Raw genomic sequence first — 55,051 nt, forward strand, 5'->3', positions numbered from 1 at the left:
GCGTCCAGCCAGGCCCAGGTCGGAAGGTTCACCTTGGTGGCGCCGGCGGGAGCGAGGGTCACCTTTGTGGAGGGGACGCGGATCTCGGCGTACGCAAGGTCGGCGAGCATCTTCGGTGTGATCGCCTCGGCGATGTCGGCGGGCGGGGCTGCGCCGGTGTCGACCCAGAAGTAGTCCTTGGTGCAGTCGAGCGCGCCGGGTTCCCCCGCGCGGCCTTCGCTGACGTAAGAACCCCAGAAGTAGCCCTTGCCTGTCTTGTCCTTGTTGAAGTCCTTGTAGGGCTTGCCATTGACGAACCGGTCCCGCTGCGAGACGTCCCACCCGTTGCCGGTCGAACCGGCATTCCAGACCGGTTCCCTGGCCTTCTGGAACTGTTCCGGGGTGTACATCGGCGCGTAGTAGCAGGCGGGCGGAGTCCAGTTCGACGCCGAGGTGACACGGCCGGTCGACTGGCCGTGGCCGTTGTTGTCGCGGTTGAAGATGACTTCACCGGCGGTGGCGGAGATCGTGCCCTTGCCGTCCGTGTTGCCGGAGGGACCCGTGGTGGAACCCTGCCCGTCACCGGGTCCGTACGCCACAGCTGTGCTCGACAATCCCGCGGCGCACACGACCGCAGTCGCACCCAACGCCACGACCGTGCTCCACCTGCTTATGCCGTGCATGTCTTGTCCCCCCGCTTCGAGACCAGATTGATCGCCTGCCACACGCCCTGCTCGCTCTTCTCCAGGCGTGTGTTGTACAGCACGTACGGGCTCTCACTCGAAGGCGTTCGGTCGACCTTGTTGGTCTTCCGGTTCTTGTTGAACCCCTTGCTCTCATCGGCGCAGTAGACGACGGACGCCTCTGTCTCGCCCGACAAGGTGACCTGCGGCGCGTAGTAACGAGTCGTCCCGGTGAAGGACATGTTGGCGTCGATATACGCCTGCACCCACGCGACCGCGTCGCTCAGTGCCTTGTCCCGGTAGTAGAAGGAAAGGTTCGGCGTACCTGTGTCGCCGCGCACGATGGCGTCGTTCGTCGCATCGATCCGCCCAGCGGTGTCCGCAAGGACTGAGTCCTTGGCCGCGTCTCCCGTCTTCCAGCTCTCGAACTTGTCCGTGACATCCGACGGCAGCTCGATCTTCGGCCGGTCGGCGGAGTCGGCCGAGGCGGACGCCGTCGGCGATGTCGAGGTCTCGCTACCGGTATCGGCCCCGGCGATCTTGTCGTTGTCCTTCGATCCGCTGTCGTCGCCGCCACAGGCAGTCAACAGCAGGGCCGCGGAGGCGACGAGCGCGGCAGCAACGGGCAAAGAGCGGCGCTTCAAGGTGGACTCCCCGTGAGACAGAAGTGCTGGCAAACTCAAGACGGTATCGGTGGGCCCGGTGGTTCCGCCAGGCAACCAAGGTTGCACTGTGGCAACGGCAAAGGACTGATCGCCGTACATGCCCCTTCGGCTCGATGGTCAGGCCCCGCATCTGACACCTCCACAAGTGGACGTGATCTTCACCTCCCTCTGCGCCGCACAGCATGACCCACACCGCTTCTGATCAGTTCCTTGCCCCTTCCGAACTTCCCGTCGAATACCCGTGCGCAGTAAGTTCGCGTGTGCGTACGACTGTTGTCGTTTAGGTTCGGGTGACGGGGGTTGCGGGATGGCGGGGTACCGGCCGGCTGACTGGCATGTGCTGGACCTGGACAAGGACCCGACGCCGGGTGATCCGGACCGTGTGCGTCAACTGGCTCGTACGTTGCATGAGTTCGCGGATGATGTCGCGGACGGGTTGCGGTTGATCAAGGGGATGGCGTCGGAGAACGAGACGCTGGAGTGGGCGGGGAAGACCGCTGAGGTGTTCCAGGACGAGTTCTCGGACGTACCCAAGAATCTGAAGAAGCTGAAGAGGTCGTACGACCTGTGCGGTGACGCGCTGGTGGATTACTGGCCGAAGTTGGAGCGGGCGCAGGCGCTGGCCGACAAGGCGCTCGCCAAGGGCCGGGAGGCACAGGCCGACCTGTCCTCGGCCAAGTCCCGTCTCTCCTCCGCCGATTCGTGGATGACGCGGGCGGCCAAGGAGTCCGACAAGTACAAGGACGATCCGACGGGCAGTAAGGCCGCGGAGAAGCCGGACGAGGCGAAGGTCCGGGCCGCCACCCGCGACGCGCAACATGCCAAGTCGGCCCAGAGCAGCGCGCAGTCGGATGTGGACGGCGCGCAGTCCGCCCTGGACGCGGCGAAGAAGATGGCCGAGGACGCGCGCAGGATGCGTGAGGACGCGGCGGGTGAGGCGAAGCGGAGGATCGACGAGGCGTCGGACGCCGGTATTCAGAACCGGAGTTGGTGGGAGGACGTCGGGGACTGGTTCACCGACAACTGGGACACCATCGTCGCGGTCTGCAAGATCGTCGTCGCTGTGGTCGGGGTTGTGGCGATGATCATCGGGGGGCCGATTCTCGGTGCGATCGTGCTGATCGCGGCCCTGATCGTGCTGGCGGACACGCTCTACAAGTATTCCAAGGGGCAGGCGTCTCTATGGGACGTGGGCCTCGCGGCGCTGGACTGCATACCGGGCATGAAGGGACTGACCACGCTCGGAGGTCTCGCCAAGGGAATGAAGGCGTTCGGCAAACTCGGCCTCAAAGGCATGGCTCTGGGCGTGCGAGGGCTGGGCAAGGGTGCGAAGGGCGCGCTCGCGGAGGGCGCCAAAGGTGCCTACAACCGGCTCAAATCCAAGATCTTCGCATGTGGCGACCCAGTCGATGTCGCAACTGGTGCGATGTATCTTCAGCAGACCGACATCGAGCTGCCCGGCGTACTGCCTCTCAACTTTGTCCGCCGAACCGCCTCGAACTATCGCAGCGGCTGGTGGTTCGGACCGTCCTGGTCCTCCACGCTCGACCAACGGCTTGAGACGGACGAGGAGAACGCCGTCTTCGTCACCGATGACGGCATGCTCCTCGCCTACCGGCGCCCATCAGCGCCGGGAACCCCCGTGTTCCCGGCGCAAGGACCTCGTTGGCCGTTGACGCTGCTCGACGGCGGCGGCTACCGGATCCACGACCCTGACTCAGGACACACGCGTGAATTCGCCGCCCCAGCCGATGGCCTGGCACTCCTGCGGAGCATCACGGACCGGAACGGCAACGTCATCGCCTTCGACCACGGGGCGGACGGAACGCCACTCGCAATACGGCATTCTGCGGGACACCGGCTCGCCTTCACCGTCGACGAGGGCAGAGTCACGGCACTGCGGCTGGTCGGCGCCGGCCAGGACGGAGCCGACGTCACCATCAGGCGCTTCGCGTACACGGACGGCCAACTCACGGACGTCGTCGGATCATCCGGTGTGCCCCTGCGCCTCAGGTACGACGAACGGTTGCGAGTCACGTCCTGGACGGACACCAACGGCAGCTCGTACAGCTATGAGTACGACGATCAGGACCGATGCACGGCTCAGGGCGGAGAAGCGGGCCTTCTCGCCTTCACGTTCGCCTACGACGGTGCCGACGCGCACTGGCCTGACCACCGTGTCACCACAGTGACGAGCCCGTCCGGAGCAGTGAGCCGATACGTCGTCAACCCCGACTGCCAAGTGGTGGCGGAGGCGGATCCCCTGGGCGGCCTCACCAGGATGGCGTACGACGCCGACCATCATCTCCTGTCGCGTACCGACCCGCTCGGGCGTACGACGAGCGTGGTGAACGACGACCAGGGCCGTCCCGTGGCCGTCGTGCGCCCCGACGGCGCGCGCACTGAGTACACGTACAACGAACTCGGTCTCCTCAGCGACATCACCCTGCCTGACCACAACACGGTGCGCTGCCAATACGACGAGCGAGGGAACCGCACCTCGATCGTCGACGCGGACGGCGCCGTGTTCCGGTACGCCTACTCGGCGACGGGGCACATGCGCGGGCTCACCGACCCGCTCGGACACCTCACCACGGTCCGCACCGACCCGGCCGGGCTCCCCGTTGAGATCGCGGATCCGCTCGGCGGAGTCGTCCGCCATGAACGGGACGCCTTCGGCCGCACCATTCGGCTGACGGATCAACTGGAAAACGTCACTCGCCTCGAATGGTCCACGGAAGGCAGGCTCACACGCCAGACCGACGCGGACGGGAGCGAGATATGGGAGTACGACGGAGAAGGCAACTGCAGACAGCACCGGGACGCCGCCGGTCACGTCAGCACCTATGAGTACGGCCAATTCGACCTGCTGACGGCGCGGACGGATCCCACGGGAGCCCGCTTCACCTATACCTACGACACTGATCTGCGTCTCACCAAGGTCACCGCGCCCACAGGCGAAACGTGGCGGTACGAGTACGACGCCGCCGGACGAATGGTGTCCGAAACAGACTTCGGTGGCATCACCACGGCTTACGCCTATGACCTCGCGGGGCAGCTCGTCGCTCGCACGAATGCTCTCGGGCAGGTCGTGCACAGTGACCACGACGTTCTGGGACGGATGATCCGTAAGCGAGCGGACGGGACGACCACGGAATTCCGCTACGACCTCTGCGGGCGCCTCATGGAGGCGACCGGCCCGGATGCGACGATCAGTGTGACCCGAGACCGCGCAGGCCGGCTCCTGGCGGAGACAACGAACGGCCGGAGTCTTGCCCACACCTACGACCCGGCCGGGCGCCGCCGTACACGGACGACCCCCAGTGGCGCGGAGAGCTGCTGGAGCTATGACACGGCTGGCAGCGCCGTCGAACTCGTCAGCTCCGGCCACACCATCCGGTTCGACCGCGACCACGCAGGCCAGGAAATCAGCCGCCGCATCGGTGAGAGCACGATCGTCTCGCATACGTACGACCCGCTCGGACGCGTCACCTCCCAGTCCCTCGTCCAGGACGGACACACGAGAAGCCTGCGCCGGTACAACTACCGACCCGATGGCCACCTGGCGGGAGTCGAGCGCCTCCACGGTGTGCCGAGCCGTTACGAGTTGGACCCGCTCGGACGGATTACGGCGGCCACTGGCCCGCAGGGTTCCGAGCGATACGACTACGACTCCCACGGCAATCAGACCGAGGCGTCGTGGCCCTCCGCATTCCCCGGGCAAGAAGCCCTGGGGGAGCGAACGCATCGAGGGCTGCGCCTGGAACGCGCCGGAGCGATGCGATACGAATACGACGCGCAGGGCCGCGTCACCCTCCGTCAGAAAACGCGACTGTCACGCAAGCCGGACACCTGGCGCTACGAGTGGGACGCGGAAGACAGGCTGACGGCGGCCACGACTCCGGACGGTACCCGGTGGACGTACCGTTACGACCCGCTCGGGCGCCGTATCGCCAAGGAACGGCACGCCGCTGAACACGCGAGTGTCGCCGAATGCACGGAGTTCGTCTGGGACGGCACCACCTTGTGCGAACAGACGACCACGTCCGTTCAGCAGCCCGACCCTGTCACGCTGACCTGGGACCACCAGGGCATGCATCCCATTACACAGACGGAGCGAATAACCGACGCGGGTGCACCGCAAGAAGAGCAGGACGAGATCGACCGTCGCTTCTTCAGCATCGTCACCGATCTCGTCGGAACCCCCACCGAGTTGGTGGACGAGGAGGGGGACACCGCCTGGTACGCGCAGTCCACCGTGTGGGGTACGACGGTCTGGAACCGTTCTGCCAGGGCGTACACCCCGTTGCGCTTCCCCGGCCAGTATTTCGACCAGGAAACGGGTCTGCACTACAACCTGTTCCGGCACTACGATCCCGAAACGGCCCGCTACCTGACACGTGATCCGCTGGGTCTGGCAGCCGGGCCCAACCCCGTCACCTACGTGCACAACCCGCTCACTTGGGCCGACCCGCTGGGGTTGACCCCCTGTGAGGATGCGGCCAAGCAGGCCGCCGCGCGCAACGAGACGGTGTTGGGCAAGGAGATACCCACACGTTCAGAAGGCTCGGTGGGCAGCGCCACGAGCCACGACTACAAGAAGACGTTCTTCGCTGCGCATCCGGAGCTCCAAGGGAAAGTTGTCGTACACCACGCAATTGAGCAGCAAACCCTCAAGCGTTACCCCGGCCTTTTCTCTGCGGATGAGATGCACTCTCTGGAGAATCTTCGCGGAATCCCCAAGGGAGATATCAACAGCAGGGTCCATCTCAGTCAGATTCGCATCGAATGGAATCAGTTCTACAACAGTCACCCGAATCCCACAAGGCAGGAGGTTCTTGATCAAGTCACGCGTGTCGATGATATGCTTGGCAACTGGTTCAACCCGCGCGCCCGATAGTGGCGTTCGCGTAAGCAGGGAGATGAGTCCAAGAAATGTGGCGTGAGATTGTCGAAGAGTTCACATCTGCGGAGCCGCGCGATCCCGCAGAACCAGGCGCTGTCGACCGCATCGAAGAGGCCCTCGGGCAGTCACTTCCCGAAGACCTCCGCAGCTTCCTGCTGGAGACAGACGGATTGGGCGGAGCGTACGGCACCGACGTCGTCTGGCCTGCCGAGCGCATCCTGAACGACAATCTCCACTTCCGGAACGACACACAGTTCCAGCAGCTATACATGCCTTTCGACTCGCTCATCTTCTTCGGCGACAACGGCGGGGGAGACCAGTTCGCCTTCGTGCGGAAACCGGAACGAGACGATGTGTTTGTCTGGGACCACGAAACGGACGGCCGCAACTTTGTTTCCGCCGGCCTGGGAAGCTACTTGCGCAGCGCGCTGGGGAGCGGCGGGGAAGACTGGTACCGATAATTTTTTCCCGGGACATTCGCACCGTAGTGATGGGCTTCCGTAGCGCGGAGCCGCTTCCCGGTCTGCCCGACAGTTGGCACTGGTCGCCGGCTCCCGGAATCGACTTCGTGGGGGCGCTGTCCGCCGACGGTAAGCGGCTGCTCCAACTGAGCGGCCGCAATTCCTACGACCGGAACCTCGCCGTAAGCACCCTCCGTTTCGCCCGGGACCACGAGGACGCGCTCTTCGCCCGTAATCCCTTTCTGGGCTCGCGCGACGGCTTCGAACCGCCGGCCGGCCATCGCTTTGACGCGGTCGTGGGTATCGCGCCCGAGGTCCACCGCTTCTACCGCGTGGAGAACCCGGACCTGACCCAGCACGTCCGGCTGACCTTTCCGGCGTACTCCTGCGAGTTCTCCGGCGACGAAACGCTGGACGAGGCCGTCACCAGGTACCGCATGCTGCGCCTGAACCATCTCGGCCGCGAACCTCTCCCCTTCCTGAAGATGCGGTACGCCAACACGCGGACCCGCGGCAAGAGCACAAATCCGGGACGGGGCTTCACAGAGCCGGTGCGGCTCGTGGAGGAGCTTCGGCTGATGGAGGACGGAACCGGCAGCTTCGTCGAGTTCGAGAACCGGCACGGCGATGTATGGCGTGCCGAATGGCACGGCGCCTGGTTCGTCGCCGAGTGGAACACCCGGAACGGCACACCGCGGGAGACTGGGCTCGACGAACTTGTCGAGTTCGCCACCGCGAAACTGTACGTGTGAGAGACCGGCGCCCCTGCCGGTGGAGGGATGAAGCGCTTCCCGAAGGGGATCAGCGTGCGGCTTCTGCGGATTCTGGCTGAGGAGTTCCTCATCGAACTTGATGGGGAGATGCTCGACTATTTCCGTGAGATCGCCGAGGAGATGGTCAGCCGGTTCGGAATCTCCAGAGCGGAAGCCGTGGCCCGGATCAACTCGACGTACGAGGGAGCTCAGACCGATCCGTACCCCGACCTTATGTGTCATGAGATGCCGGAGTACTGGGCTTACGGCCTTTACTTCGAGTCACGGGAGGGTCAGTTGCCGTACGGCGCGCCTGGCGAAGACCTCTCCGAGTGGGAAGTGAGGCCGGCTCCTCCCGCGCACTCACTATTTTGGACGATCAGAACGTGATCCGCAGCAGCTCCCGCTGCTGCGTAACAGCTACGGGCGAAGGTCGAATATGACGACCGTTGGGAGTTTTCTTGTGAATCCAGAAACACTCCATTCGCTCTATAGCCACGTCCCGGATCTCGTTGACGTCAGGATCAGATCGATCAATCTGAACTGGCGCGGGCCCACGGTAACGCTCCGCGTCGACCTGCCCTCCTTTCCCGGTTCGGCACCACAGGAGTGGACCGACGCGGGTATGGACACGGTGCAGTGCCAACTTCAGTTCCTGGCAGTGGAGAACATCTCCCTCATCGACTGGGATCCGCCATCCGTCGGCTGCGTCGAGATGTCGTCATGGGGCAGGCAGAGTCGTATGCGGGTGGTCGCCGACGGTCGAGGGGTAGCGCTCCGATTCGACTGCAGTGAGTCCGTGCGCGTTGGCCACGTGAGCGCATTCCGAATTCACGCCGATGGATCGGACAACGGACCGCATCTCTTCGTGAGTAAGATAGACGCCCGACGGCACAACTTCCTTCCCCCGACCGATGAGAAGACGTTCTATGAGCGCTGACTGGTCGCGGCTCCTTGCATCTTCCGAATACCTGGGGGAGCTGTACGACGGCGCCCCTCCCCCGACTGGCGCGTGCGACCTCTTTTACGTGCACATCGACGAACGGGAGGACTCGGTGACTCTGGGTTTCGATAGCAGGGTCTTCCCGGTGAATCTGCTCCCGGAGTGGAGGGGAAAGAACTTCAATGCCTTCGAGTTCCACCTGTTCTTCACGGGGGTGACCGGTCTACGGGTCACGGGCTGGGGGGCTTCTGAAGCCAAGGTGATCGATCTGACCGTCCGCGATCGAGGACACCTCGATGTGGCCCTCGGCTCCGAGGCTTCCGGTATTGCGTTCCGTGCCGCTGTGGTCCGGCTGGCCAGAGCACGTGCCTATCTCGCTACGGGCAACCTCTGAAATCGAGGGAAAGTACCCATGGTGGCGGCAACGGGCCGCGCAGGTCCGCTGTCGCCGCTCGGCTCGCCCGAAGGCGAGATGTCAGCCCCTGTCGGCCACAGGCGAAGCAGGTGAAGCCGGAGAAGTCGAAGAAACCGAAGAAGTAGACGGAGTCGCAGCAGCCCGGGTGGCTCTCCTGGCCGTCTGCCGTGATCTCAGCTCCCCTCTGAGGATGAACCCCCGAAGGACCGCGATGGCCAGAAACGCGACGCCGAAGCCGAATCTGGCCCATCCTCCGGCCCGGATGGTCCAGTAGAAGGCGGTGCCGCTGAAGAAGAGGCAGATGGCGATGATCAGGGGTTCGCGGATGTAGAAGGGCAGGACGCGGAGTATCAGGCTGATCAGCATCCGCGCAGTGGATCAGGCACGAACCGCTCAGACTGTGACGGAGGCCACAATTCCGGAGATGAGGTTTACGCGCGAAGTTGTCGAAGGTGTGAAGAATCTTGGCAGGTCCATCCTCGAAAGGTGCATCCGCTTCGGTAGGGGCGCCCCGCCAACTACCCTCCCGGGCACCCGACTTGTGGCATATTCGCCTTACTCTCCGTCGATCAAGCTCCACCTTCCGTTAGTTGATCTAGAAGATTCGCTGTTGAGCGGGCCATGCCGTGGATAAGGTGCTGATGCAAGAGGACGTCACAGGGGCGATCTGAGGCGGTGGCCGACCACCCCGCCGCAGTGAACGGGGTGGTGTGCAGCGTGCCGACCGCGATAGCCGTCACCAGTTCCGACCTGGTGCTCCCACCGCATGACCGGCAGACCCCGCCCGCCGCCGTCCCGTCCCTCGACACCCTCGACGGCGCCCTCATGGGCATGCACACCCTCGTCGAGCAGCACGGGTACGTCATCGCTCTCTACCCGGCGTCCACGGACCCGGCCGTCACCCGGCGGCTGCACACCGTGCGTTCCGTCCTGGAGAGCGACCGTATCGCGCTGCTCGCCGTCGATCTGCCGCCCCTCGGAGTCGCCCTGCTCGCCCAGCAGTTGAGGCAGCTCTCCATGTGCGACTTCAGCCCGGGGGTGCTGGCCTCCTCCGCCCGGCTGCTCGCCCACTACATCTACGCAGGCGCCCACCTCGGCTCCGTCGCCAAGCTCGACCGGGTGCCCGTCTCCCTCAAGTCGCACGCCAAGTCCTGGGTACCGGGCGCGCAGTTCGCCGTACTGGCCAATCCACGAGCCCAGCTCGTACGGGTCGGCCAGGAGGAGTTGACCGGCCCCGAGTTCGGCACGCGACTGCTCGTCGCGCAGGGGCAGCCGCCCTCCGACTGGGTCACCTCGACCCTCGCACCCGCCTGGCGCGTGCAGGGCGTCGCGCCGGTTCCACTGCCCGCGGAGTCCGCGCGCTGGTGGGGGACCGGGAAGATCGTCGAGTTCGCGGCTGGGCTGCACGACGTCTCCGTGCTCTACCAACTGGTCTCCTCCGTACGCCGCGAGGAGTGCCACTGGTGCGGCCTCGAACTCATCGGCGACCGCTGCGGATTCTGCGCCGCCCCACTCGTATCGCCTTCGGAGCTTCCCGTGGCCCTCGGGCGGGCAGGAACCCCGGCAGGAGCATCAGGAACACCAGTACGAGCACTGCCCCGAGGTACGACGTAGACGTAAGAGATGTAGAAGACGTGTCCGTCCCCACCCCCGATCGAGGTTGTCCGCGTCATGAACTCACGCCAGCGCCGCGGCGTCATCCTGCTGGTCCTCTCGATCCTGTGCGCCATCGGCGCCTTCGTCGGAGTGCTCTCGGTGATCCGCGACGTGAACTCCAAGGTCGGCCCAGAGGTGACGGCGTACCGCCTCAAGAGCGACATCGCGCCCTACAAGGAGCTCACGGCCGACCAGTTCGAGAAGATCTCCATGCCGAAGCGGTGGTTGTCGGAGACGGCTGTCACGCGCGTCTCCCAGATCCGCGGCAAGGTCGCGGTGACCCGGTTGGAGAAGGGCTCCCTGCTGCAGAGCGACATGATCGTCGACCGGCCCGAACTGGCCGCCGGTGAGCAGGAGATCGCGATCCTGATCGACGCGTCGACCGGTGTGGCCGGAAAGATCAACCCGGGGTCGCTCGTCAACATCTACGCCACCTTCGAGTCCAAGGACAGCGACAAGGGCGTCGACGAGGCAAAACTGCTCGTCACGAACGTGCGCGTCATCGACGTCGGCAAACTCACCGCCCTGGAAACGGGGCAGTCGAGCAGCGAACGCCAGCGTACGGCGACGGAGGCCGTCCCGATCACCTTCGCGCTCAAGACGGCGGACGCCCAACGCGTCGCGTACGCCGAGTCGTTCGCCGAACACGTCCGCCTGTCCCTGGTCGCGGGCGGCGAGCTGACGGCCGTCCCCGATGCCGCCGACCGTACGTACACCCTCAACAAGGACAAGTAGGAGGCGGGCATGAGGTCCGTACGTACGAAGCCGCAGCCCCAGGGATGCTCCCGGCCCCAGCGACGGTCGCAGCCGCAGGCGTGCCTTCCGAGGGCGCGCCGATGACCATCCGCGTCCTCGCCGCCACCGCCGACATCGAGTCCGCCCGCGCCCTGAGCACCCTCCTCAGCCGGCTCCCCGACGCCGAACCCGCCCCGCCCGTCGCCGACTCGACCGCGCTGCTCGACACCCTGGCCCGGCTGGCCGCCGAGTCCCTCGACGAGCTGCCGGAAGTCGTCCTCGTGCACGAGCGGATAGGGCCCGTCCCGGCCCTCGACCTCGTACGCGACCTCGTGATGCGCTTCCCGGCCGTCGGCGTCGTCCTCATCACCGCCGACCCCAGCACCGGCGTCCTCACCGCCGCCATGGACTCCGGCGCCCGCGGCATCGTCCAACTGCCTCTGGGCTACGAGGCCTTGGCGGAGCGCGTGACGGCCGCAGCGGCCTGGTCGTCGGGCATGCGGCGCCATCTCGGCAGCACGGCACCGGAGTTGTTCGCGGGACCGGGCGGTACGGTCGTCACCGTGACCGGCGCCAAGGGCGGCGTCGGCGCCACTGTCACGGCCGTCCAACTCGCCCTCGCCGCACGGGCGTCGGGCCACACCGTCGCCCTCCTCGACCTGGACCTCCAGTCGGGGGACGTGGCCTCCTACCTGGACGTCCAGTTCCGCAGGTCGATCGCCGACCTGGCCGCCATCACGGACATCAACTCGCGCGTTCTCCAGGACGCCGTCTTCGTCCACGACTCCGGCGTCGGCCTGCTCCTCGCCCCCGCCGAGGGCGAACGCGGCGAGGAGGTCACCGACAGGGTCGCACGCCAGGTCGTCGCCGCCCTGCGCTCCCGCCACGACGTCGTCATCGTCGACTGCGGCGCCCGGATGGACTCTGCCACGGCCGCCGCCGTCGAGATGGCCGACCACGCCCTGCTCCTCGTCACCCCGGACGTCGTCGCCGTACGCGCCGCCAAACGCATGGTCCGCCTCTGGGACCGTCTCCAGATCCGCAAGGCCGAGGAGACCCTGACCGTCGTCAACAGGCAGTCCAAGGGTACGGAGATCCAGCCCTCGTTGGTCGAGAAGGTCACCGGCACCAAGGTCGCCCGCGCGACGATTCCCGCCGCGTTCAAGGAACTTCAGGGCGTTGTGGACGCCGGACGGCTCCAGGACCTGGACGCCCGGTCGACGGTCAAGCAGGCCCTCTGGTCGCTGGCGGGGGAGTTGGGGCTGGTCGTCGTCCAGGAAGGGGGCGGCGGCAAGCGACGTAAGTCGTCATCGTCGTCGGACCGGGGCACAACGGGCCTGCGCCGCCGCGGAGAACGCGGCGACCGAGGTGCCGTGACCCTCGAATTCGCTGGCATGTTCCCGCTGTTGCTCGTCGTGATGAGCATCCTGTGGCAGTGCGTGCTGTACGGCTACACGTACTCGTTGGCCGGCAACGCGGCGGACGAGGCGGCTCGCGCGGCCACCGCCGCCTACGCCCTCGACCCCGGCGGATACGCGGGAGCCTGCGAGAGCGCGGGCGGCGAGCACCTCCCCGGCGCCTGGAATGGCGCCGCTATCAACTGTGGTCCCGACGGCGAGATCATGAAGGCCACTGTCCGCGCCCAAGTACCGCTGTTCTTCCCGGGGTTCGACGTCAACTGGACGGTGAACGGCGAGGCGGGGGCGGCGCTGGAGGGGGACGAGAACTGATGAGGACATGGCGCCGGCGCCTCCGGGGCCGACTTGCGAACCGCCTCCGGGACGAGAGGGACCGGGGTTCCTCCATCCTGGAGTTCACCGGTTTCCTCCCGATCCTCATCATCATCGGCCTGGCCTGCATCCAGCTCGGCCTGATCGGCTACGGCATCAACCAGGCCGGTACGGGAGCCCGCGCGGCGGCCCGGGCGACCACCCTCGGTGGCGACGGGCCGGCGGCGGGCATCGCCTCCGTCAGCGGCTGGCTCAACCCCCAGGTGGACGCGCCGCTGGGCGCGGGCGAGACGAGCACCGCGACCGTGACCGTCACCGTCCCCGCGATCATCCCGATCTTCGACTCCTGGCCCGTGACGCGCAAAGTCACGATGCCCAACGACGAAGACGACTGACCCACTGACCAGGTGCGCTGACCGACCGAACAAGTTCACTGACCGACCGATCAACGCAAGCCGACTGGAGAGGAGTTGAGACAGAGACCATGAGCCTGCGCTCCCGCATAGCCTCCGCCGACGACAACGGCAACGGAGCCGCGCGTGAGGACGGCCACCTCGTCGCCGTCTACCGTGCCAAGCTCCTCGAAGAGATCGACCTCGCGGAGATGTCCAGCCTCGCGGCAGCGGAACGCCGCGTCCGGCTGGAACGGGTCCTCGGCCACATCATCAGCCGCGAGGGACCGGTTCTCTCCTCCGCCGAACGCTCCCAGCTCATCCGGCGAGTGGTCGACGAAGCCCTCGGCCTGGGCGTTCTCGAACCGCTCCTCGCCGACGCGTCGATCACCGAGATCATGGTCAACGGCCCCGACTCGATCTTCGTGGAACGAGCGGGCCGCGTCGAACAGCTCCCCATGCGCTTCGCGTCGAGCGAGCAGCTGATGCAGACCATCGAGCGGATCGTCTCCACGGTCAACAGGCGGGTGGACGAGTCGAATCCGATGGTCGACGCCCGTCTGCCCACCGGCGAACGCGTCAACGTCATCATCCCGCCGCTGTCCCTCACCGGCCCGACGCTCACGATCCGCCGCTTCCCCCGCGCCTACACCCTCCCGGAGTTGATCGGCCTCGGCTCGCTGGACGAGCAGATGCTGATGCTCCTCGCCGCGTTCGTCCGGGCCCGCTTCAACGTCATCGTCAGCGGCGGCACGGGCACCGGCAAGACGACGCTCCTCAACGCCCTGTCCGGCCTGGTCCCCTCCCACGAACGCATCATCACCATCGAGGACTCGGCCGAACTCCAGCTCCAGCAGGAGCATGTGATCCGCCTCGAATCCCGCCCGCCGAACGTGGAGGGCAAGGGGCAGATCACCATCCGCGACCTGGTCCGCAACTCCCTGCGCATGCGCCCCGACCGCATCATCGTCGGTGAGGTCCGAGGCGGTGAGACCCTCGACATGCTCCAGGCGATGTCCACGGGCCACGACGGGTCCCTGGCCACCGTCCACGCCAACTCGGCGGAGGACGCGCTGATGCGCCTGCAGACCCTGGGCTCGATGTCCGAAGTCATGATTCCCTTCGAGGCGTTGAAGGACCAGATCAACTCGGCGGTCGACGTGGTCGTCCAACTCGCCCGCCACGTCGACGGCACCCGTCGCATCGCGGAGATCGCCCTGCTGGTGTCCCACGGCCGCGAACAGTTCCGCATCGTGACCGTCTCCCGCTACGTCACCCGCCCGACCGGCCCCGACCGCGTCGCCCAGGGCTACTTCGAACACCTCCCGGTGCCGCGCCCGGTCGCCGAGAAGCTGTACCTGGCGAACGAATCGCTGCCCCCGGCGTTCGGAGTGGCCGAGGTGCTCGACGTACTGGACACAAGGCAGGCGATCGGATGAACACGCGGACGAGGACCGTCCCGAGGACCCGTACAACTGGGCGGAGCGAGCAGCCATGAACAACTCGGTCCCGCTGACGTTGGGCGCCACCATGCTGTGCTGCACGCTCGCCGTCGCGGGCGTGCACACGTACGCCGCCGGCCGCGCCCAGCGCCAGGCACTCGAAGACCGCCTCGCCGGGGGCGGCGCGCTGCACACCGCGGTCGGCCGCGTACGCCGGTTCGCGACCGTCGACCGCCGACTCCGCCGCACCCGCCTCGGCCGCGAGATCCACCTCCGCCTCTCGGCGACCGGACTGGACCTGACAGCGGGCGAGTTCTTCACGTACGTCGCGGCAGTCGGCGTCGCGCTGTGGCTGCTGGCAGCCGCCGTACTGGCCCCTTTCTTCGGCCCGATCGCCGCGCTGGTGACGGTCTGGGGCGCGGCGATCTTCCTCAACTGGCAGCGCCAGAAACGTATCGAGGCGTTCATCAACCAACTCCCCGACGTGGCGCGTCTGCTGGCGAACGCCACGGCGGCCGGCCTCGCCCTGCGTACGTCACTGGCGATGGCGGCGGAGGAACTGGAGGCCCCGGCAGGTGAGGAACTTGCCCGGGTGGCCGACCAGTTGAGCCTCGGACGGTCGATCGACGACGCACTGGGAGAACTGGCGGAACGCCTCCCCTCCCGTGAACTGGTCGTACTCGTCACCACGTTGGTGTTGGCGAACAAGGCGGGCGGCTCGGTGGTCAGCTCGCTCCGCAACCTCACCCAGACCCTGGAGGACCGCAAGGAGACGCGCAGGGAGGTCCGCACGATGCTGTCGGAGGTCAACGCGACGGCCTTCACGGTCCCTTGCCTGGGCCTCGGCTCACTCCTCCTCGTCAACTCCTCGAACGAGGGCGCGTTGGAGAAGGTGACCGGCTCCCCCCTCGGCCAGGGCCTGATCCTCCTCTCCCTGGGCCTGTACACGGTCGGCTTCTTCGTCATCCGCCGCCTGGGCAAGATCGAAGTCTGAGGGGAGTGAGTGATCCGATGCTGCCACTGCTACTTGCCTTGGTGATGGCGATCGCCGTCGCGGGCGCCCTGCTGGGCATCCGCATGATCCGGGCCGACGCCAAACTCCCCTCCGACCTGCTCCTCGCCCTGGAGGTGGGCGGTACCCGGGTCTCGAAGGCAGACTCGGCGGTGGACCGCATGGGCATGCGCTTCGCGCCCCTCGTCCTACGCCTGATGGGCCCTCGCCGGGTCGACGCGAAACGCCTGCGCATCGACATGGCGGGCAACCCCGGCGGCCTGACCATCACCCGCTACGCGGCCCGCCGAGCGGTCTACCTCACCTTCGGCGTCCTCCTCGGCCTGATCTTCCTCACCAACGGCCAACTGGTCCTCGCGGTCATTACGTTCGCGTTCGGAGTGACGGCCGCGGACGCGGCGATCTGGCAGGCGGTACGGGAACGCAAGGACGTCATCGACCGCACACTCCCCGACTTCCTGGACGTCCTCGCGGTCGTGGTCTCGGCGGGCCTGGGCTTTCGCCAGGCCCTGGACCGGGTGGCGGAGAAGTACGAGGGCCCCTGGGCGGACGAACTCCGCATCACACTCCGACAGATGGACCTGGGCGTCAGCCGCCGCCAGGCCTTCGACCAGCTCCGCAAGCGCAACTCCAGTGAGCAGGTGGCCCAGTTCGTCTCGGCGCTCCAGCAGGGCGAGGAACTCGGCTCCCCGATCGCCGAGACCCTGATCCAGATCGCCGCCGACATGCGCCGCACCGACGCCCAGGAATCCCGCCGCCGCGCAGCGAAGACGATCCCCAAGGCAACCCTCGTAACCCTGGTGTTCATGCTCCCGGCAACCATGATCCTCATCGCGACAGGCATGTTCCTCGGCTCGGGTGCGAACTTCGGCTCGATTCTGGGACGTTGAGGGCGGACGGGGTGACGAAGGTGATGAGAGCCGTGAAGGCAAGACGCAGCGAAAGCAGCGGCCGAGGACGGATCAGAGGCCGGATCCGGGTCCGGCTCCGGAACCGGGGCTACGACCCGACCGCCGGCTACCTGGCCGACGACGCCCCGGCCCCCGCCACCATCCGTCTCCAGCTGAACGCCCTGCAGGCTTTGTGCCGCCAGACGTTCGCGGTGCGCATGACGATGATCGCCCTCGGTGCCCCCTTCGCCATGACCAACACGGTGGAAGGCCCCCCGCGTTACACGGTCCTCGTGGCGGCCGTGCTTGGCATCGTGGCCTCGTACGCCATGTACCGGGACTGGGACCGCCTGGCCCCCCGCCTCCTCGCCCACCCCGCCCTGATGGCGGCGGACCTGACGCTCGCGGCGATACTCCTGCTCACCGCGTCACCCGCCTCCCCTCTCGCCTACGCCACGGCGTGCACCCCCCTCCTCGCAGGCCTCCTCTACGGCTGGCGAGGCTCGGGCGTCTTCACGGGCCTGCAACTCGTGGTACTCCTCACGGTCTACCGAGCCTGGGAAGCGCGCCCGGGAACAGGCACCAGCACTCTCCTCATAGCGGGCTTCTGTATCGGCGCCGGCATCATCGGTGTCACCTTGCGCAACCTGATGTTCCGCTTCGGTACGGCGAGCGAGGCACTCGCGGAGGCGAACTCCCGTCTGGCGGTCGCGGAGGCGGTGGAGTCCGAACGGGCGCGCCTGGCAAGGGAGATGCACGATTCGGTCACCAAGACCCTGTACGGCCTGTCGTTGGCGGCAGAGGCCCTCGCGGCATCGGCGAACGGCGGTACTGCGAACCCGGACCCGGACCCGGAATCGGTACGGCGCCACGCGGCGCTGGTGGCCTCGGCGGCCCGCCGAGCGGCAGCGGAGTCCCGCGACCTCCTCACCGACCTGCGCCACCACACGGACCTGACGGCACCGGACGTAGATCTGGTCGCCGAATTGGCGCAGAAGGCGGCGGAGTTCGAGCAGAGCACGAGAATCCGTACGCGTCTGAAGACGCCCATAGGAAGGCTCGACGCCCTCCCGCACCGGACGGCACACCACCTTCTGGCGATCGTGTCGGAAGCCCTGGAGAACACGCGCAGGCACGCGGACGCGACGAGCGTGACGCTGGAGGCGGAACCCTCCGGGGACGGCCTGATGCTCCGCATCACAGACGACGGAGTAGGCCTCCCCGCCCCACTGAACCTCGAAGCGACCACCAGAACAGGCCACTTCGGAATGCTGGGCATGGTGGAACGGGCGAGGTCGCTGGGTGCGGTGATTCACCTGGGCCGACTGGAGGAAGGGGGCGCAGAGATCCGAGTCGACGTGAGGTCACCCGGACTCGACTACGTGCCCCGGCCCCGGAAGGAGGTCGTATCGCATGCCCGGAGATGAATGGCCACAGCCGCTACGGGTGTTGGTGGCGGACGACAACCCCGTCGTACGGGCAGGCCTGACGGCACTGCTGGGCGGCCACCCGGACATCGATGTGGTGGCGGAGGCGTCGAACGGCACCGAGGCGGTGTCGGCGGCGGAGCGCGTACACCCTGACGTGGTGTTGCTCGACGTACGCATGCCCGGCACGGACGGCCTCACGGCCCTTCCCCAACTGGTCTCGCTGGCCCCGGTGATGATGCTGACGTACAGCAGCGAGCCGGAGATTGTACGGCAGGCGCTGCACAGAGGCGCTTCGGGCTACCTGATCCACGGGGGTTTCACGGCGGAGGAACTGGTGGAGGCGGTACGGGCGGTAGGCAGGGGGGCGAGAGCGATGGCACGGGCGGCGAAGGCACCGCACGCCTCCGTACTGAGACCGGACGTCGTGAATTCGCTCAGCGTTTCCTACGAACCGAACGAAAGCTCTTCGCATTTGCAACCGCTTGTGGCACCTTTGTGGCAAACCCGAGAGGCCCGGCTCGGCCGCGTGGCGACACTCGCCACCCGCGACCACGGCCGACCGGACTTCGGTTTGAGTTTGAGGGAGGTGGAGGTCATGGATCTCATTGCAGCGGGGGTGAACAACCAGCAGATCGCCGCCACCTGTTTCATCAGCGAGAAGACAGTCAAGAACCACATCAACCGCATCTTCGCAAAGCTGCAGAGTACGACACGGAGCGAAGCGATCGCCCGGTGGCTGGGTACGGCTCGGGAGGGGTGGCTGTGATGAGGCGTACCGCAGAGGGAAGTTGGGTCCCCGGACCCACGCGGAGTAGACCGTCTTTCACGTACGGTGGCCGGGTCAGTATTGACGTTCGGCGGAAGGGCAGGCGCAGTGGACAGGTTCAACAGGTGGGCGTGGACTGTCGTTTCCCGGATGCAGGGCGGGCAGCGGGACAGGGGAGCCGGGTTCGTGGAGTATGCCGGCCTGATGATCATCGTCGCCGGGATCTTCGTGCTGATCAAGAGTCTCAATCTGGGCACCCTGATCTCGGGGGCGATTCGCACTGCGGTCACCAGCGTCACCGGCGGCTGACCGCCGCACGAGTTCTTGGCGACCGTGGGCAGACCCTGCCGATCTACATCTGGCTGACGGGAATCCTGCTCTTCGCCGCCGTCGCCTTCTTCGTGTTCGCGCAAGCAGCGTCTGTCCGCAATGGAGCCCAGTCCGCGGCGGACGCTGCGGCGTTGGCGGCCGCACAGGACGCCCGGGACGAACTGGTGGACGGCTTGGTCGCCGCCATCGAGGCGGACGACGATGACTGGCTCGACTGGCTGAACGGTGACGAGTCAGTGGGCGATGGCGCCCAGGCCGCAGCGCAGGCACTGGCAGCCGACAACGACTCCATCCTTGAGGGCGAGGCCGTGCAGGTCGTGCAGGACGGATATCCCGGATTCCGGGTCAACATCCAGACCAACTACACCGTCGGCAACTCGATCATTCCAGGCACCGCGAGCATGAATGGCAGGGCCCACGCGACCGCTGTCATCCAGCCGCGCTGCGAGAACATTCCGCCCGTTGATCCCCTGGATCCCTTCGAGTTGGACTGTGACGGCGAAACCGTGACCATCGACCCTGGTCATTTCAATCCAGGCGACTTTCCCGACGCGTCTGAGCTGTTCTCTGTGTATCTGGTCCAGTGAGAGGAAGTTGTACCGATGAAATTTCGGCACACCATGAAGAGGCGTAGGGCAGTGGCCGCGGTGGCGATCGCGACCGGGTTGCTCCTCATGGTGGCGGGCTGCGGGGGAGGAGACGGCGGCAAGACGGACGAGAAGGCGTCTTCATCGGCACCCAGCCAAACCCAGAGTGGCGGAGACGAGAAGACGGAGTCCTCGGCGCCGGCCGCCGAACCCGCACTGGCCGAAGTGAAGAGCGGCGACATCACACTCACCGTCACCTCGGCAGTTCGTGATCAGGGTGGCTTCGCGACGGTGAACGGCACGGTCACCAACAGCGGCGGGAAGTTCTGGGTCGCGGGGGACTGGCTCGGTGACGAAAATGAGCTGATCAAGAACGGCCCCTCTCTCGCCGGAGCGTCGCTGGTCGACAGCAAGGCCAAGAAGAAGTACCTCGTCCTTCGGGACACCGATGGGCGCTGCCTGTGCACGAAGTTCGAGGGAGGAGGCGTCGACACGGGACAGACGGCCGACTGGTTCGCCCAGTTCCCCGCTCCTCCGGAGGGTTCCAACCAGGTGAACTTCCAAGTCGGCACGATGCCCCCGGCGTCGATCGAAATCTCCGAGGGCGAGTGACCATGGCAGTCACCAGCCGCTCCACCTCAACCGTTCTCACGGCCCTGGCGGTACTGGCCACCCTTTCCCTGACGGGCACACCCGCCGCCGCGGACGACGACGACCCCAGCGCCCTCCTGGGCACGGTCACCACCTCGCCACCCCCAAAGGTGGACCCCAACAGCCCCGGCCTGAAACTGGCCGCCGGCGCCACGCTCGCCCCGTCCAAAGTCCTCGACATCATGTCGGTCGTGGAGGACATGGGCGGCGAGGAACGCCGGGTGGACACGAGTGAGAGCGTGACCTTCGCGCTCCAGGCGGAGGTCCTGTTCCCGAAGAACAGCTCGAAGCTGAACCCGGAAGCCCGCTCCCGCATCCAGGCGATCGCCGACGAGATAAAGGCACAGAAGGCCACGAACGTCAGGGTCTTCGGCTTCACCGACAACCTCGGCTCGTACGCCCACGGCCTGACCCTCTCCAAGAACCGCGCGGAGGTCGTCCACGACGAACTGGCCGTCGGCCTGGGCCCGGACGTCACCTTCCAGGTACGCGGCTACAGCGAGGACTACCCGATCGCGGACAACGCCTCGGAACAGGGGCGGCGCAAGAACCGGCGCGTGGAGGTGACGTTCAAGAAGGGGGAGTGAGGGCCCGAGTCCCTCCAGCGCGCACCCCCCGCCGCATCTCCAACGGCGTCGTACTCCTCCAGCACGAGCGTGTGGACAGCGGCGGCCGGCACCAGTAACGGCCAGTACCAGTAACGGGGCCGGTACCAGTAATGGTGTTGTAGTGCATAGCCACGGCTCGACAGGAAAGCCCCATGACCACCCTCGGCGTCGTATTCCGCCCCCAACTCCCGCCCGAGCGACTGCGCGCCCTCGCCCAACTCGCCGATGACACCGGGCTCGAGGAGCTGTGGCTCTGGGAGGACTGTTTCCGTGAAGGGGGCATTTCCGCCGCCGCGGCTGCCCTCGCCTGGACCCAGCGCGTCCGAGTCGGCGTCGGCCTGCTGCCCGTACCCCTCCGGAACGTGGCCCTCACTGCGATGGAAGCCGCCACCCTGCACCGTCTCTTTCCCGGGCGGGCGGTGTTCGGCCTCGGGCACGGTGTGCAGGACTGGATGGGGCAGGTCGGGGCGCGGGTCGCGTCGCCGCTCACCCTGCTGCGGGAGCATCTGCTCGCGTTGCGCGCACTGCTCGACGGTGAACGGGTCACTGTCGACGGGCGGTACGTGAAGCTGGACGACGTCGGCCTCGACTGGCCGCCCGAGCCAGGGCTGCCCCTTCTCGCCGGGGCGACCGGGCCCCGTTCGCTGCGGCTGGCCGGTGAGGTCGCCGACGGGACCGTTCTCCATGCGGGTACCGCGCCCGACGGGGTGCGCCGGGCCCGCCGGCTGATCGAGGAGGGACGAGTGGCCGCCGGGCGGACGGACGCGGCGGGGCACATCCACCGTGTCGTCGTCTATCTCCTCGCCGCCACCGGGCCCCACGCCGGCGACCGGCTCCGTGCCGAACTGACCGCCGAAGGAGTCGCCTCCGTCCCCGATCTCGGCGTCGCCGGGGATGCCGGTGCCGTCGCCAGGGCCGTGGGGCGGCTCGTCGAGGCCGGCGCCGACACCGTCATCCTTCAGCCGACCGGGGACGAGCCCGACCCCGAGGGCTTCGTACGGTTCGTCGCGGAGGACGTCCAGCCGCTCGTCCCCTGACCCACCCACCCTGATTCCCCTGGCCCCGGTCGCCGCACCCGGCAATGTCAGTGCCCCCTGCCAGACTCCCCACCATGACCGACAACGTGACTGACGGCGGAACCGGCGACGACGTACAGCTCCGCGACGTCGTGGAAGCCGACCTGGAGTTTCTGCTTGCCTGCGAGCACGATCCCGAAGCCGCCCGGCGGTCGCGGTTCACGCCCCGGCCGCGGGACGCTTTCATGGCGCACTGGAAGTCGAAGATCCTCGGCGACAGCACCGTGTTCGTGCAGATGGTCACCGTGGGCAGCGAGCCCGCCGGCAGCATCGTCGCCTGGTGGGAGGGCGAGCAGGGCGTCGGCGGACGTCGGCGTCGCTTCATCGGGTACTGGCTCGGACGGCCTTACTGGGGGAGAGGGGTCGGAAGCGTCGCCCTCGGGCATTTCCTGCTGCGCGAGACCAACCGGCCCCTCTACGCCGATCCCTTCGCCGGGAACACCGCCTCCGTCCGCCTCCTCGAAAAGCACGGCTTCCGTCGCACCGGCACGGTCCGCTACGACGACAACGAGCACATCCTGCTCGTCCTCGACGCCGAGGGGTCATGAGGATCCATGGGGCCCCATGAAGCCCCACCAGGCGATCAACCCCTGAGCTGCGACGGTTCGTACGCCCCCGTCGCCCCGTCGATCAGCTCCCGCACGATGTCCATGTGCCCCGCGTGCCGTGCCGTCTCCGCCGTCATACGGACCAGGACCCAGCGCAGCGAGCACTCGTCGTCCCGCCAGGCCGGCTTGCCCAGGGTGTCCAGCGGGAGTTCCGTCAGCACGCGGTCGGCGGCGGCGCGGGCACGGGCGTAGAAGTCGGTGATCTGTGCCGTGGTCTCGTCGGGACCCGCGGTCATGTCCTCCCCCAGATAGGGGTCGAACCAGAAAGGCTCCGTCTCGCGGCCGAAGGTCTCGACGAACCAGCCGTACTCCACCGACGCCAGATGCTTCAGCAGCCCCAGCAGACTCGTCCCCGACGGTGTCATCGGTCTGCGGACCTGTTCCTCGCTGAGGCCCGCCAGCTTCCACAGGACCGAGTCCCGCTCCTGGTCGAGCTTCGCGCGCAGTGTCGTCGTCTCGTCATCGGCGTACAGCATGTCCCCGGCCACCTCTTCTTCCGTTCTTCTTCCGTTCTGCTTCCGTCGTGCGGCGGAAATTATCAGCGGTCACTGACAACTGCCTGCGAACATCGCCCCATGTCCGCGCCCGAGCCCACCACCCCCGTACACATCCCGGTACACATCCCGGTACACACCCCCGTACGCCCCTCCAGCCCCACCTTCGAACAACTCCTCGCCGAAGGTGCCGCCGTCCCCACCGACGGATGGGACTTCTCCTGGTTCGAAGGCCGGGCCACCGAGGCGCGGCCCTCCTGGGGATATGCGCGGGCCATGGGGGAGCGGCTGGCCTCTGTGTCCGCCGCTCTCGACGTGCACACCGGGGGCGGCGAGGTACTCAACACCGCTCCGAAGCTGCCCCCGCTCACCGTCGCCACCGAGGGCTGGCCGCCGAACGTCGTCAAGGCCACCGCCCTGCTCCACCCGCGCGGCGCGGCGGTCGTCGCCGTGCCGGACGACGCGCCGCTGCCCTTCGCCGCCGACGCCTTCGACCTGGTCGTCAGTCGGCACCCCGTCTCCCCGCACTGGACCGAGATCGCCCGTGTCCTGCGCCCCGGCGGTACGTACTTCGCCCAGCACGTCGGGCCCGCCGGCGCGTACGAACTCGTCGAGCACTTCCTCGGACCGCAGTCGGCCGAGCAGCTCAGCGCCCGCCATCCCGACCGTGAGCGGGCCGGTGCGGAAGCCGCCGGGCTGGAGATCGTCGAGCTGCGCGCCGAGCGGCTGCGGATGGAGTTCTACGACATCGCGGCCGTCGTGCACTTCCTGCGCAAGGTGATCTGGATGGTGCCCGGGTTCACTGTCGACGCCTACCGGCCCCGGCTCCGGTCCCTGCACGAGCGGATCGAGGCCGAGGGCTTGTTCGTGGCTCACAGCAGCCGCCATCTCTTCGACGCCCGCAAGCCCTCCGGCTGATCAGGCGCATCCGGTTGATCCATCGGAACCGGGTGAACTTCCCGCTCGGCCGGATCGATCGGCGACATGGCGCCGCATAAGCGGGATGAAAACATGACATCTGCTCTCTTATCAGTCGCAAACATCCGGATATCGCACCCACCCGTCCGAATATTGGCGAGATCTCGGCGCAGATGGTGCGATCGGGCGTGGCCGCACTCGCCGCCTGTGAGACATGTGCGCATATGCCCGAAAAGGTTTCACGAGGTTTCCACATCGTTATCGCAGCGGCTCGCAAGCGCGGCTCAGTGTCGCGTAACTTTGGGCAAAGGTAATTCGCGTGAGCAAAGTCGCGCGGACGGCACCGCGCAGAGGAGGGGCCTGCGCGGTGCCCTGCCTCCCTGCCCGGCGCTCGCGCCGGACCGTGCCGCGCCTGCTCAGCAGTCCTCCGGTCCCGTCCCGTCGGCCTGGATCGTGAGCCGTACGCCCCGGTGTACGCCCCACCTCTCCAGCGCCCCGGCCTCCGCCTCCAGGATCGACCGCACCCAGGGGCGGGGAAGCCCAACTCGGCCCGGACGCATGGTCCTTACCGCTCGGACCCGTGCCTTTCCGTCGAGATAGGCGACGTCGATCGCGAACCGCATCCCGAACGTGTGCACCGAACTCGCGGGCGTCAGCAGCAGCGCACCCTCGATTCCGTCCCGGCCCAGCAGCCCGCGTCGCCGTGCTCGTCCCGACTCGGCGAGCTCCAGCGGAATCGGCTCCGGTGTCTGAGGGGTGGTGAACGTGGCCATGGCTGTGAAGTTAGCCAGGGCGTCAAGCGGGCGTTCGCGACGGGGTCACCCCTGGGTGAGACGCCGGGTCCGGGGCCCTCACCCGAGCTCGTCCGAACTCGTCCTGCACCCGGATGGTCCAGGCGTGGTCGGGGGCCATGCGGCAGGGGGGTGAAACCCGTCCAGCCCCTCTGGATCTCCCTGGATGCCGCGATATTTCCTGGGAATCCGCTGTTTTCCAGCCATGATCCACCCATGGAAAAGGGCTTCCGGGACCATCCAGCGTTGCCGGGCGACTTCGGAGAGTAGTTGTTCCGCGCCAATGTACGCAGCATCACTCACGAAGGGTTATGGTGGAAGCCCCCCCTCGGGCCGGTCCGTATCCCCCCCACGGACCGGCCCGTTTTTTGTGCCCGGCCGGAGCAGCTGGATACCGCCGCTCTCCGACCCGCTTCTCCCGAGCCTCTTCTCCCGGCCTTTCCCCTCCCGTCTTCTCCACTTCTCCGCGCCTCCGCGCCTCCCTCCTCTCCTCGCTCCTCCCGGGAGCCAGGGTCCCCTTTGCCCACCCGTGTCCCTCCTGGGCGCGAGGCCCCCGTTCCCCCGGGCGCAAGGACCACCTTCCCGCAGCGGTACGCTTCCCCTCCGGGGATCGCCACCCCCGAGGACCGCCACACGGGCAGGGATCGCGCCAGGGATTGCGCCCGGCCGCGCCTGCCCGATCCGTACGGAGGGGCTGACAAACACGTGAACCTGCGCGACAACCTGCGCCGACTGCTGGTCAGGGTCTACACACGCAGGGTGGAGGGCCACCTCGACCACGACCAGGTGCCCAAGCACATCGGCGTCATCGTGGACGGCAACCGGCGCTGGGCGAAGGCGGCGGGCTCCACCACCGCCCAGGGGCACCGGGCCGGCGCGGACAAGATCGAGGAGTTCCTCGGCTGGTGCTCCGAGACCGATGTCGAGGTCGTCACCCTCTGGCTGCTCTCCACGGACAACGTCAACCGTCCGCCGGAGGAACTCGCGCCGCTCCTCGAGATCATCGAGAACGTCGTGACCTCCCTCGCCGCCGACGGCCGCTGGCGCGTCCACCACGTCGGCAACCTCGACCTGCTCCCCGGGCAGCTGCAGACCCAGCTCAAGGAGGCCGAGGAAGCCACCGCGCACGTGACGGGCGGGATACTGGTCAACGTCGCCATCGGCTACGGCGGCCGGCAGGAGATCGCCGACGCCGTGCGCTCGATGATGCTCGACGCCCACGACAAGGGCACCTCGCTGGAGGAACTCGCCGAGAACGTCGACATCGACCTGATCGGCAAGCACCTCTACACCAGCGACCAGCCCGACCCCGACCTCGTCATCCGAACCAGCGGCGAGCAGCGGCTGTCCGGGTTCATGCTCTGGCAGACGGCCCACTCGGAGTACTACTTCTGCGAGGTCTTCTGGCCGGCCTTCCGCAAGGTCGACTTCCTGCGCGCCATGCGCGACTACGCGGCCCGCCACCGGCGTTTCGGCGGCTGATCCCGGCTGATCCCGGCTGAAACCGGTCTGGCCCGGAAACCAGCCTCCAGGATGAAATTCACACCCTCTGGGACAGAAGTAACAAGGAGTTCACCAGCGCGCCGCCCTGCGGTGTGGCATGGCCGCGCATGTTCGAGGGCATAAGCCAAGCAGGTCGACACCCGAACCACGGGTGTCGTATCTCAGCAGACGGCACGGGGCCGTCCGCCCGGGAGGCCCTTTGCACCAGCCCGACCGTGTGGTCACAGCACGGGCGAACAGGCGGAGGGCCGGTTCTCGGCCCGCGCACTGGGGCCGTCGACCGGTCCAGATCTCCTTCGTCGCTCCCCGACCTCATCCGAGGGGGTACGTCCTTCCGTGGTGACCAGCACAAAGCGCCGTATGCCAGACCGGCGCACCTATGTCATCGACACCAGCGTCCTGCTGGCCGACCCAGGCGCCCTGAACCGCTTCGAGGAGCACGAAGTCGTGCTGCCGATCGTCGTGGTCACGGAGTTGGAGGCCAAACGGCACCATCCCGAACTCGGCTACTTCGCCCGGCAGGCCCTGCGCATGCTGGACGAGTTCCGCGTCCGGTTCGGCCGACTCGACGCCCCGATTCCGATCGGGGAGTTGGGTGGGACCCTCCGTGTCGAGCTCAACCACTCGGACCCCAGCGTGCTGCCAAGCGGCTATCGCCTGGGGGACAACGACTCCCGCATCCTCGCGGTCGCCCGCAATCTGCAGGCCGAGGGGTACGACGTCACAGTCGTGTCGAAGGACCTGCCGCTCAGGATCAAGGCCTCGTCCGTCGGGCTCCTCGCCGAGGAGTACCGCGCGGAGCTGGCCATCACGGGCTCCTCCGGCTGGACCGGAATGTCCGAACTGACCCTGCCCGGCGAACAGGTCGACCTCCTCTTCGAGGAAGGGCACGCCTACGTCCCCGAGGCCGCCGAACTGCCGGTGCACACCGGTCTGACGATCCAGTCGGAGCGCGGCAAGGCCCTGGGTCGCGTCACGGCCGAGGGCAACGTCCGCCTCGTACGCGGGGATCGCGAGGTGTTCGGTATCAAGGGGAGGAGCGCCGAGCAGCGGATCGCGCTCGACATCCTTCTCGATCCGGACATCGGGATCGTGTCGATGGGCGGCCGGGCAGGTACCGGCAAGTCGGCGCTGGCGCTGTGCGCCGGTCTGGAGGCCGTGCTGGAGCGGCGGCAGCACCAGAAGGTGATGGTCTTCCGGCCGTTGTACGCGGTGGGCGGTCAGGAGCTCGGCTATCTGCCCGGTTCCGAGTCCGAGAAGATGGGCCCCTGGGCCCAGGCGGTCTTCGACACGCTGTCCGCGGTCACCAGCCGCGAGGTCATCGAGGAGATCACCGCGCGCGGCATGCTCGAAGTGCTGCCCCTCACCCACATCCGCGGCCGGTCGCTCCACGACGCGTTCGTGATCGTGGACGAGGCGCAGTCGCTGGAGCGGAACGTCCTGCTCACCGTGCTGTCCCGAATCGGCGCCAACTCCCGGGTGGTTCTCACCCATGACGTGGCACAACGGGACAATCTACGGGTCGGCCGCTACGACGGTGTCGTGGCCGTCGTCGAGAAGCTGAAGGGGCACCCGCTCTTCGCGCATGTCACCCTCAACCGGTCCGAGCGGTCCCAGATCGCGGCCCTGGTGACCGAAATGCTGGAGGACGGGCACATCTGACCCTGTTGGGAGGATAGGGACCCGCTCGGGCAATTGGGCAATTGCGTCCGGTTACCCTGGAGTTCACGGAATGAGCGCCGTCCGGCAAAGGCGAAGAGCCTAGCCGGGCGGCGCTTCCATGTCTGCGGCTTTCCTCAAATCACCTGGGACAAACGAGGTGTGAGCTTTCACACGCAACTCAGAATTGCCACCCGGCGTCCTGGTGCGGCAGAGTCTCACTCCTGTCAGGCCCCGCATACGACACATCTGTACCGCCAGTAGTACGGCAGCACCGAAGCACCGCCTTCAACTCCATACCGTCGTCGTATGCCGCCCGCGCACCACGTGGCGCTCCCCGTAAAGGAGTTGCCCATCGGGCCCGTGTCTCCCGTGACCGCGCAGTTGGGAGGCCAGTGTCTTGGGGGCAAGATTGCGTCCGCCAGGGTCACCGAAGCGGGCGATGCTGGAAGGAAACCGTGTGAGCCGGATTTCGGTCCGGGGACTCGCAGTGGCCTCGGCCACCGCGGTCACCGCTGTCGGCGCAGTTACAGGTGTGGCCTCGGGCAGCACCGGAACCCCCAACGATGCCGAGGCCTTGGTAGCCGACACCACGCTGCTCACGGACATTCCCGTGGGTTCTCAGGCCGAGGTGCAGACCGCCTCCCTGACGCAGCAGGCCGACTTCCAGGCCATCGCCGCCGACGCCACCGCCAAGAAGGACATCGAGGAGTCTGCCCGCAAGCAGGCTGCCAAGGACGCGGTCGCCAAGCAGAAGGCGGCAGAGAAGGCCGCCGAGAAGGCCGAGGCAGAGGCCAAGGCGCGCAAGGAAGCGGAAGCGGCGGCCAGCCGTTCCGCGACGCGTGACGCGTCCAGCTTCCCCGTGCAGGCGTCGTACACGATCTCCCAGGTGCAGGACATGGCACGCGCGATCGTCCCGGCGGACCAGTTCCAGTGCTTCAGCAACATCGTGGACCACGAGTCCAGCTGGAACTATCAGGCGGACAACCCCAGTTCCGACGCGTTCGGTCTTGTGCAGGCGCTTCCGGGTTCCAAGATGTCCTCGGCGGGTGCCGACTGGGCGACGAACCCGGCCACCCAGATCAAGTGGGGCCTGAGCTACATGAACGGCCGCTACGACAGCCCGTGCGGCGCGTGGAACTTCTGGCAGGCCAACCACTACTACTGAGCCGTTCCGCACCTTTCGCGCTCAGTCGTCTCAACCTTTCCGAGCCCCTCACCGTCCTTCGGTGAGGGGCTTCGGCCATGTACGGTCGGATGCGGACCGCTGCTCCCGAGGCTCCGGAGGCTTTGGGGAGAAGGATGGGCAGAGGGAGATACGGGGGACGAGGGCGCATCATGTCGCGAGTGCCGCAGTGGCTCGGCCGGGTCGGCGTCCGGCTCACCGAGATGGGTGAGCGGCTGGACGCGCGCCGGGCCGAGGTGGAGAAGGAGCACGCGGACGACGGGGACCCGCCGTACGGCACTCCGGCACCGCCGGACACCTCACCGCCCGAGCGCGGGTACGAGCACGGGTACGAGGCGCAGGAACAGCCTCCCCGCGCGGCTACCACCACCACCCCGACGGGCCCCGGCGCGCTCGCCGTGCGGCCCGAGCCCGCCTCCGTCGTCCCGTGGGGCGTCCGGGTCGCCGCCGAGGCAGGCTGGCGGCTGCTGGTGCTCGCGGGCACTCTCTGGGTGCTGATGCGGGTCATCAGCGCGGTCCAACTCGTCGTCTTCGCCTTCGTGGTGGCGCTGCTCATCACCGCGCTGCTCCAGCCCGCGGTCGCCCGCCTCACCCGTTGGGGCATGCCGCGCGGGCCCGCGACCGCGCTGACCGCGATCCTCGGGTTCGTCGTGATGGGGCTGATCGGCTGGTTCGTGGCCTGGCAGGTCATCGAGAACACCGACCAGCTCTCCGACCAGGTCCAGGACGGCGTCGACGAACTGCGCAACTGGCTGCTCAACAGCCCCTTCCACGTCACCGACAAGCAGATCAACAAGATCGCCGAGAATCTGCGCGACGCGATCGGCGCCAATACGGACCAGATCACGTCGGTGGGTCTGGAGGGCGTCACGGTCGTCGTCGAGGCGCTGACCGGCATACTGCTGGCCGCCTTCTCGACGCTCTTCCTGCTCTACGACGGCAAGCGCATCTGGGAGTGGACGCTGAAGCTGGTTCCGGCGGCGGCCCGTCCCGGTGTCGCCGGCGCCGGTCCGCGAGCGTGGCGCACGCTGACGGCGTATGTGCGGGGCACGGTGATAGTGGCTCTGATCGACGCCATCTTCATCGGCATCGGCATCTACTTCCTGGACGTGCCGATGGCCGTCCCGCTGGCCGTCTTCATCTTCCTGTTCTCCTTCATCCCGCTGGTCGGCGCGGTCGCCTCGGGCGCTCTGGCGGTGGTGGTGGCGCTGGTGACCCAGGGCGTCTTCACGGCGGTGCTGGTGGTCGCCGTGGTGCTGGCCGTGCAACAGATCGAGGGTCACATCCTGCAGCCGTTCATCCTGGGCCGGGCGGTCCGGGTCCACCCGCTGGCGGTGGTGCTCTCGGTGGCGGCGGGCGGCATGGTGGCGGGGATCGGGGGCGCGGTGGTCGCCGTACCGCTGGTCGCGGTGACGAACACGGTCGTCGGCTATCTGCGCGTGTACTCCCAGGCGTACAACAACGCGTCGGACGCGCTGCGCCACTCGCCAGGGCCGCACGGCTCCACCGCAGTGGACATCGCCTTGACCAGGGCCCAGCAGCAAACCCACCAGAGCGAGCGACCCCAACAGGCAGAGCAGACCGAGCAGGCAGGGCAAGCACGGCAGGCGGGGCAGCCGGAGCGGCCCGAACAGGCTTCGCCGCCGTCCGGCCCGGCTCAGTAGGCGGCCGGTCGCCGCGCGGCGTGGTCGTGTCCAGGCGGGTGGAGCCCTGGAACCGGACGGCTCCGTGGCGCGCCCTTCGAGGGGCGCGGGGAACTGCGCGACCAGCCACAGCGAACCGGTGGTCGCCACGCGGCATGGCCGACACGGGCCGTTGCGGCTGGTCGACTCCATGGGGTCGAGCCGTGGGAAGGGACGGTTCCGTAGCGCGCCCTTCGAGGGGCGCGGGGAACTGCGCGACCGGCCGCAGCGGACCCGCGGTCGCCCCGAAGGTCAGGCGAGGACTTTCAGGGCCGGGCCCAGAGCGATCAGCAGCGGGATCAGCGGGGCCAGGGCGGCGGCCAGGGTCGTGGCGGCGCGGTAGGGCGCCTCCAGGCGCGGCGGAGGCGCCAGGAGACGCTCGACACGGTCGCCCAGTTGCCCGCGGGTGCACGCGCAGGACAACACGCCCCGGTGCCGGTTGAGTTCGATCAGGGCGAGCGCGGTGGTGCGGTGGCCGCAGCGCCGGGACGCGGTGTCGTCGGCGGCCAGTTCGACCAGGCGGTGCGTCTGGTCCCGGAAGTGCGCGAAGACCGGGACGCGCGGGAAGCCGGTGGCCAGCGCCTGCGAGAGATGCAGCAGCCAGTCGTGGCGGGCGCGGGCATGGCCGAGTTCATGGGCGAGTACGGCGTCCAGCTCGTGGTCGGACAGTCGGCGCAACGCGCCCGTGGTGACGACGAGTTGGGGCGTCGGGCCGGACAGCAGCCAGGCGTCGGGATACTCGTCCTCCAGGACCAGCAGCGGCCCCTTGGCGGCCGGGAAACCGGCGGGCAGGTCCGGCGCGCGCTCCCGCAGGTGCACGCGCCGCAGCCGGCGCCGTCTGCGTGCCTCGGCGAGTTCCCGGGCGAGCATGGCGACCGTCCAGGCCGCCCCGCAGGCCAGCAGCAGCGTCAGCACGGTGAGCCAGACGGGCGCCCGCCCCAGCTGGTAGGCGGCGGTGACCGCAGGAGGCGCCGGCGCGAAGGCGTGGGCCCGGACGGTCCCGAACGCGGCCGTCGTGCCCAGCGACAGCGCGGCGAGACAGCACACCAGCACGGTGGCGACCAGGCACTGCCACACCCACAGCCCGAGCACCGGCTCCCGGTCGGGCCAGCCGGCCCGGGTCAGCACAGGCGGCAGGACAGCGGCGGCGGTCAGGGCGACGGCGGCCATCAGCGCCAGGGCGACGGTCATTGCGGGTGGCTCCCTCAGTCGGAGAAGGGCGGTCCTCGCGGCCGGTACGACGAAGGCGGCGACGAACGGAGTGAGGGTGCGCCCATTGTCGGACGTACCGCCTGCCGCGTCCAGTCACCTGTTCCGCCCCGCCCCGCCCGTGATCGCCTACTCGGCGAGGATCGCCTCCGCGTCCAGCGTCGTGCCGACGGCCTGGACGACCGCCGCGATCCTGAACGCCTCCTGCACCGTCTCCCGGCCGATACCGGTACCCCGCAGCACCCGCTCGTGGGCGTCCAGGCAGGCGCCGCAGGCATTGATCGCCGACACCGCCACCGACCACAGCTCGACGTCGGTCCGCTCGACGCCCGGGTCACGGAGCGCGTTCGCCCGCAGACCGGCGCGCAGCCGCCCGTACTCCGGGTCGGAGAGCAGATGGCGGGTGCGGTGGAAGACGTTGTTCATCGCCATCACGGCGGCGGTCGACCGGGCGGCCGTGTACGCCTCGGGCGTCAGACGCGCCCTGGCCTCCGGCCCCAGCTCGCGCAGCACACGCGGCGAGCGGGACGCGATCGCGCACACCAGCAAGGTGCCCCACAGCTGCTGCCCGGTGAGCCCGGAGCGGTCGACGACCGACCCCAGGTTGAGGCGCAGGTCCGCCGCGAAGTCAGGCAGGGCGGACTTCAGTTCCGCGAGGCCCATACCCACTCACCACCATTGATCAGAGGAATCGTTACACTTGGTTGAGTCGATCAGTAAAAGCTATCAGTGGAACCTGTCAGTCAAAGGAAAAGTGGTGTGGGCGTGGCCGCCGCCAGGAACACCGACGGGCGCCGTCGGCCCAGTCTCGCCCAGCTGCGCGCATTCGCCGCCGTCGCCGAGCATCTGCACTTCCGGGACGCCGCTGCCGCGATCGGCATGAGCCAGCCCGCGCTCTCGGGTGCCGTCTCCGCGCTGGAGGAGACCCTCGGCGTCACCCTGGTGGAGCGCACCACCCGCAAGGTGCTGCTGTCGCCCGCCGGTGAGCGGCTCGCCGTACGCGCCCGGGCCGTGCTGGAGTCGGTCGCCGCGCTGATGGAGGAGGCCGAGGCCGTGCGCGCGCCCTTCACCGGGGCCCTGCGGCTCGGGGTGATCCCGACCGTCGCGCCCTACCTCCTGCCCACCGTCCTGCGCCTCGTCCACGACCGCTACCCGGACCTCGACCTCCAGGTCCACGAGGAGCAGACCGCCGGACTCCTCGACGGACTCACCACCGGCCGCCTCGACCTGCTCCTGATCGCCGTCCCGACCGGGCTGCCCGGCATCCTGGAACTCCCCCTCTTCGACGAGGACTTCGTGCTCGTCACGCCCCTCGGGCATCCCCTCGGCGGGCATACGGACATCCCGCGCGAGGCGCTTCGCGAACTCGACCTGCTCCTCCTGGACGAAGGGCACTGTCTGCGCGACCAGGCGCTCGACATCTGCCGGGAGGCCGGGCGGGCGGACGCCCCCGCCTCCACCACGGCCGCCGGTCTGTCCACCCTCGTCCAGCTCGTGGCCGGCGGCCTTGGCGTGACGCTGCTGCCGCACACCGCCGTCAAGGTCGAGGCGGGCCGCAGCGACCAGCTCAGCACCGGCCGCTTCGCCGCCCCGGCCCCGACCCGCCGGATCGGCCTCGCGATGCGCACGGGCGCCGTGCGGGGCGTGGAGTACGAGGAACTGGCGGCGGCCCTGCGGGAGGCGCTGAGGCCGCTGCCAGTGCGGGTGTGGGGCGACTGAACAGGTGACTGAAACAGGTGACAGTTCGATCAAATGAGCGTCGAACAAAGACCGTTGAACGGCGAGAGATTTCAACTTCCGTCAGGTAGCAAGACCCCGGTCTGAATATGCGCCCGGACTGATACACATACCCCCTCAGTGCTACGCGTCAGGCGTATGTGCGAAATGCCGATGAGCAGGGCCAAGGGGAGTGATGTCGGTCATCCGCGATTCCGTATCCGCGCACGCATCTCCGGATTCCCTTGGCCGGATCGGCTACGACCTGCTGCTGAACGCCCTGGCCGAATGTGGGCGCGAGGAGTTCACCGGGGCGCTGCGCGCAACCGGCAGCCCCGGCGGGATCTTCCATCTCCGGCGCGGACTCGTCGTCGGCGCCGAGAGCCCCGGCGCCCCGGGCCCGGAGGCCCTGCTTCTGCGCTCCCGCCGGATCAGCGGTGAGGACTGGGCCGAGCTGGTGCGCGAGGCCGGGGGAGCACGCTGGCCGGGCGCGGAACTGATCAGGCACGGGTACGCGGGCGCCGCCCAGCTGCGGGTCGTCTGCATGATGGCGTTACGGGACGCAGTCTTCGCGGTCGTCGCCGGCCGGGTGGACGCCTGCGAACGCGACCCCGGAGCCGAGCCGCTCGCCCCCGTTCCGGTGGGCGAGGGGCCGATCCGCCTCCTCCAGGACGCCAACCGCAAACTGGCCGCCCTCGCCGCGCTGCCCCACCCGGTACGCCCGAACCGTGAGCGCCCGAGCCCGAGTTCGGCGCCGGTCGCCGTGAGCGAGGGACAACTCACCCCCGTACAGCAGGAGTTGCTGGCCCAGGCCGACGGTCGCCTGACCGCCCGTGACCTCGCGTTCCGTACCGGCCGGGGGGTCTACACGGTGACGGTCGAGCTGGCGCGGCTGCTCGGTGCCGGGCTCCTGGAGTGCGACGAGGGGGCCGTGCCGCTCCCGGTCGTACGGCTGCCTGAGGAGGGCCTGCGGCAGCGCAGGTCACCCGCGCCCCCGCCACTCCCGACACCACCCCCGCCGTCCCCGTACGTGGACCCCGCCGTCGTCAACGCGCTGGCCGCCGTCCTCGCCTCCGACGCGCTGCCGCAGGCGCCCACTCCCACACTGCCCCGCCGCGATCCCGGCGCCAGTGGCATCACCGAATCTCTCGCCCCGGAAAAGCGCGGGACGAGCTGGAAAGGGTTCTTCCGCATGCGGAACGGAACTCATGGCAATTCCTAGAAGCCCATAGGGGAGTTGAATACATGGACCACAAAGCGCTGGCCATGGAAATGCGCGACCTGCGCGAAAAAGTGGACGGAATCACCGACACGGCGATAGCCGCGACCGACGGACTGCTCATAGCGGCGGACACCGCCGCGTCGATCGACCCCGAGAGCCTCGCAGCCATCGCCGCCGCGGGACTCGGCCTCGCCCGCCGGGCCGCCCAGGCCACCGGCCGGGGCACCCTGCGCCGGACGGTCACCTACGGCAGCCAGGGCTGCGCCGCGTTCTACGCCGTCGGGGACACCGCGCTGATGGTCGTACTCGGCGACGAGGGCGTCGACCTGGACCGGCTGCACCGTGCCACCCAGCCGGCGCTGCGCCGTATCGGATCGATCCTCACCGCGGCGGACCCCGCCGTGGCGACCGAAGGAGCGTGAAGGAAAGGATGGGGACGAAACGCATGACCACAGGCTTCTCCGACCAGGTCATGAGCCTGGTCAAGGCACTCCGTACCGATGCCCCCGAGTGTGTCGCGTCGGGGGTGGTCGACATGTCCACGGGGATGCTGCTCTCGTACGAGACGATCGACAACCATCCGCCGGAGGTCCTCGACCTGCTGGCGGGCGCGACCCTCGACCTGTTCCAGGGCCGTACGGTCGTGATGATCGAGGACGTGTTCAAGGAACGGCGGGGCACTCCCAGCGACCAGCACTTCTTCCAGGAGATCCTCGTCAACAGCGAGAACCTCACTCACCTGTTCGTGCGGCTGAACGAGCAGCAGGACGTCGTCGCTGTGGTCGTCTGCCGCAAGGCGGTCAACGTAGGCATGCTCTTCGCCCAGGTGCGGCGGGTGGTCAAGGAGTACAGCCTCTGAACACTGAAGAGCTGAACAGCCGCTGAGCGGAACGCGGACGGGCCCCTCCCCAGGAAACCGAGGTCCTGGGGAGGGGCCCGTGTGGTGGGCGGGTGCGGGAGGCCCTACTCCGTACGCAGGCCCTCCGGCCGCATCAGCCGCAGCAGCGGCGGCAGACTCAGCACCGTCACCAGCAGCGCGACGCCCGCGCCGATGCCGGTCATCGTCAGTACGGCGGCCCAGTCGATGCCGATCGACCTGCTCGTCATCTTCAGCAGGACGACGCCCAGGGTCAGTCCCACCACCGACGACAGCACGAGCCCCAGTCCGATCGGGATCGCCGTCTGCCACAGCACCGACAGGCTCAGCGTGCGCCGCCGGGTGCCGAAGGCGACCAGGGACGACAGCAGCTTCCGGCGCTCGCGCAGCTGCTCCAGCTGGGAGACCAGCAGGCTCACCCCGATCAGCAGCAGCACGCAGGTGGCGCCGACGAACAGGCCGGTGCGGATCGAGTTGAACTGCTTGGTGCGGTTGCTCGACGTCCAGGTGTAGGGCTCCGTGAGGGGGTCGATCCGCGCCGCCGTGTTGCGGACCAGGTCGGGGGCGTCCGCCACCTCGGGGTCGAGGCCGATGAAGATCTGTCCGGCGGCCTCCGCGACGGTCTCCTCGGGCATGGCGCCCGGAGTGGCCAGGATGCCGCCGCGCTCGGTCCCGGACGGGTCCTCGCGCACGCCGGCCTGCTTGAGGCCTGCCGGTACCGTCCAGGCGACCGACGGCTTCGTCGTCCGGGTGGCGGTCGGGCTGATCCACAACTCCCGGCCCGGCTTGACCAGTCGGGGCGTCTGCGTGTCGTACTCGGCGCCCCGCACGGTGAAGACGTCGCCGTCGTGGCACGAGGGCAGATGGCCCACCTCACGCAGTGTCGCGCAGTCGCCGATGGTCACCTCGACATAGCTTTCCGGGGACTTGGCCTTCTCGCCGACCGAGGCGAAGGAGATCATGGTGATCTTCCGTACGCCCTTGGTGCTGGTGAGTTCCTGGGCCGCCGAGGCCGGCGAGACGTTGTCGGGAGCGCTGAACTCCATCTGGGCCCGGTCGAGGTGCTGGTCCGACGCGGTCGTGTAGGCGCCGGAGACCCCGGCGAAGAATATCTGCAGCGCGATCGCACCTGCCACCGCCACCGCGATGCCGTTCACCATGCGGGCCGCCGAACCGCTGCTCAACTGGAGCCGCCGGACGGCCAGTTGCCAGGAAAGCCCGCCGGAGCCGAGCCGGGCGACCACTGCCTCGACAACCCAGGGCAGGAGCGCGGTGACCCCGATGAGCAGCAACGAGACACCGATGATGACAAGGGCGTCGTTGAACTGCCCGGCGCTGTCGCCCTGCCCGATCATGGGGGAGAGCGCCGCGACCCCGCCCAGCGGCAGCAGCAGCCGCCACCACAGCCGACGGCGCGGGGGCCGGGCCGTACGCACCACGCCGAGCGGCTCGATCACCACACCGCGCAGCGCGAACAGGGTGACCAGCACGGCGGCCAACGGCACGGCGACCGCGACCAAGACGGCCAGCGCGGGCGCCGGATTCAGGTCACTGGGGAACACGCTCATGTCGAGGACGGCGATGTAGCCCGCGGCCTGACGGCCGATCAGGAAGAAGACGCTGCCGAAGACGAGCCCGACCGTGGCACCCGCGAACGCTTCGCCCGCGGCGATCCGCCGGGTCATCCCGCCGTCGGCGCCCACCAGCCGCAGCGCGGCCAGCCGCCGGTCACGCCGCTCACCGCCGAACCGTACGGCCGTGGCGATGAAGACGCCGACCGGCATCAGCAGCACCACGAAGACGACGAGGGTGAGCAGGATCAGGATGGGGTCCATCCCCTCGGACGACGGATGCAGATCCCCGAACCGGTTGATCCGCGTCACCACACCGACATCGAAGTGCTTTTCGAGGCCCTCGCCACCCCGGTAGAAGGAGAGTTCGGCCGGGCCGAGGAGCCCGGTGTCGCCGATGGTACCGACGATCCGGTCCGACAGCCGCTCCCGGAGCAACCTGCCCTCGCCGGACTTCAGCAGCCGTTCGAGAGCGGGCGAGACGTACATCTCCCCTACTGCGGGAAAACCGTCGATCCCCGGCGGCAGGGGTGCTCGTACCCCCTCGGGCTCCAGCTCCCGCCCGTATACGTCGTCCGTGCGGAAGGTCGTGTCGACGCTCGCGACGATCAGCGTGTTGTCGGCCTTCGGCATCTGCTTGTCGACGTACATGATGGTCGTCCGGGCGTTCCCGCGCTCGCCCCGGCCCGACAGGGCGCTCGGGATGGCGGTCGTCAGCAGCAGCAGTGCCACCCCGAGCCCGACCCCGACGGCCGTCAGCAGGACCCGCCCCCAGCCCTCGCGCCCGCCCGTGAAGGCGAACCGGACCCCCATGCCCAGGTCCCTGCTCCACTGCCGAGCACTCATACGACGCGCTCCATGTCCCGCGACTTCCCGTCCCGTACGACGATCTCGCGGTCCGAGTAGGCGGCCACCCGCGCCTCGTGCGTGACGAGCACGACGGCGGCGTTGGTCGACCGGGCCGCCTCGGTGAGCAGCTCCATCACGCGCTCGCCGTTGAGCGAGTCGAGGGCGCCGGTGGGCTCGTCGGCGAACAGCACCCGCGGGCTGGTGACCAAAGCCCGGGCGACAGCCACCCGTTGGCCCTGGCCGCCGGACACCTCGCCGGGCCGCTTGCCCTTGAGGTCGTCGACCTCCAGCCGCTCCATCCAGGACAGCGCGGTCCGCTCGGCCTCCTTGCGGGAGGTCCCGTTGAGGCGGAGGGGGAGCGCCACGTTCTCGACGCAGGTGAGCTCCGGCACGAGCTGCCCGAACTGGAACACGAACCCGAACTCGGTGCGCCGCAGCTGACTCCGCTGCCCGTCGCTCATGCCGGCCATCTCGCGACCGTTGTACGTGATGGACCCCGAGTCGGGCGGCACGATCCCGGCGAGACAGTGCAGCAGGGTCGACTTGCCGGACCCGGACGGGCCCATCACGGCGACGACCTCGCCGGGATGTATCGAGAACTCGGCGCCGTCGAGCGCGTTGGTCGGGCCGTAGGCCTTGCGCAGTTCGCTCGCGACGAGCAGGGAACCGGGAGGAGCGGTCATGGGAACGGTCATCGGGACGTCACCGCCAGAGCGAGCTTGTCGAGACGCGCGGCGGTCAGTTCCAGCCAGCGCAGATCGGCTTCGAGGTGGAACAGGGCGTGGTCGCAGACGAGCTGGTCGGCGAGGTCGCCCCGGCGCTTGCGGTCGGTGAGGATGCGCATCATCCGCAGGTGCTCGGCGCGCTGGGTGTCGAGGATGTCACCGGCGTTCCGGTGCGTGAGCAGCGCGAGGACGACCTTGGTGTAGAGGGTCGACTGCAGATACGGCTCGGGCTTCTCGGGCGTCGCGAGCCACTGTCCGACGTCGGTGATCCCGGCGTCCGTGATCGCGTACCGCTTGCGCTCGGGCCCGTCGCCGGACTCGACCCCGTCGACCTCGACGAGTCCGTGCTTCAGCAGCCGGGACATCGTCGCGTAGACCTGCCCGTAGTGCAGCGGGCGATCCTGACCGAACTTCTCGTCAAAGGCCCGCTTCAGGTCGTAACCGTGACGGGGGCCGGACTCCAGGAGTCCCAGAAGGGTGTGACCGATGGACATGGGGAGGACTATACACAGCAGGTATACGTGGTGTGTATACCTGCTGTGTATAGATCAGGGGGGACACAACCAGCCTGTCTGGGGGTCCCCCCTCTGGGGGAGTTTGAGGACGAGGCCCTTCAGTCCGACGGGGGTCTGGGGGCGGAGCCCCCAGGGGGCCGCCCACGGCGCCGGATCGGCCCCGCTTCCCCCGGCAGCCTCCCCGCCTCCGCCAGCGCCCGCCGCAGCACGAACTCGATCTGCGCGTTGGCCGAGCGCAGCTCGTCCCCGGCCCACCGGGCCAGCGCGTCGTACACGGCGGGGTCCAGCCGCAACAGCACCTGCTTGCGCTGCTGCTGCGGCCGGCGCGCGGGGCGTTCGGGGTTCTCGGCGGTCGAACCCCCGGAGGGATCGCTCACTGGTACAGGGACCCCGTGTTCATGACCGGCTGCACCGCACGGTCGCCGCACAGCACCACCAGCAGGTTCGACACCATCGCCGCCTTCCGTTCGGAGTCCAGCTCCACGATGTCCTGCTCGGCGATCCGGGCGAGCGCGGCCTCGACCATCCCCACCGCGCCGTCGACGATCAGCCGCCGCGCCGCGACGACCGCCCCCGCCTGCTGCCGCTGGAGCATCGCCGAGGCGATCTCGGGAGCGTACGCGAGGTGGGTGAAGCGGGACTCGATGATGTGGACGCCGGCCGCGGCTACGCGCGCGTGCAGCTCGACGGCCAGCTTCTCGGTGATCTCCTCGGCGTTGCCGCGCAGCGAGAGCCCGTCCTCCTCGTGGGCGTCGTACGGGTACTCGATGGCGATGTGCCGGACGGCCGCTTCGGTCTGCGTGGCGACGAACTCGATGTAGTTGTCCACCTCGAACGTCGCCTGCGCGGTGTCCTTGACCTTCCAGACCACGACCGAGGCGAGCTCGATCGGGTTGCCGTAGGCGTCGTTGACCTTGAGGACGGCCGTCTCGTGGTTGCGGACCCGGGTCGAGATCTTCGTGCGCGAGGTGAACGGGTTCACCCAGCGCAGCCCGTCCTGCCGGATCGTCCCCCGGTACCGCCCGAAGAGCTGGACCACCCGGGCCTCACCGGGCGCCACGGTGTTGAGCCCGCGCAGCGAGATGAGGGCGGCGACGAGAACGACGGCACCCCCCACGGCGAAGCCCGGGTTCACCGACCCGGCCGCGAACAGGATGACGGCGCCCAGGAGTCCGACCAGTCCCAGCAGCAGGGCGAGCCCGCCCCCGATGCTGTGGGCCGTGAACTCCCGGACCTGTGGATCGGGCATGTCGGGCAGATCGACGTCGGGATCGGTGGTCGGAGCGGAGTCGTGTGTGGTCATGGGTGGTGCCCCCGTTTCATGGCTGTTGTGGCCGCCGCGGCCAGAACCTAGCAGCGTTCTATCTAAGTGATATCACTTTAGCGGATACGGCAACCTTCCGCAGCCCCCGGTAGTCGGTTCCAGTGGGGCAGGTGCTGATTGTCACGTCCGGAAAAGGGGGGATCGAAAGCTCGTCGTCTTATCCGCCGGTGTTAGTTTTCTGAGCTGACCTGTGCCATGAACCTGTGCGAAGAAGGAAGCGGAGCGAAGCGACCCATGGGACGAGCGGACGAGAGACGAGCGCGGCAGCATCGCGGTGGCCGCCGCGCGGCGCCGAAGCGTTCCTCCAGGGATGCGTCGACCGACACCGGGACCGGAGCGGAAACCGGTACCGAGGGCGGGATCGCGACCGCGACCGAGCCGGTGACCGAGCCGGTGACCGGGGGCAGGGCGGCGAGCAGGGCGGCGGCGCGCGGCAAGAGTGCCAAGAACAGCAAGGGTGGCAAGGACGGTAAGGACGGTAAGGACGGCAGGAGTTTCCTCCGCCGGCTCTTCACCTGGAAGAAGATCCTGGGCGCGTTCTTCGGCTTCCTGCTGCTCGGCATGTGCGGCTTCATCGTGCTGTACCTGATGATCGGCGTGCCCGTGGGCAACGCCGCCGCGGTGAAGCAGAGCAACGTCTACAAGTACAGCGACGGCAGTGTCCTCGCCCGCACCGGCACGGTCAACCGCGAGATCGTGGACCTGAGCGAGGTGCCCAAGAAGGTCCAGCTGACCTTTGTCGCCGCCGAGAACAAGTCCTTCTACAAGGACTCCGGCGTCGACCTCAAGGGCACCACCCGCGGTCTGATCAACACGCTGTCCGGCAAGGGCAAGCAGGGTGGTTCGACGATCACCCAGCAGTACGTCAAGAACTACTACCTGGAGCAGGACCAGACCATCACGCGGAAGCTGAAGGAACTGGTCATCTCGCTGAAGGTGGACCGGGAGAAGTCCAAGGACTACATCCTCGCCGGCTACATCAACACCAACTACTACGGCCGCGACTCCTACGGCATCCAGGCCGCCGCCCAGGCCTACTACCGCGTCGACGCCAAGAAGCTCACCGTCGAGCAGGGCGCGTACCTCGCCGCGCTGCTCCAGGCGCCGAGCCAGTACGACTGGGCCGTCGCCTCCGACACCAGCAAGAAGCTGGTCACCGCCCGCTGGAACTACGTACTCGACAACATGGTCGGGGAGGGCTGGCTCGACAAGTCCGAGCGTGACGCCATGACGTTCCCGGTGCCGAAGGATCCGAAGGGCGCCCCGGGCCTGGAGGGCCAGACCGGCTACCTCGTCGACGCCGCCAAGAAGGAACTGGCCAGGCAGCTCGTCGCCGAGGGCAAGGCGGACGACACCAACAGTGCGAACGCGCTGGTCGACAAGGGTGGTTGGACGATCACGCTCAACATCGACCGGAAGAAGCAGACCGCGCTGGAGGCGGCCGTCAAGAGCCAGCTCACCAGCAAACTCGACGCGAAGAAGCGCAAGGTCGACGGCAACGTCCAGGCCGGTGCCGCGTCGGTCGACCCGAAGACCGGGCGGGTGCTCGCGCTGTACGGCGGCACCGACTACTTCAAGCACTACATCAGCAACGCGACCCGACGCGACTACCAGCCCGCGTCCACCTTCAAGCCGATCATCCTCGCGGCGGCCATGGAGGAGAAGGCTCGTACGCAGGACGGCGATCTGATCACCCCGGACACGATCTACGACGGCACGAGCGGCCGGCAGGTCGTGGACGACGGCAAGAAGGTCGGCTTCGGCCCGCCGAACGAGGACGACTCGGACTACGGCGACGTCACCGTCCAGACCGCGATGAACAAGTCGATCAACTCGGTGTTCGCGCAGATGGGCGTCGACGTCGGAATGTCCGAGGTCATGAAGGTCGCGGACGAACTCGGCCTGGACACCGAGGGATTGCAGGCGGTGCCCGCGCAGACCCTCGGCACGATGGGCGCGAGCCCGCTGGAGATGGCCGCCGTCTACGCCACCCTCGACAACCACGGCCGCAAGGTCACCCCGGCCGTCATCAAAACGGCCGAACACAAGGACCGTACGGTCGAGTTCGACTCCCCGATCGGCGACCAGATCATCACCCCTGAGGCCGCCGACGCTGTCACGTCGGTGCTGACGGGCGTGGTCGACGACGGTACGGCCAAGGTCTCGGTGGCCCAGGCGAAGAACCGCAAGGGCCAGCAGGTGGCCGGCAAGACGGGTACGTCCGACGAGAACAAGTCGGCCTGGTTCACCGGCTACACGCCCGGTCTGGTCACCTCGGTCGGCCTGTTCGGCGAGGACACGAAGGCCAACAAACAGGTCTCGTTGACGGGCGCCACGGGGCTCATCTCGGCGGGCGGCGGCCGGATCAACGGCGGTGGCTACCCGGCGAAGATCTGGGCGACGTACACCTTCGGCACGATGGGCAAGGTGACCAAGTTCGACCTGGACACCAAACTGGGCGCGGGCGTGAAGCCGACGGCGTCACCGACTCCGACCAAGTCGGATACGCCGACACCGACACCGACTGCGACCAAGTCGGATACGCCGACTCCGACCCCGACCCCGACTCCGACCCCGACGCCGACTCCGACTCCGACGCCGACTCCGACACCGACCCCGACACCGACCCCGACGATCTCGGCCCCGTCGACTCCGACGGGCGGTATCACCTTCAGTCCGCCCGTATCGGACGACGACCAGTAGGTACGTACGGTACGCGTGTACGTAGAGAGAGGGGGGGCTCCCGGTGATCACCGGGAGCCCCCCCTCTCTCTACGTACACGCGTCAAACGTGACCGCTCACGTCCGGTCTACGTCCGGTTCAGCTCGAACCAGACCACCTTCCCCGTGCTCAGCCGGGTCGCACCCCAGCGCCGGGCCAGCCGGTTGACGAGATACAGCCCCCGGCCGCCCTCGTCCGTGGCCCGCGCCTGCCGCAGGCGCGGCAGCTGCGGCACGTCGTCGCCGACCTCGCAGCGCAGTACGTCGGTCCGCAGCAGCCGGAGGGTGATCGGCTTGGTCGCGTAACGCACCGCGTTCGTCACGACCTCGCTGACCAGCAGCTCCACCGAGTCCGTCAGGTCCTCCAGACCCCAGCGGGACAGCGCGCGCCGGGCGAGCCGACGGGCCCGGCCGGGCGCCGCGTCCTCCGGGTCCAGATACCAGTACGCGACGTCGCTCGGCGCGATGCCGTCGAAGCGGGCGGCGAGCAGCGCGATGTCGTCGTCCCGGTCGCCCGGGCCGAGCATGTCGAGGACCTCGTCGCACAGGGCCTCGAGGGGCGGCGGATGGTCGGGCCCGGTCAGCTGGGCGGTCGCGGCGAGCTTCTCGCGCAGCTGCTCTATGCCGGTCCAGACGTCCCGCAGCCGGGACTCGACGAGCCCGTCCGTGTAGAGGAAGAGGGTGGCACCGGCGGGCGCGTCCAGCTCCACGGCCTCGAAGTCGACACCGCCGACCCCGATGGGCGCGCCGGAAGGCACCTTCAGCACCTCGGCCCGGCCGCCCAGGTGCAGCAGGACGGGCGGCGGATGGCCGGCGTTGGCGATGGTGATCCGGTGCGATACCGGGTCGTACACCGCGTAGAGGCAGGTCGCCATGCGGTCCGTGCCGAGCCGCTGGGCCTGTTCGTCGAGGTGGTGCAGGACCTCCTGCGGGGGCAGGTCAAGACCGGCGAGGGTCTGCGCGGTCGTCCGCAGCTGACCCATGATGGCCGCGCTGGTCATGGAGTGCCCCATGACGTCGCCGACGACGAGCGCGACGCGGCTGCCGGGCAGCGGGATGGCGTCGTACCAGTCACCGCCGACGCGGGCGGTCTCGGCGGCGGGCAGGTACCGGGACGCCAGCCGCACACCCGTGGGCCGCGGCAGGGTCTCCGGCAGCATCGTGCGCTGCAGCTCGTCGGCGATGTAGGCCTCGCGGCCGTACAGCACCGCCTTGTCGATGCCGAGGGCGCTGTGGGTGGCGAGCTGGGCGGCGACCAGCAGATCGTCCGTCTCGAACGGGATCCGCTCCGGGCGGCGCAGGAACAGGGCGGCCCCGATGACTCGCCGCCGGCCGCGCAGCGGGGCGAGGATCGCGCGCTGGCCGTCCGGTACGTCCAGTTCGCAGCCCTCGCCGAGCAGCTCGGGCAGGGCCGCGCGGGCGGCGGGCGCGTCCGCGAAGACGGGCCGGACGCCGCGCAGTACCTCGGCGAGCGCGCCGCCGGGACGCACCTCGCACAGTTCGGCGCTGACCGGGGACAGCTCGGCCGGCGGCGGCTGGGGGACGGCGGAGGTGGCCAGGAAGCCGTTCTCGGTGTCCCGGTCCTGCGGGAGCCGGTCGCTGCGGCGCAGCCGCAGCACCAGCGGGCCGGTGGGCCGCTCGTCGCCGACCGGCAGCGGGCCGCGCAGATAGACGAGGATCGTGTCGGAGAACGTCGGCACGGTGGCCCGGCACAGCCCCATCACGATCTCGTCGAGGTCGATGCCCCGCGCGATACGCCGGGTGGCCGCGCCGACGAACCGCAGCCGGTCGCCGTCCCTCCGCATCGGCAGGGGAGCGCCGGCGGGGTTGCCCTGGCCGGAACGCCGCTCCTTGCCCGTGAGGACGCTCGCGGCCGGGTCGGCGCTGTCGCCGTCCGCGGGCCCGTTCACGCTCGCGTGGTGCTCCGTCGCGTGGTTCTCCGCACCCGGGCGGGCCGTCTCGGCGCCCGGCTGGACCGGGATGCCGTCCGGCGCCGGACGCGGGCGGTGCGCGTCGGGCCCGGTCGAGGACGGCTGGTCGGGCTGCGAGTGCTCGGGCCCGGGGGTGGCGGGGGGACCGGCGGGGTTGGGGCCGGTGGAGCCGGACGTACCGGTACCCGTACCCGAGCTGGATGTCATCGCGCCTGTCCCCGCCTCTGTTCCCGCTGTTCCCGCGTCGTTCGCGGCTCTACCGGCGCCACCGACGGTCTCGGGGCTCTCGGAGCCTGTCACGGAGCCGGGGGCGGCCTCCAGTCCACCGGCGGCCCCTCCCTGCGCTGTCGTCTGCTTCGGCAGAGGCTGAGCCGCCGCCTCCGGGGAACGCAGAAGCGCCCCGCGGGTGTCCGCGGGGATGTCCGGCCGGCCCGTGCCCGGCCGACTGCGCTCGTGCGAGGTGGGTTGCTCCGTCACGCGTGTCGAATCCATCCGTCCGGGGCTGCGCGCTGTACACGCAGTTGGTCCCGCCGACTTCCCGATACCCGGAATACATGCCCCAGGAACGGAAAACCGGCGTGGTCAGAGGTTGTTCCTGGTGCACCGGCAGGCCTTGGTCGGCCCGGACCGGTGCTGCCCTCGTACCCCTCGATCACGTCCTGCCGCCCCTCGGTGACGTATGGTCAGGCCCGGCGCATGTTCCGGCAGTTACGGTTGTGCGCCCTTGCGGAGGACGATCCTACGGTTGTGTACCGGGGGCGCATCAAGGGTCTCATGACGACATGTGCGCGGGCGTACGGTCCCAGTCCTCCGGCAGTGACGGTACAGCCCATGACGGATCCGGGCGCCAGTGCTGCCAGCCATCCGCGAACGGCGCCCCCCAGTCACGGATGACGTCGACTGCCGAACGACCCGCTTCCCTTACCCGCGCGGCCAGTTGGGCGTCCATCAGCCCGGCCTGCTGGGCCTGCGCGAACTCGTCCTCGTCGCGCCATTCCCAAGTCCGGTCGGGGTTCACGGTGATGTCGAGAAAATGGTCCTCGGAGTCGACCCCGCCGGCCCAACGGGCAAGTGGTTCCTCCAGGTTCACGTACCAGTTCTTGAACTGCCAGCCCGGTTCCCAGAAAAGCCACACCGACCAGGGCTCGGCGGGCCGCGCCAGCTTCAGCACCCCGGTGCCGAACCAGCGGTCGCGCTGCACGGTCCGGGGCTTGGTGTACCGCGACTCCAGCGGCTCCACATGCACGGGCGTACCGTCGGCGAGCACGGGCCTGACGCACTCGGTACCCGGGGCCATCCACACGGCGAGCACCTCGGGATCGTCCCGTACGACGGTGACGGGACGCGCGATGTGGAAGCGCTCGCCGGAGTTCTCGCGGTACCGCCAAAGGATCTGACTCCCGGGGGACCAGTACGCCGCAGATCCGCCCGCTTCCACCTGTCTCACCGCTCCGTCGTCTGCCATGGAGAGATATTAGGTGCCCCGGGCATACGCCGCTGCGGTGCGCGTCACGGTTCACGCCAGTGGCCGGATGACGTTACGGGCGCGTCATCCGCAGGACATCAAGCGCCGTGTCCAGCTGCTCGACGGTGAGATCACCGCGCTCCACATACCCCGATTCCAGGACGACTTGGCGAATCGTCTTCTGCTCGGCGAGCGACTTCTTGGCCACCTTGGCCGCTTCCTCGTACCCGATGTACTTGTTGAGCGGTGTGACCACTGAGGGCGAGGACTCGGCGTACTCACGGGCCCTCTCCCGGTGGGCGACGATCCCGTCGACGGTCCGGTCGGCAAGCAGCCGCGAGACGTTGGCGAGCAGCCGCACGGACTCAAGCACGTTCTTCGCAATCACGGGAAGCATGACATTGAGCTCGAAGTTCCCGGCGGCACCTGCGGTGGTGACGGTGACGTCATTGCCGATGACCTGCGCGGACACCATCAGCACGGCCTCGGGGATCACCGGATTGACCTTGCCGGGCATGATGGACGACCCCGGCTGAAGATCGGGCAGGCTGATCTCGGCAAGCCCGGTCCGGGGCCCGGAGGCCATCCACCGCAGATCGTTGGCGATCTTGGTCAGCCCCACGGCGATGGTCCGCAGCTGCCCACTGGTCTCGACGATCCCGTCCCGCGCGCCCTGTGCCTCAAAATGATCGCGAGCCTCGGTGAGAGGCAGCCCGGTGGTGCGGGCGACCTCCTCGATCACGGCGGCGGAGAACCCGGGCGGCGTGTTGATCCCGGTCCCCACGGCGGTACCACCGAGGGGCAGCTCGGCGAGCCGGGGCAGCGAGGCCCGCAGCCGCTCCACGCCGTACCGCACCTGTGCGGCGTACCCCCCGAACTCCTGCCCGAGCGTCACGGGCGTGGCGTCCATGAGATGCGTACGCCCCGACTTCACGACGTCGGCGAACTCCTCGGACTTGCGGGTGAGGGCGTCGGCGAGGTGGTCGAGGGCCGGGATCAGATCGCGGGTGACGGCGGCGGTGGCGGCGATGTGGATGGAGGAGGGGAACACGTCGTTGGACGACTGGGAGGCGTTGACGTGGTCGTTGGGATGCACATCCCGGCCGAGCCGCTCGGTCGCGAGACTGGCGATGACCTCGTTGGTGTTCATGTTGGACGAGGTGCCGGAGCCGGTCTGGAACACGTCGACCGGGAACTGTTCGTCCCACAGCCCCTCCGCGACCTCGGTGGCCGCCTCCTGGATCGCCTCGGCGACGTCCTTGTCGAGGACCCCGAGCCGCGCGTTCACCCTGGCCGCGGCCCCCTTGATCCGGGCCAGCGCCTCGATGTGCGCCCGCTCGATCCGCTGGCCCGAGACGGGGAAGTTCTCGACCGCGCGCTGGGTCTGGGCCCGCCACTTGGCGTCGGCGGGGACGCGTACCTCACCCATGGAGTCGTGCTCGATCCGGTATTCGCTCATGCCCCGTACAGCGAACGGGACGGCCGGGATGTTCCGCGACGCGGCCGTCCGGGCTGCCACCACACGGCCCGATGCCTGTGACCCGGGTCACGGAGCGGTGGTGCAGCAGACGAGGCGGTATCCGCGTCGAGGACAGGTGACAGGAAGGGAGGAGCGTGTGGAGACGGACTTTCAGGCTTTCGTGGCCGCGAGATCGACGGCGCTGTTCCGCGGCGCCCTCGTCCTCACGGGCAACCGTGAGGCGGCGGAGGACCTGGTCCAGGAGACCCTGGAGCGGGCCTGCCGCAAGTGGCGCGTCATCGCCGCGAAGGACGCTCCGGACGCCTACGTACGGCGGATCATGGTGAACCTGGCCAATGACCGCTGGCGGAGGTTCCGCCGCCTGGTCACGACCTCCGACCCGGAAAGCGGCGACCGAGCCGCCCCGGGGGACGAGTTCGGACGGGTGGACAGCCGGGACCAGTTGGTGCGCGCTCTGCAGCAACTGCCCATGCGGATGCGCACGGTCGTGGTGCTGCGGTACTTCCACGACCTCTCCGACACCGAGATCGCGGCCGACCTGAAGATATCGCCCAGTACGGTGCGCTCCCAGCTCGCCCGAGGGATCGAGAAGCTCAGAGGTCAGATCCCCACCCCCTCCGCCCCTTCGCCACAACGGCACACGGAAGGAATCCGATGACCTCGTACGGCGACGCACGGCCTTCCGGCCGCACACCCTTCGAAGAGGAACTGATGAACGCCATGAACCAGTACGCGAACTCCGCCGAGGCGCCCGACTTCGACGCGCCCCGGATCGAGCGCCGCACCCGGCGCCGCCGGACCGCCGGCATCGCCGCCGTCGCCGCCGCCCTCATCGCGGCCGGCGGGGGGACGGCCCTGGCCACCTCGGTCGCCGGCAGCAGCAGCTCGACCCCGGCGGCGACGAGCACGGCCAACAAGAGCGACGCCACCACCATGTTGTACGGCGAGAACCCGACCATCCCGATCGACTTCGCCGGCTGGAGCCTGGACGGGGCCAAGACCTACGTCGAGAAGACGCAGACGAAGCTCGGCACCGTCACCAGGAAGGCAGTCAAGGGCTGCAAGCCGAACTCGGTGCTCGGCGTCTCCCCGCACGCCCCGGCGATCGTCCACAACGGCGACACGGTCAACTTCACCGTCTGCGCCGGCTGACCAGGTCCTGAGCTGATACGACGCCCGCCCCTGCGTCAATCAGGGGCGGGCGCCTGTCACAGGATCACACCAGACCCGGCCCCCGCACCGGAATCGACGTGAACGTCGGCTGCGGGGCGGGGTCCTGGAAGAAGTCATTGCCCTTGTCGTCGACGACGACGAACGCCGGGAAGTCCTCGACCTCGATCTTCCAGACAGCCTCCATGCCGAGCTCCTCGTACTCGACGACCTCGACCTTCTTGATGCAGTCCTGGGCGAGCCGGGCCGCCGGGCCGCCGATCGAGCCCAGGTAGAAGCCGCCGTGGGCGTCGCACGCGTCGGTGACCTGCTTGCTGCGGTTGCCCTTGGCGAGCATCACCTTGGAGCCGCCCGCCGCCTGGAACTGCTCGACGTAGGAGTCCATCCGCCCGGCGGTGGTCGGCCCGAACGACCCGGACGCGTACCCCGCGGGCGTCTTCGCCGGCCCGGCGTAGTACACCGGGTGGTCCTTCAGGTACTGCGGCATCTCCTCGCCCGCGTCCAGCCGCTCCTTGATCTTGGCGTGCGCGATGTCACGCGCCACGACCAGCGGGCCGGTCAGCGAGAGCCGGGTCTTGACCGGGTACTTGGTCAGCTCGGCGAGGATGTCGTCCATCGGCTGGTTGAGGTCGATCCGGACCACGTCCGACGCCTCATCCAGATGCTCATCCGTCGTCTCCGGCAGGAACCGCGCCGGGTCGGTCTCCAGCTGCTCCAGGAAGACGCCCTCGGCCGTGATCTTCGCGACGGCCTGCCGGTCGGCGGAGCAGGACACGGCGATGGCGACGGGGCAGGAGGCGCCATGCCTCGGCAGCCGCACCACGCGCACGTCGTGGCAGAAGTACTTGCCGCCGAACTGCGCCCCGATCCCGATCCGCTGCGTCAGCTCGAAGACCTTCTCCTCAAGATCCTTGTCCCGGAAGCCGTGCCCGAGCTCGGACCCCTCGGCCGGGATCTCGTCGAGGTAGTGCGCGGAGGCGTACTTGGCGGTCTTGAGCGCGTACTCGGCGCTCGTGCCGCCGACCACGATCGCCAGGTGGTACGGCGGACAGGCGGCCGTCCCCAGCGAACGGACCTTCTCCTCCAGGAACTTCATCATGGAGGCCTCGTTCAGGACGGCCTTCGTCTCCTGGTAGAGGAACGACTTGTTGGCCGAGCCGCCGCCCTTGGCCATGAACAGGAACTTGTAGGCGCCCCCGTCGGTGGCGTACAGCTCGATCTGGGCCGGCAGGTTGGAGCCGGTGTTCTTCTCCTCCCACATGGTGAGGGGAGCCATCTGCGAGTAACGCAGGTTCAGGTTCAGATACGCGTCGTAGATGCCCTGGGAGAGGGCCGCCTCGTCGCCGCCCGTCGTGAGGACGTTCTGCCCGCGCTTGCCCATGACGATCGCCGTACCGGTGTCCTGGCACATGGGGAGCACGCCCGCCGCCGCGATGTTGGCGTTCTTCAGCAGGTCCAGCGCCACGAACTTGTCGTTGCCCGACGCCTCGGGGTCGTCGATGATCCGCCGCAGCTGCGCCAGGTGGGCCGGCCGCAGATAGTGCTGGATGTCATGGATGGCCTCGGCGGCGAGCTTGCGCAGCGCCTCCGGCTCGACCTTGAGGAACGTCCGCCCGTCGGCCTCGAAGGTGGAGACACCCTCGGAGGTCACCAGCCGGTACGGGGTGGTGTCCTCTCCCATGGGGAGCAGATCCGTGTACGCGAACTCAGGCATCTCGCCCATTCCTCACTCGACGAAGACAGCGGCCAGCCTCCATCGGCGGGCGCCCACCAGCGTAGGACCTGCCGGAGCGGAGAAGCTTGTTAGGTAAGACTCACTTGAGAGGGGGGTGGCTCGAACGAGACTGTCCGTTCCGTCCGTCCACACCCCTAGTCGCGATCTATCGCGTTTGGGTACGCTGCTTCCGTGGACCTTCAGAAGCACACCGAACCACGCGCCTCCGAACTCCGAGCCTCGGAACTCCGTGCCTCGGACGCCGACCGCGACCGCGTCGCGGACCTCCTGCGCGAGGCACTGGCCGAGGGCCGCCTCACGCCCGACGAGCACTCCGACCGCGTCGAGGGGGTGCTGAGCGCCAAGACGGTCGGCGAACTGGAGGTCTTCGTACGGGACCTGCCCGCCGGCCACCAGTCCCACGCGCCCCGGGCCGCGGCGTGGGGATACGCGCCCGCGCCCAACCGCCCCACCCCGGGCGCGATCCCCCTCGACCCCGATGACAACGTGGTGGCGGTCTTCAGTGCCGCCGTCCGCAAGGGCCGCTGGCGCGCGGGACGCCGTATGCACGCGTACGCGATCTTCGGCAGCGTCGAGATCGACCTCAGCGAGGCGATATTCGAGTACCAGCAGGTCGTGATCAGGGCGATCTCGGTCTTCGGCAACGTCGAGATCCGCGTCCCGGAGAACGTCTCGTTGCGCGGCACCGGCGGTGGTGTGCTCGGCAACTTCGAGGTGAGCACGCTGGATTCGGGTGATCCCGAGGCGCCCGTGGTCTATGTGGACGGGCTGGCCATACTCGGCAATGTCGAGGCGAAACCCAAGCGGGGCAAGATGATCGAGGACATCCTCGACCGCGTCTCCCGCAAGGTCGACAGGAGTTTGCGCAAACACCTGGGCCATTGACGGTTGTGAATTCGGTCGCACCCGAAGTGATTCGGTGAGGTCACGACGCCTCGACAACGCCCTGGAACCCCAGTGGTTGGGAACTCAGTGCATAGGCGCGCGCACAGCGGGTAGGGCTTGCTGCATCGTCTCTTGGAGGGTGCCGTGGGCTTCACGCGGAACCCGGTACGCCCGGCAAGCGCGCGCCCTGTGGTCGCACGCTCCGGACGCTCCGGACCCGTCGCCCCGGTCCACGTGGGCCCCACGGCTCCCTCCAGCTCGCGAAGAAGCCGTCGTCAGGAGTAGACCGTGCTGCAACCGCCGCATTCGTCCCTGCAGGTCGCTGCCGTTCCGCCCCAGCGGGTGCCAGTGCGAGAAAGGGACCAGGACGCCCCGTGGCACACCGAGGCGGTGTGCCGGCGCGATGAGGCGGGTCTCTTCTTCGCCCCGTCGAAGGAACCGACCGCGGCCCGACTCTCCCGGGAGCAGGCGGCCAAGCGGGTGTGCGGCGGCTGTCCGGTCATGGTCGAGTGCCGTGAACACGCGCTGCTGCAACCCGAGCCGTACGGCGTCTGGGGCGGCCTCACCGCCGCCGAACGCCGCGTGGTCCTGGCCAGGCGCCGCCGCCGCGAAATGGAGCTCAAGAAGGCCGCCCACGGCACGATAGCGGCGGCCGGTTGACCCCGGCCGGTCCCTGAGAACCGCCCCCTGAGAACCGCCCCCTGAGGGCCGGTCCTGAGAACCAGTCCTGAAAAAGGGGCGCCCCTCCGCACAAGGGACGCCCCCTACAGTGGCGCGGTGCTGTGACATCGTGCGACTCCGCCGCGTGGGCGCGAAGAGCGCTACTTGGCGCGGCTGAAGTCGATCGCGCTGTAGGCCGCCAGCTTGCTCAGCCGGTGCTCGGACGAGATCTGGCGAACCGTCCCCGACTTCGACCGCATCACGATCGACTCCGTCGTCGCCGTCTCCGACCGGTAACGAACCCCGCGCAGCAGCTCACCGTCGGTGATCCCGGTCGCGACGAAGAACACGTTCTCACCGGAGACCAGGTCGTCGGTCATGAGCACGCGGTCGAGGTCGTGTCCCGCGTCCACCGCCCGCTGCCGCTCCTCGTCGTCCTTCGGCCACAGCTTGCCCTGGATGGTGCCGCCGAGGCACTTCACGGCACAGGCCGAGATGATGCCCTCGGGCGTACCACCGATGCCGAGCAGCAGATCGACGCCGGTGCCCTCGCGCAGGGCGAGGATCGAACCGGCGACATCGCCGTCGGAGATTAGCTTCATCCGGGCGCCGGTCTCCCGGATCTCCTTGATGATGCCGACGTGGCGCGGCCGGTCGAGGATGACGACGGTGACGTCCTCGGGCGTGACCCGCTTCGCCTTGGCGACCCGGCGGATGTTCACGGAGACAGGCGCGTTGATGTCGACGAAGTCGGCGGCGTCCGGCCCGGTGACCAGCTTGTCCATGTAGAAGACGGCGGACGGGTCGAACATCGACCCGCGGTCCGCCGCCGCGAGGACCGCGATGGCGTTCGTCATGCCGTTGGCGGTGAGGGTCGTGCCGTCGATCGGGTCGACGGCGATGTCGCACTCGGGCCCGGTTCCGTCGCCGACGCGCTCCCCGTTGAAGAGCATGGGCGCCTCGTCCTTCTCACCCTCACCGATGACGACGACGCCGTTCATCGAGACGGTCGAGACGAGGGTCCGCATGGCGCGCACCGCGGCACCGTCGGCGCCGTTCTTGTCACCGCGGCCGACCCAGCGGCCCGCGGCCATCGCGGCGGCCTCGGTCACCCGGACGAGTTCGAGGGCGAGGTTGCGGTCGGGAGCTTCGGAGGGGACTTCGAGTTCGGACGGCAGATGATGATGCTCGGTCATCGAGACGCACCTTTCTGATACGGCGACGGCCGGATGAGGGTGTTGGCCCCGACTCTATCGTTAGGCAGACAAAATGAGCAGGGGGCCCCACGGATGAGCGGACCGGTGCACCTGCGACGATGGGGAGCGTGGCAGGTTCGAACGGCAGGAACGGCAAGCAGAAGTCGGCCCGGGACATGATTCTCTCCCTGGGCCTCATCAGTCTCGCGGCGGGAGTGATCTATCTCTTCATTCCGCACGACGACTCCGCTCCCGACCTCAAACAGGTCGACTACCGCGTCGAGTTGCTGACGGCTCGCCGCGCCGCGAGCTATCCGGTGGCCGCGCCCCAGGGCCTGTCGGCCGACTGGAAGGCGACCTCGGTGCGCTTCTCCGGCGCGGACTTCGACAAGTGGCATCTCGGCTTCCATGACTCCGAGGGTGAGTACGTGGCGGTGGAGCAGTCCGCTCAGAAGCCGTCCGACTTCATCGACGACGCCACCCAGAGTGCCCGGGAGACGAAGGTCACCCAGCGCATAGGGGACGCGACGTGGACGCGGTACGAGGGTGAGAGGTACGACGCGCTGGTGCTGCGCGAGAAGGGTTCCACGACGGTGGTGGCGGGCACGGCGTCGTTCGACCGCCTGACGAAGGTGGCCCAGGCCCTGAGGACGACGTAGGAAGCGGTCTGCGAGCCAGGCACGCAGACGTGAGTCACGATTCATGAGTGAGGCCCCCCGGCAGGCTTGAGTTCTAGTGGTCGTTGCAACACCCCAGTTCAAGGGGTGCGATGGACTTCGAGATCCGCAAGAACAAGAAGCCGGGGGCCGGCAAGCTGACCCGCGAGCGGGCCGCATACTTCCAGCTCATG

General features: G+C 68.4%; 53 protein-coding genes (1 of these 53 running past the window's edge). 36 read left to right on the plus strand and 17 right to left on the minus strand.

Translation table 11 applies throughout. The features are described from left to right. Together G3I56_RS07910 and G3I56_RS07915 are read right to left on the minus strand one after the other, a co-directional pair. A protein-coding gene (locus G3I56_RS07910) for a hypothetical protein (RefSeq protein ID WP_164408141.1) crosses the window boundary here: on the minus strand, window positions 1–662 show its 5' portion. It extends 379 nt beyond the left edge of the window; the window shows 662 of its 1,041 coding nt (coding positions 1–662); its start codon is at window positions 660–662; its stop codon lies off the left edge, out of view. After that, the gene (locus G3I56_RS07915; protein WP_343239895.1) at window positions 650–1,426 is read right to left on the minus strand and encodes a hypothetical protein; all 777 of its coding nucleotides are present in this window, start codon (window positions 1,424–1,426) and stop codon (window positions 650–652) included. The genes G3I56_RS07910 and G3I56_RS07915 overlap by 13 nt, the downstream gene beginning before the upstream one ends. 208 nt (window positions 1,427–1,634) lie before the next feature. Between G3I56_RS07915 and G3I56_RS07920 the strand changes: the two genes are divergently transcribed. The 6 genes from G3I56_RS07920 to G3I56_RS07945 are packed head-to-tail and all read left to right on the plus strand — an operon-like array spanning window position 1,635 to window position 8,783. Next, window positions 1,635–6,227 (plus strand): DUF6531 domain-containing protein, encoded by a 4,593-nt coding sequence (locus G3I56_RS07920; RefSeq protein WP_164408142.1) that lies wholly within the window; start codon window positions 1,635–1,637, stop codon window positions 6,225–6,227. 35 nt (window positions 6,228–6,262) lie between these two features. Further along, window positions 6,263–6,694: an SMI1/KNR4 family protein gene (locus G3I56_RS07925; RefSeq protein ID WP_164408143.1), complete on the plus strand. Its 432-nt coding sequence runs from the start codon at window positions 6,263–6,265 to the stop codon at window positions 6,692–6,694. Between the two features lie 29 nt (window positions 6,695–6,723). Further along, window positions 6,724–7,446, plus strand: coding sequence for a hypothetical protein (locus G3I56_RS07930; protein ID WP_164408144.1), 723 nt, complete (start codon window positions 6,724–6,726; stop codon window positions 7,444–7,446). A 27-nt stretch (window positions 7,447–7,473) separates the two neighbouring features. Next, a complete protein-coding gene (locus G3I56_RS07935; RefSeq protein ID WP_239134757.1) occupies window positions 7,474–7,836 on the plus strand; it encodes a hypothetical protein in 363 nt (120 codons plus the stop codon). A 49-nt stretch (window positions 7,837–7,885) separates the two neighbouring features. Next, window positions 7,886–8,386, plus strand: a complete 501-nt coding sequence (locus tag G3I56_RS07940) for an Imm50 family immunity protein (protein ID WP_164408145.1) — start codon at window positions 7,886–7,888, stop codon at window positions 8,384–8,386. After that, window positions 8,376–8,783, plus strand: coding sequence for an Imm50 family immunity protein (locus G3I56_RS07945; RefSeq protein ID WP_164408146.1), 408 nt, complete (start codon window positions 8,376–8,378; stop codon window positions 8,781–8,783). Before G3I56_RS07940 ends, G3I56_RS07945 begins: the two co-directional genes overlap by 11 nt. An 81-nt stretch (window positions 8,784–8,864) precedes the next feature. Here the strand turns inward: G3I56_RS07945 and G3I56_RS07950 are convergent, their stop codons facing one another. Continuing rightward, window positions 8,865–9,170, minus strand: a complete 306-nt coding sequence (locus G3I56_RS07950) for a hypothetical protein (RefSeq protein ID WP_164408147.1) — start codon at window positions 9,168–9,170, stop codon at window positions 8,865–8,867. Window positions 9,171–9,521: 351 nt separating this feature from the next. On the opposite strand from G3I56_RS07950, the gene G3I56_RS07955 reads away from it, so the two are divergent. The 15 genes from G3I56_RS07955 to G3I56_RS08020 all read left to right on the plus strand — a co-directional run bounded on the left by G3I56_RS07955 (window position 9,522) and on the right by G3I56_RS08020 (window position 22,657). Next, window positions 9,522–10,418, plus strand: a complete 897-nt coding sequence (locus tag G3I56_RS07955) for a hypothetical protein (RefSeq protein WP_343239896.1) — start codon at window positions 9,522–9,524, stop codon at window positions 10,416–10,418. Window positions 10,419–10,475: 57 nt separating this feature from the next. After that, entirely contained in the window at window positions 10,476–11,195 is a 720-nt protein-coding gene (cpaB, locus tag G3I56_RS07960; RefSeq protein ID WP_164408149.1) for a Flp pilus assembly protein CpaB, read from the plus strand. A gap of 101 nt (window positions 11,196–11,296) precedes the next feature. Beyond that, a complete protein-coding gene (locus tag G3I56_RS07965; protein WP_164408150.1) occupies window positions 11,297–12,925 on the plus strand; it encodes an AAA family ATPase in 1,629 nt (542 codons plus the stop codon). After that, window positions 12,925–13,320, plus strand: a complete 396-nt coding sequence (locus G3I56_RS07970) for a TadE/TadG family type IV pilus assembly protein (protein WP_164408151.1) — start codon at window positions 12,925–12,927, stop codon at window positions 13,318–13,320. The genes G3I56_RS07965 and G3I56_RS07970 overlap by 1 nt, the downstream gene beginning before the upstream one ends. Before the next feature lie 89 nt (window positions 13,321–13,409). Continuing rightward, window positions 13,410–14,756, plus strand: a complete 1,347-nt coding sequence (locus G3I56_RS07975; RefSeq protein ID WP_164408152.1) for a CpaF family protein — start codon at window positions 13,410–13,412, stop codon at window positions 14,754–14,756. 55 nt (window positions 14,757–14,811) lie between these two features. Further along, on the plus strand, window positions 14,812–15,753 hold the full coding sequence (locus G3I56_RS07980; protein ID WP_164408153.1) for a type II secretion system F family protein: 942 nt from the start codon (window positions 14,812–14,814) through the stop codon (window positions 15,751–15,753). A gap of 17 nt (window positions 15,754–15,770) precedes the next feature. Next, window positions 15,771–16,661, plus strand: a complete 891-nt coding sequence (locus G3I56_RS07985) for a DUF5936 domain-containing protein (RefSeq protein ID WP_164408154.1) — start codon at window positions 15,771–15,773, stop codon at window positions 16,659–16,661. Window positions 16,662–16,693: 32 nt separating this feature from the next. Further along, window positions 16,694–18,088, plus strand: a complete 1,395-nt coding sequence (locus tag G3I56_RS07990; RefSeq protein WP_343239897.1) for a histidine kinase — start codon at window positions 16,694–16,696, stop codon at window positions 18,086–18,088. Continuing rightward, window positions 18,075–18,857, plus strand: coding sequence for a response regulator transcription factor (locus G3I56_RS07995; protein ID WP_164408156.1), 783 nt, complete (start codon window positions 18,075–18,077; stop codon window positions 18,855–18,857). Before G3I56_RS07990 ends, G3I56_RS07995 begins: the two co-directional genes overlap by 14 nt. Window positions 18,858–19,043: 186 nt before the next feature. Next, on the plus strand, window positions 19,044–19,166 hold the full coding sequence (locus tag G3I56_RS44655; protein ID WP_275406657.1) for a hypothetical protein: 123 nt from the start codon (window positions 19,044–19,046) through the stop codon (window positions 19,164–19,166). 35 nt (window positions 19,167–19,201) lie between these two features. After that, window positions 19,202–19,774 (plus strand): pilus assembly protein TadG-related protein, encoded by a 573-nt coding sequence (locus tag G3I56_RS08000; protein ID WP_164408225.1) that lies wholly within the window; start codon window positions 19,202–19,204, stop codon window positions 19,772–19,774. Window positions 19,775–19,789: 15 nt separating this feature from the next. Continuing rightward, on the plus strand, window positions 19,790–20,386 hold the full coding sequence (locus G3I56_RS08005) for a hypothetical protein (protein ID WP_164408157.1): 597 nt from the start codon (window positions 19,790–19,792) through the stop codon (window positions 20,384–20,386). Window positions 20,387–20,388: 2 nt separating this feature from the next. Beyond that, window positions 20,389–21,012, plus strand: coding sequence for an OmpA family protein (locus G3I56_RS08010; protein WP_164408158.1), 624 nt, complete (start codon window positions 20,389–20,391; stop codon window positions 21,010–21,012). 173 nt (window positions 21,013–21,185) lie between these two features. Then, window positions 21,186–22,070 carry an LLM class flavin-dependent oxidoreductase gene (locus tag G3I56_RS08015; protein ID WP_164408159.1) on the plus strand — a complete coding sequence of 295 codons (885 nt, stop codon included), beginning with the start codon at window positions 21,186–21,188 and terminating at the stop codon, window positions 22,068–22,070. 74 nt (window positions 22,071–22,144) lie between these two features. Beyond that, window positions 22,145–22,657 carry a GNAT family protein gene (locus G3I56_RS08020; RefSeq protein WP_164408160.1) on the plus strand — a complete coding sequence of 171 codons (513 nt, stop codon included), beginning with the start codon at window positions 22,145–22,147 and terminating at the stop codon, window positions 22,655–22,657. Window positions 22,658–22,692: 35 nt separating this feature from the next. Here the strand turns inward: G3I56_RS08020 and G3I56_RS08025 are convergent, their stop codons facing one another. Next, window positions 22,693–23,193 carry a DinB family protein gene (locus G3I56_RS08025; protein WP_164408161.1) on the minus strand — a complete coding sequence of 167 codons (501 nt, stop codon included), beginning with the start codon at window positions 23,191–23,193 and terminating at the stop codon, window positions 22,693–22,695. A 99-nt stretch (window positions 23,194–23,292) separates the two neighbouring features. On the opposite strand from G3I56_RS08025, the gene G3I56_RS08030 reads away from it, so the two are divergent. Continuing rightward, a complete protein-coding gene (locus G3I56_RS08030; protein ID WP_203689378.1) occupies window positions 23,293–24,129 on the plus strand; it encodes a class I SAM-dependent methyltransferase in 837 nt (278 codons plus the stop codon). A gap of 416 nt (window positions 24,130–24,545) precedes the next feature. On the opposite strand, the gene G3I56_RS08035 is transcribed toward G3I56_RS08030, so the two are convergent. Then, the gene (locus G3I56_RS08035) at window positions 24,546–24,902 is read right to left on the minus strand and encodes a DUF192 domain-containing protein (RefSeq protein ID WP_164408162.1); all 357 of its coding nucleotides are present in this window, start codon (window positions 24,900–24,902) and stop codon (window positions 24,546–24,548) included. Window positions 24,903–25,625: 723 nt separating this feature from the next. Here G3I56_RS08035 and G3I56_RS08040 point away from each other — a divergent pair. The 4 genes from G3I56_RS08040 to G3I56_RS08055 all read left to right on the plus strand — a co-directional run bounded on the left by G3I56_RS08040 (window position 25,626) and on the right by G3I56_RS08055 (window position 30,932). Further along, window positions 25,626–26,402, plus strand: coding sequence for an isoprenyl transferase (locus G3I56_RS08040; RefSeq protein ID WP_164408163.1), 777 nt, complete (start codon window positions 25,626–25,628; stop codon window positions 26,400–26,402). 357 nt (window positions 26,403–26,759) lie between these two features. Further along, window positions 26,760–28,085, plus strand: coding sequence for a PhoH family protein (locus G3I56_RS08045; RefSeq protein WP_164408164.1), 1,326 nt, complete (start codon window positions 26,760–26,762; stop codon window positions 28,083–28,085). A gap of 457 nt (window positions 28,086–28,542) precedes the next feature. Further along, window positions 28,543–29,250, plus strand: a complete 708-nt coding sequence (locus G3I56_RS08050; RefSeq protein ID WP_164408165.1) for a transglycosylase SLT domain-containing protein — start codon at window positions 28,543–28,545, stop codon at window positions 29,248–29,250. 170 nt (window positions 29,251–29,420) lie between these two features. Next, on the plus strand, window positions 29,421–30,932 hold the full coding sequence (locus G3I56_RS08055) for an AI-2E family transporter (RefSeq protein WP_239134758.1): 1,512 nt from the start codon (window positions 29,421–29,423) through the stop codon (window positions 30,930–30,932). A gap of 270 nt (window positions 30,933–31,202) precedes the next feature. On the opposite strand, the gene G3I56_RS08060 is transcribed toward G3I56_RS08055, so the two are convergent. Beyond that, window positions 31,203–32,141: a M56 family metallopeptidase gene (locus tag G3I56_RS08060; protein ID WP_164408166.1), complete on the minus strand. Its 939-nt coding sequence runs from the start codon at window positions 32,139–32,141 to the stop codon at window positions 31,203–31,205. 147 nt (window positions 32,142–32,288) lie between these two features. Further along, complete coding sequence (locus G3I56_RS08065; RefSeq protein WP_164408167.1) at window positions 32,289–32,822, minus strand: carboxymuconolactone decarboxylase family protein; 534 nt, start codon at window positions 32,820–32,822, stop codon at window positions 32,289–32,291. A gap of 102 nt (window positions 32,823–32,924) precedes the next feature. Between G3I56_RS08065 and G3I56_RS08070 the strand changes: the two genes are divergently transcribed. The 4 genes from G3I56_RS08070 (at window position 32,925) to G3I56_RS08085 (ending at window position 35,956) form a co-directional block, all read left to right on the plus strand. Continuing rightward, complete coding sequence (locus tag G3I56_RS08070; RefSeq protein WP_164408168.1) at window positions 32,925–33,878, plus strand: hydrogen peroxide-inducible genes activator; 954 nt, start codon at window positions 32,925–32,927, stop codon at window positions 33,876–33,878. A 193-nt stretch (window positions 33,879–34,071) separates the two neighbouring features. Further along, entirely contained in the window at window positions 34,072–35,097 is a 1,026-nt protein-coding gene (locus G3I56_RS08075; protein ID WP_164408169.1) for a MarR family transcriptional regulator, read from the plus strand. Window positions 35,098–35,120: 23 nt separating this feature from the next. Then, window positions 35,121–35,519 carry a roadblock/LC7 domain-containing protein gene (locus G3I56_RS08080; RefSeq protein WP_203689381.1) on the plus strand — a complete coding sequence of 133 codons (399 nt, stop codon included), beginning with the start codon at window positions 35,121–35,123 and terminating at the stop codon, window positions 35,517–35,519. A 23-nt stretch (window positions 35,520–35,542) separates the two neighbouring features. Continuing rightward, window positions 35,543–35,956, plus strand: coding sequence for a hypothetical protein (locus G3I56_RS08085; RefSeq protein WP_343239898.1), 414 nt, complete (start codon window positions 35,543–35,545; stop codon window positions 35,954–35,956). Window positions 35,957–36,060: 104 nt separating this feature from the next. On the opposite strand, the gene G3I56_RS08090 is transcribed toward G3I56_RS08085, so the two are convergent. From G3I56_RS08090 to G3I56_RS08110, 5 genes are all read right to left on the minus strand, one after another. Next, a complete protein-coding gene (locus tag G3I56_RS08090; RefSeq protein WP_164408170.1) occupies window positions 36,061–38,391 on the minus strand; it encodes an ABC transporter permease in 2,331 nt (776 codons plus the stop codon). Next, window positions 38,388–39,077 (minus strand): ABC transporter ATP-binding protein, encoded by a 690-nt coding sequence (locus tag G3I56_RS08095; RefSeq protein WP_164408171.1) that lies wholly within the window; start codon window positions 39,075–39,077, stop codon window positions 38,388–38,390. The genes G3I56_RS08090 and G3I56_RS08095 overlap by 4 nt, the downstream gene beginning before the upstream one ends. 8 nt (window positions 39,078–39,085) lie before the next feature. Then, entirely contained in the window at window positions 39,086–39,613 is a 528-nt protein-coding gene (locus tag G3I56_RS08100) for a PadR family transcriptional regulator (protein WP_164408172.1), read from the minus strand. A gap of 119 nt (window positions 39,614–39,732) precedes the next feature. After that, window positions 39,733–40,011, minus strand: a complete 279-nt coding sequence (locus tag G3I56_RS08105; protein WP_164408173.1) for a hypothetical protein — start codon at window positions 40,009–40,011, stop codon at window positions 39,733–39,735. Then, complete coding sequence (locus G3I56_RS08110; RefSeq protein ID WP_164408174.1) at window positions 40,008–40,937, minus strand: SPFH domain-containing protein; 930 nt, start codon at window positions 40,935–40,937, stop codon at window positions 40,008–40,010. The genes G3I56_RS08105 and G3I56_RS08110 overlap by 4 nt, the downstream gene beginning before the upstream one ends. A gap of 255 nt (window positions 40,938–41,192) precedes the next feature. Between G3I56_RS08110 and G3I56_RS08115 the strand changes: the two genes are divergently transcribed. Next, entirely contained in the window at window positions 41,193–43,661 is a 2,469-nt protein-coding gene (locus G3I56_RS08115) for a transglycosylase domain-containing protein (RefSeq protein ID WP_164408175.1), read from the plus strand. A gap of 107 nt (window positions 43,662–43,768) precedes the next feature. Here G3I56_RS08115 and G3I56_RS08120 read toward each other — a convergent pair whose 3' ends face one another. From G3I56_RS08120 to G3I56_RS08130, 3 genes are all read right to left on the minus strand, one after another. Next, entirely contained in the window at window positions 43,769–46,102 is a 2,334-nt protein-coding gene (locus G3I56_RS08120) for an ATP-binding SpoIIE family protein phosphatase (RefSeq protein WP_164408176.1), read from the minus strand. A gap of 280 nt (window positions 46,103–46,382) precedes the next feature. Continuing rightward, window positions 46,383–47,075: a DUF402 domain-containing protein gene (locus G3I56_RS08125; protein ID WP_203689382.1), complete on the minus strand. Its 693-nt coding sequence runs from the start codon at window positions 47,073–47,075 to the stop codon at window positions 46,383–46,385. A 73-nt stretch (window positions 47,076–47,148) separates the two neighbouring features. Beyond that, complete coding sequence (locus G3I56_RS08130; RefSeq protein WP_164408177.1) at window positions 47,149–48,534, minus strand: class II fumarate hydratase; 1,386 nt, start codon at window positions 48,532–48,534, stop codon at window positions 47,149–47,151. Between the two features lie 157 nt (window positions 48,535–48,691). On the opposite strand from G3I56_RS08130, the gene G3I56_RS08135 reads away from it, so the two are divergent. Both G3I56_RS08135 and G3I56_RS08140 read left to right on the plus strand, forming a co-directional pair. Further along, window positions 48,692–49,213, plus strand: coding sequence for a SigE family RNA polymerase sigma factor (locus tag G3I56_RS08135; protein WP_343239899.1), 522 nt, complete (start codon window positions 48,692–48,694; stop codon window positions 49,211–49,213). Beyond that, window positions 49,210–49,707: a hypothetical protein gene (locus G3I56_RS08140; RefSeq protein WP_203689384.1), complete on the plus strand. Its 498-nt coding sequence runs from the start codon at window positions 49,210–49,212 to the stop codon at window positions 49,705–49,707. Before G3I56_RS08135 ends, G3I56_RS08140 begins: the two co-directional genes overlap by 4 nt. 64 nt (window positions 49,708–49,771) lie before the next feature. Here G3I56_RS08140 and G3I56_RS08145 read toward each other — a convergent pair whose 3' ends face one another. Next, the gene (locus G3I56_RS08145; RefSeq protein WP_164408178.1) at window positions 49,772–51,439 is read right to left on the minus strand and encodes a fumarate hydratase; all 1,668 of its coding nucleotides are present in this window, start codon (window positions 51,437–51,439) and stop codon (window positions 49,772–49,774) included. A gap of 192 nt (window positions 51,440–51,631) precedes the next feature. Between G3I56_RS08145 and G3I56_RS08150 the strand changes: the two genes are divergently transcribed. Both G3I56_RS08150 and G3I56_RS08155 read left to right on the plus strand, forming a co-directional pair. Then, window positions 51,632–52,345, plus strand: a complete 714-nt coding sequence (locus G3I56_RS08150; protein WP_164408179.1) for a DUF1707 and DUF2154 domain-containing protein — start codon at window positions 51,632–51,634, stop codon at window positions 52,343–52,345. A 288-nt stretch (window positions 52,346–52,633) separates the two neighbouring features. Then, window positions 52,634–53,005: a WhiB family transcriptional regulator gene (locus tag G3I56_RS08155; RefSeq protein WP_164408180.1), complete on the plus strand. Its 372-nt coding sequence runs from the start codon at window positions 52,634–52,636 to the stop codon at window positions 53,003–53,005. A gap of 161 nt (window positions 53,006–53,166) precedes the next feature. Here G3I56_RS08155 and glpX read toward each other — a convergent pair whose 3' ends face one another. Then, window positions 53,167–54,201: a class II fructose-bisphosphatase gene (glpX, locus tag G3I56_RS08160; protein ID WP_164315707.1), complete on the minus strand. Its 1,035-nt coding sequence runs from the start codon at window positions 54,199–54,201 to the stop codon at window positions 53,167–53,169. Between the two features lie 119 nt (window positions 54,202–54,320). Between glpX and G3I56_RS08165 the strand changes: the two genes are divergently transcribed. Beyond that, on the plus strand, window positions 54,321–54,860 hold the full coding sequence (locus tag G3I56_RS08165) for a DUF4245 domain-containing protein (protein ID WP_164408181.1): 540 nt from the start codon (window positions 54,321–54,323) through the stop codon (window positions 54,858–54,860). Window positions 54,861–55,051: the final 191 nt, after the last annotated feature.

It is taken from the genome of Streptomyces sp. SID12488 (assembly GCF_010548275.1).
Lineage (GTDB): Bacteria > Actinomycetota > Actinomycetes > Streptomycetales > Streptomycetaceae > Streptomyces.

Coding starts and splice junctions, on each gene's coding strand:
- G3I56_RS08095 (WP_164408171.1), bottom strand. CDS start 39,077: ATGACCGCTCCTCCCGGTTCCCTGCTCGTCGCGAGCGAACTGCGCAAG.
- G3I56_RS07930 (WP_164408144.1), top strand. CDS start 6,724: ATGGGCTTCCGTAGCGCGGAGCCGCTTCCCGGTCTGCCCGACAGTTGG.
- G3I56_RS08125 (WP_203689382.1), bottom strand. CDS start 47,075: ATGGCAGACGACGGAGCGGTGAGACAGGTGGAAGCGGGCGGATCTGCG.
- G3I56_RS08140 (WP_203689384.1), top strand. CDS start 49,210: ATGACCTCGTACGGCGACGCACGGCCTTCCGGCCGCACACCCTTCGAA.
- cpaB (WP_164408149.1), top strand. CDS start 10,476: ATGAACTCACGCCAGCGCCGCGGCGTCATCCTGCTGGTCCTCTCGATC.
- G3I56_RS08085 (WP_343239898.1), top strand. CDS start 35,543: ATGACCACAGGCTTCTCCGACCAGGTCATGAGCCTGGTCAAGGCACTC.
- G3I56_RS07950 (WP_164408147.1), bottom strand. CDS start 9,170: ATGCTGATCAGCCTGATACTCCGCGTCCTGCCCTTCTACATCCGCGAA.
- G3I56_RS07935 (WP_239134757.1), top strand. CDS start 7,474: ATGAAGCGCTTCCCGAAGGGGATCAGCGTGCGGCTTCTGCGGATTCTG.
- G3I56_RS08090 (WP_164408170.1), bottom strand. CDS start 38,391: ATGAGTGCTCGGCAGTGGAGCAGGGACCTGGGCATGGGGGTCCGGTTC.
- glpX (WP_164315707.1), bottom strand. CDS start 54,201: ATGACCGAGCATCATCATCTGCCGTCCGAACTCGAAGTCCCCTCCGAA.
- G3I56_RS08145 (WP_164408178.1), bottom strand. CDS start 51,439: ATGCCTGAGTTCGCGTACACGGATCTGCTCCCCATGGGAGAGGACACC.
- G3I56_RS08080 (WP_203689381.1), top strand. CDS start 35,121: ATGGACCACAAAGCGCTGGCCATGGAAATGCGCGACCTGCGCGAAAAA.
- G3I56_RS07925 (WP_164408143.1), top strand. CDS start 6,263: ATGTGGCGTGAGATTGTCGAAGAGTTCACATCTGCGGAGCCGCGCGAT.
- G3I56_RS07975 (WP_164408152.1), top strand. CDS start 13,410: ATGAGCCTGCGCTCCCGCATAGCCTCCGCCGACGACAACGGCAACGGA.
- G3I56_RS07940 (WP_164408145.1), top strand. CDS start 7,886: ATGACGACCGTTGGGAGTTTTCTTGTGAATCCAGAAACACTCCATTCG.
- G3I56_RS08015 (WP_164408159.1), top strand. CDS start 21,186: ATGACCACCCTCGGCGTCGTATTCCGCCCCCAACTCCCGCCCGAGCGA.
- G3I56_RS08115 (WP_164408175.1), top strand. CDS start 41,193: ATGGGACGAGCGGACGAGAGACGAGCGCGGCAGCATCGCGGTGGCCGC.
- G3I56_RS07995 (WP_164408156.1), top strand. CDS start 18,075: ATGCCCGGAGATGAATGGCCACAGCCGCTACGGGTGTTGGTGGCGGAC.
- G3I56_RS08025 (WP_164408161.1), bottom strand. CDS start 23,193: ATGCTGTACGCCGATGACGAGACGACGACACTGCGCGCGAAGCTCGAC.
- G3I56_RS08005 (WP_164408157.1), top strand. CDS start 19,790: ATGAAATTTCGGCACACCATGAAGAGGCGTAGGGCAGTGGCCGCGGTG.
- G3I56_RS07980 (WP_164408153.1), top strand. CDS start 14,812: ATGAACAACTCGGTCCCGCTGACGTTGGGCGCCACCATGCTGTGCTGC.
- G3I56_RS08165 (WP_164408181.1), top strand. CDS start 54,321: ATGGGGAGCGTGGCAGGTTCGAACGGCAGGAACGGCAAGCAGAAGTCG.
- G3I56_RS08065 (WP_164408167.1), bottom strand. CDS start 32,822: ATGGGCCTCGCGGAACTGAAGTCCGCCCTGCCTGACTTCGCGGCGGAC.
- G3I56_RS08120 (WP_164408176.1), bottom strand. CDS start 46,102: ATGGATTCGACACGCGTGACGGAGCAACCCACCTCGCACGAGCGCAGT.
- G3I56_RS08075 (WP_164408169.1), top strand. CDS start 34,072: ATGTCGGTCATCCGCGATTCCGTATCCGCGCACGCATCTCCGGATTCC.
- G3I56_RS08110 (WP_164408174.1), bottom strand. CDS start 40,937: ATGACCACACACGACTCCGCTCCGACCACCGATCCCGACGTCGATCTG.
- G3I56_RS08030 (WP_203689378.1), top strand. CDS start 23,293: ATGTCCGCGCCCGAGCCCACCACCCCCGTACACATCCCGGTACACATC.
- G3I56_RS08035 (WP_164408162.1), bottom strand. CDS start 24,902: ATGGCCACGTTCACCACCCCTCAGACACCGGAGCCGATTCCGCTGGAG.
- G3I56_RS07920 (WP_164408142.1), top strand. CDS start 1,635: ATGGCGGGGTACCGGCCGGCTGACTGGCATGTGCTGGACCTGGACAAG.
- G3I56_RS07915 (WP_343239895.1), bottom strand. CDS start 1,426: ATGTACGGCGATCAGTCCTTTGCCGTTGCCACAGTGCAACCTTGGTTG.
- G3I56_RS07970 (WP_164408151.1), top strand. CDS start 12,925: ATGAGGACATGGCGCCGGCGCCTCCGGGGCCGACTTGCGAACCGCCTC.
- G3I56_RS07945 (WP_164408146.1), top strand. CDS start 8,376: ATGAGCGCTGACTGGTCGCGGCTCCTTGCATCTTCCGAATACCTGGGG.
- G3I56_RS07965 (WP_164408150.1), top strand. CDS start 11,297: ATGACCATCCGCGTCCTCGCCGCCACCGCCGACATCGAGTCCGCCCGC.
- G3I56_RS08020 (WP_164408160.1), top strand. CDS start 22,145: ATGACCGACAACGTGACTGACGGCGGAACCGGCGACGACGTACAGCTC.
- G3I56_RS08055 (WP_239134758.1), top strand. CDS start 29,421: ATGTCGCGAGTGCCGCAGTGGCTCGGCCGGGTCGGCGTCCGGCTCACC.
- G3I56_RS08060 (WP_164408166.1), bottom strand. CDS start 32,141: ATGACCGTCGCCCTGGCGCTGATGGCCGCCGTCGCCCTGACCGCCGCC.
- G3I56_RS08130 (WP_164408177.1), bottom strand. CDS start 48,534: ATGAGCGAATACCGGATCGAGCACGACTCCATGGGTGAGGTACGCGTC.
- G3I56_RS08010 (WP_164408158.1), top strand. CDS start 20,389: ATGGCAGTCACCAGCCGCTCCACCTCAACCGTTCTCACGGCCCTGGCG.
- G3I56_RS08100 (WP_164408172.1), bottom strand. CDS start 39,613: ATGTCCATCGGTCACACCCTTCTGGGACTCCTGGAGTCCGGCCCCCGT.
- G3I56_RS07985 (WP_164408154.1), top strand. CDS start 15,771: ATGCTGCCACTGCTACTTGCCTTGGTGATGGCGATCGCCGTCGCGGGC.